We start from the raw sequence: 56411 nt of genomic DNA on the forward strand, positions 1-56411 counted from the left end.
TCACCGAGGCCGCGAAGTAGGTGGCCTCGGGCAGCGCCAGGCAGGCGGCGTGCTTGGCATACTGGTAGCGCTCCAGGCAGCTGGCCCGTCCCGGCATCGCCGCGTCGAGGCGCCGGTCCAGCGCCGCCGGCAGGTCGAGAGGCGGGTGGGCGCGACAGAAGCTCCCGTCGGCGCGCGGCGTCTCGAGAAAGCACCCCTCCCGCCACCAGCGGCGCCGGTCAACGCCCCGTTCAGCGAAGCGCTCGGGCAGCGAGGGCCACAGGCCGTGCAGCACGAAGCCGCGATCGGCGCCCTCGCGCAGGGCCGGCTCGCGGCACTCCCGCGGCGGGCGGGAGCGGCTCGCGCAGAAGCCGGGGTGCCAGGTCAGCGCCAGGGTGTAGTGATCGAAGCCCTCGGCCGGCAGCGCCTCGAGGGGGGCGTGTTCTTCGGCGTCCTGCACCGCGCCCGAGGCCTGCGCGAGCGGCGCCGCCGCCGCGACGCCGACCAGCAGCGCCGTCGCCAGTCCCCGCAGCGATCGCGTCCAGCCTGCCACGCTCAGTCGCCCCGCAGCCGGCCGCCCATCTCCTGGGCCAGGTCCACGGCGTAGTGGTCGGTCATGCCGCCGATGAAGTCGAGCATGCGCCGGTAGCTGTCGTAGAGGCTCCAGGAGGGACGCGGGGTGTTCTCGCCGATCAGCGCCAGCACCCGCTGGTGCTTGAAGGTCGAGCGCCCCTGGTAGTGCAGCTCGTGGGCGGCGCCGATAAAGGCCTCCAGCAGAATCCCCAATGTCGTGTAAGCGCCGATCTCCAGCTTGGCCTTGCGCTCGTTCTGGAAGATCCGCTTGCGGGCCAGCTGCTTGGCCGTCCTCACGCCCCAGCCGAGGTCCGGGTGGCAGAGCTCCAGCAGGTCCTCCTGGAGGCGTCCGCCCAGCAGTTCCGCCTCGTGCTGCACGAAGACCGCGCCGACGTCGCTCACCGCTCGCTCCATGGCCGCGCCGCGCAGGGCGGCGATGCGCCGGCGCTGGGAGACGCCGCTGCGCTGCATCTCGGGGTAGTCGGGGGGCGCGCCGCCGGCGATCTGGGTGAGGATCTCGGCCACCTCCTCGAAGCCCAGGATGCCCATCTCCAGGCCGTCCTCGAGGTCGAGCAGGGCGTAGCAGATGTCGTCGGCCGCCTCGACCAGCCAGGCCAGCGGGTGGCGACACCAGCGCCCCTCGCCGCGGGGCAGCAGGCCGAGCCGGTCGGCCACCTCCTCGAGCAGCGCCCGCTCGCTCTGGTAGCAGCCGAACTTGCCGGCCGCCCCGCCGTGCTCGACGGTCCAGGGGTACTTGAGCAGGGTACCGAGCGTCGCCGTGGTCAGGCGCATGCCGCCGCGGAACTGGTTGTACTCGACCTGGGTGACGATGCGAAAGCCCTGGGCGTTGCCCTCGTAGGTGAGCAGGTCCTCGCGCTCCAGGGCCGAGAGCCCGTCGAGCAGTCCGCTGCCGTCGACCTCGGCGCGAGCAAACCAGTCGCGGATCGCGTACTCGCCGGCGTGGCCGAAGGGCGGGTTGCCGATGTCGTGGCCGAGGCATGCCGCCTGGACGATCACCCCCAGGTCGGCCGGGGTGATCCAGGCCGGCAGGCGCTCGCTCAGCCGCTCGCCGACTATCATGCCCAGCGAGCGGCCCACGCAGCCCACCTCCAGCGAGTGCGTCAGCCGGGTGTGGATATGGTCGTTGTCGGTCAGCGGGTGCACCTGGGTCTTGCGCCCCAGGCGGCGGAAGGAGCCGGCGAAGACGATCCGGTCGTGATCCTTGTGGAAGGGGCTGCGGCCGATCTCGCCGCGCCCGCTTCCCGGGCGCGCACCGCGCCGGTCGTGCAGCCGCCCCGGGTCGAGCAGCCGTTCCCAGCTCATCTGCGTCATGGGCAATCTCTCCTTGGAGCCCCCATTCTGGCACCGCCACATGCGGGATTGCCATCGCCGTGCCGCCGGCGCGGCGGATCGCCTCGCGCCAGCCCCGCCATCGTTTCGCCGACTAACAAATTTCCATAGAATCGTCTGTCATAGCCGCGTCTTTTAGCTGAAAAACCACGAAAAATCGACACGAGACAGCACCACTGTCTGACATCGTCCGGTTCGACGCGGCGCGCGACGCCAACACACACCGACAAGGCAGACGCTCCATGACGACACCCTCCGACGCGACGTCCCGACGGGATCGCGGCTTCTTCGGCCACCCCCGCCCGCTGGGCTCGCTGTTCTTCACCGAGATGTGGGAACGCTTCTCTTACTACGGCATCCGCCCGCTGCTGGTGCTGTTCATGGCCGCCGGCCTCGCCGAGGGCGGCCTGGGCTTCAGCCGCGAGGACGCCGCGGCCATTGTCGGCATCTACGCAGGCGCCATCTACCTCTCGGCCCTGCCCGGCGGCTGGCTGGCCGACAACTGGCTCGGCCAGCGCCGCGCCGTCTGGTACGGCTCGGTCCTGATCGCCCTGGGCCACCTGGCCATCGCCCTCTCGGCGCTGTGGGGCGCCACTGCCTTCTTCATCGGCCTGCTGCTGATCGTGCTCGGCTCGGGGCTGTTCAAGACCTGCATCACCGTGATGGTGGGCAGCCTCTACGACGAGGGCGACGCGCGCCGCGACGGCGGCTTCGCGATCTTCTACATGGGCATCAACCTCGGCGCCCTGCTGGCCCCGCTGATGACGGGCCTGCTGATCGAGAGCGGTGGCTGGCACTGGGGCTTCGGCATCGGTGGCCTGGGCATGCTCGCCGCGCTGCTGATCTTCCGCCTCTGGGCGATTCCCGCCATGCGCCGCGCCGACGCCGAGCGCGGCCGTGACGCCAGCTGGGACGCCCCGGCCGTCCAGCGCCGCGGCGTGGGGCTCGCGGTCTCGGCCCTGTCGCTCGCCGCTGCCGCCCTGGTGGGCCTCGCGGCCGTCGGCGTGATCCGGCTCAACCCGGTGGCGATCGCCGAGGCGATGACCAGCGTGATCATCGTCTGCGCGCTAGGCTTCTTCGTCTACCTGATGGCCTTCGCCGGTCTCGACGCCCGGGAGCGCGCCCGGGTGGTGGTGGCCTTCCTGCTGATCGTCGCCTCGGCCTTCTTCTGGGCCTCCTTCGAGCAGCAACCCACCTCTTATAACCTCTTCGCCAACGACTACACCGACCGCGCGCTGTTCGGCTGGGAGATCCCCACGGTCTGGTTCCAGTCGCTCAACGCCGTCTTCATCATCCTGCTCGGCCCGCTGTTCGGCTGGCTGTGGCCGGCCCTGGGCCGCCGCGGCCTGGAGCCGAGCAGCGCCAGCAAGTTCGTGATGGGCCTGCTGTTCGCCGCCGCCGGCTTCGGCCTGATGATGCTCGCCGCCCGCCAGGTGCTCATCGGCGACGGCCTGGTCTCGCCGCTGTGGATCACCGCCAGCCTGCTGCTGCTGACCCTCGGCGAGATGTGCCTGAGCCCGGTGGGCCTCTCCACAATGAGCACCCTGGCGCCCCGGCGCATCCGCGGCCAGCTGATGGGCCTGTGGTTCACCTCGCTGGCGCTGGGCAACCTGGTGGCCGGCCTGATCGGCGGCAACGTCAGCGCCGACAAGCTCGCCGAGCTGCCGGCGCTGTTCGGCCGCTCGGCCGTGGCACTGGTACTCTGTGCCCTGGTGCTGGCGCTGCTGACGCCGCTGATCGGCCGCATGCTCAAGGGCAGCCAGCGCGAGACCGCCGCCTCGTCCCCCACCTCATCCACCACCGGAGCCTGACATGAGCCACGCCCCCTCGACCCCCGCGGCCCGCCTCGCCGCCCTGCGCGACGCCATGCGCGAGCACGCCATCGACGCCTGGTGGCTGCCCTCGTCCGACCCCCACAACTCCGAATACCTGCCCGAGCACTGGGCCGGCCGCGCCTGGCTCTCCGGCTTCGACGGCTCGGTGGGCACCCTGGTGGTGACCCAGGAGGCCGCCGGGCTGTGGGTCGACAGCCGCTACTTCGTGCAGGCCGAGGCCCAGCTCGCGGGCTCCGGCATCGAGATGATGAAGCTCGTCCAGGGCCAGGCGACGGCCCCCATGACCTGGCTGGCCGAACGCCTGCCGGCCGGGGCTACTCTCGGCTACGACGCCCAGGTGGTCTCGCTGGCCCACGCCCGTCAGATGGAGGAGATCCTCGGCCCGGTCGGCATCGCCCGGCGCGGCGACCTGGACCTGCTCGATGCCGTCTGGCCCGACCGCCCGGCGCTGCCCGCCCAGCCGCTCTACGCCCAGCCCGCCGCCTTCCGGGACGAGACCCGCCCCGAGCGCCTGGCCCGGGTGCGCGCGGCCATGGCCGAGCACGGCGCCGACTGGCACCCGCTCTCGACCCTGGACGACATCGCCTGGCTGACCCAGCTGCGCGGCGACGACGTCACCTACAACCCGGTGTTCCTGGCCCATCTGCTGGTCGGGCGCGAGACGGCCACCCTGTTCGTCGCCCCCGGCACCCTCGATACCGAGCTCGAGGCGGCGCTGGCCGCCGACGGCATTGCCGTCGCCCCCTACGACGCCTGGCCCGCGCACCTCGCCGCCCTGCCCGCCGAGGCCCGCGTGCTGCTCGACCCGGCCAAGCTGACCCTGGGCACCCGCCAGGCGCTGCCCGCCGAGATGGCGGTGGTCGAGGCCTTCCAGCCCAGCACCCTGGACAAGGGCCGCAAGACCGACGCCGAGCTGGCCCATGTGCGCCGCACCATGGAGGCCGATGGCGCCGCCCTGTGCCGCTTCTTCGCCTGGCTGGAGCGGGCGCTGTCCGAGGGCGAGCGGGTCACCGAGCTGGACGTGGAGACGCGTCTGCGCGAGGAGCGCGCCCGGGATGCGCACTTCGTCAGCGAGAGCTTCAACACCATCGCCGCCTTCAACGCCAACGGCGCCCTGCCCCACTACCGGGCCACGCCCGAGGCCCACGCGGTGATCGCGGGCGACGGCCTGCTGCTGATCGACTCCGGCGGCCAGTACCACGGCGGCACCACCGACATCACCCGCATGGTGCCGGTGGGCGAGGTCTCGGCCGCCCAGCGCGAGGACTGCAGCCTGGTGCTCAAGGGCACCATCGCCCTCTCCCGGGCCCGCTTCCCGGAGGGCATCGCCGCGCCGCGCCTGGACGCCATCGCCCGCGCCCCGCTGTGGGCCACCGGCCGCGACTACGGCCACGGCACCGGCCACGGCGTGGGCTACTTCCTCAACGTCCACGAGGGGCCCCAGGTGATCAGCGCCGGCGCCCCGGTGGCGCCCCATACCGCCATGCGCGCGGGGATGATCACCTCCATCGAGCCCGGCGTATATCGCCCGGGCGAGTGGGGCGTACGCATCGAGAACCTGGTCGCCAACCGGCCGGCCGAGGCGAGCGACTTCGGCGACTTCCTGCGCTTCGAGACGCTGACCCTGTGCCCGATCGACACCCGCTGCCTCGATGTCGCGCTGCTCGACGCCGCCGAGGCCGACTGGCTCGACGCCTACCACGCCGAGGTGCGCGACCGCCTCGCACCCCACCTCGAGGGCGAGGCCCTGGCCTGGCTCGAGGAGCGCACCCGGCCGCTCGACCGCGGCTGATCGAGCGTCGCTCCCACTTGGAGCGACGCCCGACACGACCAGGGGCGCCGGCATGCCGGCGCCCCTGGTCGTTGGAGCCTCGGTGACAGCGATGTCAGGAGAAAGGAGCGTCTTGGCAGTTGCGGTTGCGCTTTCGCCACTGCCGCGGAGTTACACCCGCCGTTTCATCAGCCAGTGGAACAACAGCCCGCCCACCAGCAGGACGATGGCAAACAGATAGATGCCCACCGAGATGCCGCTGTTCCAGATGATGCTCCAGTCGCCCCCGGAGATCGACATGGCACGGCGCAGGTTGTACTCCATCTGGCCACCCAGCAGCAGCCCCAGCACCACCGGCACCGTGGGAATCTCCAGCTTGCGCAGCCCGTAGCCCAGCACGCCGAAAGCCAGCATCAGATAGAGATCGAAGGCGCTGTTGCCGAGCGAGTAGACGCCGACGAAAGCGACCATGACCACCATCGGCATCAGGAACCAGCCCGGCGCCCTCAGCACCCGCGCGAACAGCCCCACCAGCGGAATGTTGAGCGCCAGCAGCATCAGGTTGCCGAGGAACAGCGCCGCCACCAGGCCCCACACCAGCTCGGGCTGATTCTCGAACAGCAGCGGGCCCGGGGTGATGTTCATCGACAGCAGCAGCGCCAGCAGGATGGCCGTGGTGCCGCTGCCGGGAATGCCCAGCGACAGCATGGGGATCAGCGCCCCCCCGGCGGCGGCGTTGTTGCCCGCCTCAGGTGCGGCCACCCCATGCGGGTCGCCGTGGCCGAAATTGCCGCGCGCGCCCTGCCAGCGTCGCTCCAGGGTGTAGGAGAGGAAGCTGCCCAGCGCCGCGCCCGCCCCGGGCAGCACCCCGGCGATGAACCCCAGCACCGAGCTGCGCCCGATGCTGCCGCGGCAGCGCCAGGCGGTACGCACGCCCGGCATGGCCGAGCCCAGGGTCATGGTCGGCTTGCGTCCCTGATGACTATCCTCGAGGAACACCAGACACTCCGAGATGGCGAACAGCCCCACCAGCGCCACGATGAAGTCGATGCCGTCGTAGAGCTCGTACCAGCCGAAGGTGTAGCGGGGCACGCTGCTGACCGCATCGATGCCCACGGTCCCCAGCAGCAGCCCCAGGCAGGCGGCCAGGAAGCTCTTGGCCAGATGCCCGCCGGTCACTCCGCCGATGGTGGCGAAGGCCAGCACGAACAGCGCGAAGTACTCGGCCGGACCGAAGCGAATGGCGAAGTTCACCAGCAGCGGGGCGAACAGCACCAGTCCGATCGTCGCCACCAGGGCGCCGACGAAGGAGGCGACACCGGTCAGCCCCAGCGCCTCGCCGCCTCGGCCCTGCTGGGCCATGGGGAAGCCGTCCAGGGTGGTCATCATCGCCGGTTCGTCGCCGGGGATGTTGAGCAGGATGGAGCTGATCCGGCCGCCGTACATGCAGCCGTAATAAATGCTGACCAGCAGGATCAGCGCGGCGGTGGCCGAGAGGCTGAAGTTGAAGGTCAGCGGGATCATCAGCGCCACCCCGTTGACCGGCCCCAGCCCCGGCAGCGCCCCGATCAGCGTGCCCAGGGCGCAGCCCACCAGGGCCAGAAACAGGTGCTGCGGCTCGAGAGCCACGGCGAAGCCCTGGGCGAGAAAGGCAAGGAGTTCCATGGCGGCGTTACCCGTCTAGGCCGGGCATGTCGGGCAGCGGCATGCCGAGGGCAAATTCGAAGAGGAGGTAGAGACCCAGGGTCAGCAGCAGCCCGAACGGCAGCGCCTGCCGCCAGGTGGCACCGAACAGCCGAATCATCAGGGTCACGGTCAGCAGGGCGGTGGGCAGAAAGCCCAGCGGCTGGATCAGTCCCGCATAGACCATCAGCAGCGCCAGCAGGCAGAGCTGGCGTATCAGCGCCGCCCGATCGGGCCAACGCTGATTCATTCCCGGTCGCAGGATCAGGTAGAGCGACAGCAGCCCCAGGGGCACGCTGACCAGGCGCGGGAAGGCACCCGGCCCTATCGTCTGGCCGAAACCGCTGGTGAAGTCATGGGACAGCCACCAGGCGACGACCGCCACCACCAGCAATACCGCACCGGCGAGGCGATCGCCGAGCGCGCCAGCGCGCTCACTCACTCGATGACCCCGATCTCACGAGAGATGCTCTCCACCTCATCGATGGAGTCCAGCACGAAGTCGCTGAATTCCTCGCCGCCGCGCCACAGCGGCACCAGGCCGTTCTGCTTGGCCACGCCTTTCCACTCGTCGCTGTCGTAGAGCGCCTTGAGATCGTCCACCATGGCGGCGTAGTCCTCATCCGAGACCTCGCCGCCGGTGTAGAAACCGCGCCAGTTGTAGCCGGCCACGTCATAGCCCTGGCCAGTGGCGGTGGGCAGCTCGTCGAAGGGAGCGGGCAGCGGTTCCTCGGAGAGCACCGCCAGCACGCGCACATCACCGGACTCGATGAAGCCGGCGATTTCGCCCAGGTCGGTGGAGACCACGTCGACATGGCCGCCCATCATCTGGGTCACGGCCGGGCCGCCGCCGTCGAACTGCACCCAGCGCAGGCTGCCGATCTGGTCGTCCGGCATGCCAGCCTCCCGGGCCAGCATCAGCGCACGGATATGATCCCAGCCACCGGCGCCGCTGGAGCCGGCGACAGCCAGCGCCCCAGGGTCATCGACCATGGTGGTCATCAGCTGCTCGAGGCTCTCGAACTCGCTCTCGTCATCGACCAGGATGACCCCCACGTCGGTGCCCAGCATGGCCAGCCAGCGCATGGTATCGGCGCCGCCGGGATACTTGCCCTGGGCGATCTGGGTCACCCCCACGGTGCTGGTGGCGACGATAAGATCGCTGTCGTCGGCACGGCTGCTCTCGACATTGGCAAAGGCCACCGCCCCCACCCCGCCCGGCATGTTCGTGACCTGCACCGGACTGTCCACCAGCTCGAGATCCAGCAGCAGCTTGCCGACCGAGCGGCAGGTGAAGTCCCAGCCGCCACCGGGATCGGCCGGGGCGATGCATTCGCTGATAGGCAGCGCCTGAGCCGGAGCGCTGACGGCGAGTCCGGCTCCCATCAGGGTGGCGGCGGCGAGGCTCAGGGCCCCTTGGGTGACTGACGGCATGGTGTGTCTCCTGCTGTTATCGGCTTGTTGTTGGAGCAGCAAGTTGAAACTGCAGTGAAGCGGCAGTGGTTACCGCTCTCGCGGCGCGCGTGATGCGCCCCGCACGGCTCCGCCCGCCGCCAGGCGGCGAACGGACGTCGTTCAGATCACCCGGCGCGCCCGAAGCGCCGCCAGCTCATCGCCCTCGACACCCAGCTCGGCCAGCAGATCATCGGTATGCTCGCCCAGCTGTGGCACCGGGTGGTAGAGCATGGCCGGGGCCTCACGCATCTTCACCGGAAAGCCGGTGACCGGCACCCGACCCGAGGCCTGCGGAAGCTCCAGGCACATCTCCTGAGCCTGCACCTGGGGATCGGCAAAGGTCTCGCGCAGGTCGTGGACGCGCCCACAGGGCACCCCGGCTCGATTGAAGTGCTCGATCCACTCGTCGACCTGGCGCGTCACGATGATGGCGTTGAGGATCTCGCGCAGCGCCTCTCGGTTCGCCATGCGCCGAGGGTTATCGAGGAAGCGCTCGTCGTCGAGCAGGTGCAGCATGTCCAGCGCGCCGAGGAAGCGCTCCACCATGGTGTCGTTGCTGGGGGCAATGGCCACCTCGCCGTCACTGGCGGTAAACAGGCCGTAGGGGTACAGCATCGGGTGGTCGTTGCCGGTGCGGGCCGGGACCCGATCGGTGGCGAAGTACTCCGCCGCCAGATACCCCATCATGGCGATCAGGCCATTGGTCAGCGCCGTCTCGACGATGTCGCCCTGCCCCGTGGCGGCGCGCCGCACCAGGGCCGCACAGATGCCGAAGGCCAGGTTCTGGCTGGCCACCATGTCACTGATCGGCGGCGCGGCCCGCATCGGCTCGCCGTCCGCCGCGCCGTTGACGCCCATGAAACCGCTCATGGCCTGGGCGATGAAGTCGTAGGCGGGCCGATCGCGGTAGGGTCCGGTGGAGCCGAACCCGTTGATGCGCCCCACCACCAGACGCGGATAGCGCTCGCGAAGGGTGTCGTCATCGAGCCCCATCTTGCCCAGCACGCCGGGCCGGAAGTTCTCCACCAGCACGTCCGCGCCCTCGAGCAGTCGATGGAGAATGCGCTTGCCCTCGTCGCTGCGCAGATCGAGGGTGAGCGAGCGCTTGTTGCGGTTGAACTGTGCGAAGTACCAGCTCTCGCCATTGACCATGTTGCCCTGATGGCGCACCACGTCGCCTTTTCCAGGGGGCTCGACCTTGATGACATCGGCGCCGTGATCGCCGAGGATCTGGGTACAGAAGGGGCCGGAGATCACCCGGGTGAGGTCGATGACGCGAATGCCCTCGAGCGATCCCATGGCGCTGGCGGTGGAAGGGGTAGCGGCCATCACGCCTCCCCCCGGGCGGTGGGCACCGTGTCACAGGCGCTCAGCGCGAGGCGGGCGCCGGCCTTGGAGACCTGACCCGGCAAGGGGCGTCCCATCAGCTCGCTGGCACAGCCCGCCGCTTCGATCAGCTGCTGCACGTCAAGTCCGGTATCAAGCCCCATCTCCTCCAGCAGATAGGCCAGGTCCTCGGTCGCGATATTGCCCGAAGCCCCCGGCGCGAAGGGGCAGCCCCCAAGCCCTCCGATGGAGCTCTCGTAGCGGTCCACGCCGAGCGCCAGCCCCTGCATGACGTTGGCCAGGCCGATGCCGCGCGTGTTGTGGAAATGCAGCGTCAGCGGAAGATCGGGCGCGGCGTCGCGCAGGCGAGTGACGCGCTCGGTCACCAGCGGTGGCGTGGCCATGCCGGTAGTATCACCGAGCGACAGGTGCGTGGCTCCCAGGTCGGCAAAACGACGTGCGATGTCCGCCACGGAATCGACCGGGACGTTGCCTTCGAAGGGGCAGCCGAAGGCAGTGGCGATGGCGCCTCGCAGCGCCACTCCCGTGCCGTCGAGGAGCCGAGCGATCTGCTCGAACCCCGCGAGGGACTCCGCGACGCGGCGATTGACGTTCTTGGCGTTATGGCTTTCCGACGCGGAAACGAACAACACGACCGAATCCACCCCCGCCCGCAAGGCGCGTTCGGCCCCGCGCACGTTCGGCACCAGCGCCGAGAGATGCAGACCGGTCATTTCACTGCGCAGCGCGGCCATGATATCGGCCGCATCGGCTAGCGCCGGCACCGCACGCGGGCTCACGAAAGAGGTGGCTTCGAACTCCCGAACTCCGGCGGCCACCAGGGCGCGCGCCAGAGATAGCTTTTGATCGGTGGAGAGCACGACGGCTTCATTCTGAAGGCCGTCGCGCAGCCCTACCTCGGTAATATGGATACCCTGAAGCGGTAACTCGGGATTGGACATGAGCTGCCTTCTTCCATGAATGCCGTCTCATGGAAGCTACGCCAGCAGACAAAACAGCAGCAATGCACCTTTCGTCCTACCTCTCTACCGAATGTCTGCGATTGCAACATGGATCTCTAGAGCACCGACCTTTCATGTGCCAAGGCACATACCCGTGACGACAAGTTCTGCCGCTTTCCTCGCTAAGCCCCCTTCACCACAATGTGATGTTGCGCTTTCTCGTTCCGCCCCTTCGCCGCTAATCCTCCGCCAGCGCCGGCAGCAGGGTCTTGAGCTTGCGGGTGAGCGTATTGCGCCCCCAGCCCAGCAGCTCCGCGGCCTCGCCCTTGCGCCCGCCGGTGTGCTTGAGGGCGGTCTCGATCAGGATGCGTTCGTGATCTCTGGAGAGCGGCACCGCCTCCTTAATCCCCATCGGCCAGCGCCGGCAAGAGGGTCTTGAGTTTGCGGGTCAGGGTATTGCGTCCCCAGCCCAGCAGCTCCGCGGCTTCGCCCTTGCGCCCGCCGGTGTGCTTGAGGGCGGTCTCGATCAGGATGCGTTCGAAGTCCGGCACCGCCTCCTCGAGCAGGTGGGTATGGCCGTCGCTCAGCGCGCGGTCGGCCCAGTCGCGGAAGGCGGTGCGCCAGTCGCCGACGCTGCCCTCGGTGGCGCCGGGCTCGCGCAGCTCCGGCGGCAGGTCCTCGACGAGCACCTCGCGGCCGGAGGCCATCACCGTCAGCCAGCGGCAGGTGTTCTCGAGCTGGCGGACGTTGCCCGGCCAGGGCAGCCGGGTGATGTGCGCCTCGGCCTCGGGGGTCAGCACCTTGATGTCGGTGGCGAGCTCCTTGGCCGCCTCGGAGAGGAAGTGGCGGGCCAGCCGCGGGATGTCCTCGCGGCGCTGGGCCAGCGTCGGCAGGTGCACGCGGATCACGTTGAGGCGGTGGAAGAGGTCCTCGCGGAAGCGTCCATCCTCCACCAGGGTCTCGAGGTTCTGGTGGGTGGCGGCGATGATCCGCACGTCCACCTTCACCGAGGTGTGACCGCCCACCCGGTAGAACTCGCCGTCGGCCAGCACCCGCAGCAGGCGGGTCTGCGTCTCGGCGGGCATGTCGCCGATCTCGTCGAGGAACAGGGTGCCGCCGTTGGCCTGCTCGAAGCGCCCCTGGCGCTGGGCCGTGGCGCCGGTGAAGGCGCCCTTCTCGTGGCCGAACAGCTCCGACTCGATCAGGTCCTTGGGGATCGCCGCCATGTTCAGCGCGATGAAGGGCTTGCCGGCCCGTGGACTGTGCTGGTGCAGGGCGCGGGCGACGCGCTCCTTGCCGGTGCCCGACTCGCCGTTGATCAGCACCGTGATGTGCGAGTGGGAGAGCCGGCCGATGGCGCGGAACACCTCCTGCATGGCCGGCGCCTCGCCGATGATCTCGGCATCCAGCCCCTCGGGCACCGTGACCGGGCGCTGGCGCTCGCGGGCATGGGCCACCGCCCGGCGCACCAGGGCCAGCGCCTCGTCGACGTCGAAGGGCTTGGGCAGGTACTCGAAGGCGCCGCCCTGGTAGGAGGCCACGGCGCTGTCGAGGTCGGAGTGGGCAGTCATCACGATCACCGGCAGCTCCGGGTGGGCCTCGCGCACCCGGGCCATCAGGTCCAGGCCGTCGAGGCCCGGCATGCGGATATCGGTGACCAGCACCTCGGGTGGGTCCTCGAGCAGTCGCTCGAGGGCATGATCGGCGCGTTCATGGGTCTCGACCTCGAGGTCGGGCTGGGCCAGGGCACGCTCCAGCACCCAGCGAATGGCGCGGTCGTCGTCGACGACCACGACGCGGGCGACGTCAGTCATGGCGCTTCTCCAGCGGAATCAGCAGTCGGAATTGGGTATGGCCGGGGTGCGAGTCGCACTCGATCAGCCCCTGGTGCTGGTGCAGGATCGACTGGGCGATCGAGAGGCCCAGGCCGCTGCCCTCGGCGCGACCGGAGACCATGGGGTAGAAGAGCGTCTCGCGCAGCGCCTCGGGAATCCCCGGGCCGTTGTCGATGATCGCCACCTCGCAGACCAGCCGGTGGCGTTCGGCGCCCAGGGTGAACTGGCGGCGGGCGCGGGTGCGCAGCGTGAGCCGCGGCGAGGGGGTCTCGGCCTCGGTCATCGCCTCCACGGCGTTGCGCGCCACGTTGAGCAGGGCCTGGATCATCTGCGACTCGTCGCCGGAGAGCTCGGGCAGGCTGGGATCGTAGTCGCGCTCGATCCTCACCGCCGGATGCTCGACGATCAGCAGCGCACGCACCCGTTCGAGCACCTTGTGGATGTTGAGCGGCTCGTGACGCACCAGCCGGTTGGGCCCGAGCATCGAGTCGACGAGATCGCGCAGGCGATCGACCTCCTCGATGATGATGCGGGTGAACTCCTGGAGGCCCGGATCGTCGAGGTCCCGCTCCAGCAGCTGGGCCGCCCCGCGGATGCCGCCCAGGGGGTTCTTGACCTCGTGGGCCAGCCCCCGGGCCAGCACCTTGATGGTCTCCTGGCGGGTCTGCAGCGCCTCCTCCCGGGAGATGCGCAGCAGCCGGTCGCGGGGCTCCATCTCCAGCAGCAGCTCGTCCGGGCCGAGGGGGGTGACGGTGTAGTCGACGGTCAGCGGCTCGCCGGTGGGGCGGATCAGGCGCGCCTCGCGCTGGGTGAAGGGGTGGAACTCGTCGCGCGCCTTGGCCAGCAGCCCGCCGAGGTCCTCCTCCCCCTCCACCAGGGCGGGCAGCGGCTGGCCCTGCAGGCGGCTCAGGCTGAGCGCCAGCAGCGCCTCCGCGGCCGGGTTCATCCAGCGCAGCCGCAGCTCGCCGTCGAGCAGCAGCACCGCGGTGGTGAGGTGTTCCATCAAGCGTCGATACATGAAGCCGTCCTGCCCGGTCCGGTGGGCGCCTCGTGAAGAAGCGCCGTGAGCCTGCACTGGGGAGGACCTGCAAGAAGCGCGCCACCTCGTGAGGCGGCTGGCAGCGCCTTTCCGGGGCAGGACCGCCCCACCTTGGTGCACCACTTTAGTGCATCAGGCCATCGAACGCCCGTTGACGTGCAGCCCCCGAGCGGCCGCCCCGACTCGTGCCCCCCGCTCAGGGCGCGTCGCGGGGCGCTCGCTCCTCGCTCGAGAAGCGATCGCGGATCGAGGAATCGTGCCGATGATGCGGCGGGGGATAGTGTGGCGGGGGATGACGGGGCGGACGATGGTGAGGCGGACGGTGAGGGGGCGGAGGGAAATGGGGCGGACGAAAATCAGGCTCCTCCCTTTGCCGGCCGCGCAGCCGATCGAGCACCTCGAAGGCGCGCCCCTCCTTCACCCGGTCAGCGTGATCGAAGGCATCGAAGCGGCCATCGTCGCGAGGCGGGGGCTCGCGACAGGGCCAATGGGTGCCGTCCGGACACGGCGGCCGAGGCGTCCGGCGAGGGGCGAGCTAACCGCTCGGATTGTTGGGGTTGCGGGGCAGGTTGACGCTGGCCCGCTGCACGTAGAGGGTCACCGGCGAGGTGCGGTGGCGCACCGCCCCGCTGCCATCCAGCAGCTCGGCCTGCAGCACGTGCTCCCCGCGCTCCAGGTTGTTGAGCAGGAAGGTATCGGTGTGCATGGCCGACTGGCTGACCCGCCCGTCCACCAGCAGGCGCACCCGATGGTCCTCGCGCAGCTCGGGCTGAATGCCGAGGGTCACCTGGACGTTGCCGGCCGCACCGGTGGGCAGGGTCTCCTCCTGGCCGGGCGAGAGGATGCCGAAGCGATCGTAGGGCATGAACGGCTGCCCCGGCGCGGACGCCTCGGGCTGGCCCTGCCCGCCCTGCACGGCAGGCGCCATGCCCGCCGCCTCGCCGGGGCTCGGCACCACGGTGAGCGGGTCGAGCGTTACCGCCTCGCCGCCGCCCTCGGGGTTGTCGGTGAACACCACGTTGCCCTGGGCGTCGGTGGTGCGGTAGATGGTCTGGGCGTGAGCCGCCAGGCTCAACGACAGCCCCAGCGCCACCATGGCCAGTGCCTTGTTCATGCGCCGATTCCTGCGTTGCCGATGGGTTTCCCTTTATGATGCAAGACTAGCCCAGAAGCGACCCCGCGAGGAACGCGGATGGCCCCCGGAGGCGAAAGACGCCGACGCCTGGGGGAAGACGACCTGCCCCGATGGAGAGAGGAGACGACGCATGGACGCCTGGCAGACGGTGATCGTTCTCACGCTGATGGCCGGCATGGCGATGCCGATGGGCGCCTGGCTGGCGCGGGTGGAGTGCATCCCGATCGACTGGCTCGAGAACGAGCTGCGTCACGGCATCATCGCCTTCGGCGGCGGGGCCCTGCTCTCCGCGGTGGCGCTGGTGCTGGTGCCGGACAGCCTGCCGGCCCTCGACATCGCCTCCGCCACGGCCTGCTTCGTGGCCGGCGGGCTGGCGTTCATGGCCCTGGACATCGCCCTGCACCGCAGCGGCACCTCGGCCAGCCAGCTCGCCGCCATGCTGGCGGACTTCGTGCCCGAGGCCCTGGCCCTGGGCGCGGCCTTCGCCCACGGCAGCAGCGGCAGCCTGCTGCTCGCCGGCCTGATGGCGCTGCAGAACCTGCCCGAGGGCTTCAACGCCTACCACGAGCTGCGCCGTACCACCCCCTACACCAGCCGACGACTGATCGGGCTGTTCTTCGCCATGGCCTGGCTGGGGCCGCTCGCCGGGCTGAGTGGCTTCCTGTGGCTGGCGCCCTACCCCACGGCGGTGGCGGTGATCATGCTGTTCGCCGCCGGCGGCATCCTCTACTCGGTGTTCCAGGACCTCGCCCCCCAGGCCCGGCTCGAGCGCCACTGGGGCCCGCCCCTGGGCGCGGTGCTCGGCTTCGCGCTGGGCCTGGTCGGCCATATGCTGCTGATCTAGCCCCTCCCGATCGGCGAGGGCCGCACCAAACGCACAAAAGAAGAGGCACGCCCGGGGGCGTGCCTCTTGCGATGCTGGGGGCGGCGCCGGGGCGCCGCTGGCTCAGCAGCTGTAGTACATGTCGAACTCGATCGGGTGCGTGGTCATGCGGATGCGCTCCACGTCCTCGCTGAGCAGCTCGATGTAGGCATCGATCATGTCGTCGGTGAAGACGCCACCCTCGGTGAGGAAGCTGCGGTCGGCGTCCAGCGCCTCGAGGGCCTGGTCCAGGCTCTCGGCCACGGTCGGGATCGACTTGCCCTCTTCCGGCGGCAGGTCATAGAGGTTCTTGTCCATGGCATCGCCGGGGTGGATCTTGTTGCGGATGCCGTCGATGCCGGCCATCAGCATCGCCGCGAAGCACAGGTAGGGGTTGGCGGTCGGATCCGGGAAGCGGGCCTCGACGCGCTTGCCCTTGGGGCTTGCGGTGTAGGGGATGCGGATGGAGGCGGAGCGGTTGCGGGCGCTGTAGGCCAGCATCACCGGCGCCTCGAAGCCCGGCACCAGACGCTTGTAGGAGTTGGTGGAAGCGTTAGTGAAGGCGTTCAGGGCACGCGCGTGCTTGATGATGCCGCCGATGTAGTAGAGGGCCATCTCGGAGAGCCCGGCGTACTCGTCACCGGCGAACTGGTTGGTGCCATCCTTCCAGAACGACTGGTGCACGTGCATGCCGCTGCCGTTGTCGCCGACCAGTGGCTTGGGCATGAAGGTCGCGGTCTTGCCGTACGCGTGAGCCACGTTGTGGATCACGTACTTCATCTCCTGGACCTCGTCGGCCTTCTTGACCAGGGTGTTGAACTTCACGCCGATCTCGTTCTGGCCGGCGTTGGCCACCTCGTGGTGGTGCACCTCGACCGACTGGCCGATGGCCTCCAGGGTGTTGCACATGGCGCCGCGGATGTCGTGGAAGCTGTCCACCGGCGGCACCGGGAAGTAGCCGCCCTTGACCCGCGGACGGTGGGCCAGGTTACCGCCCTCCACCGGACGATCGGTGGACCAGGCGCCCTCCTCGGAGGAGATCTTGTACATGGAGCCCTCGATATCGGACTTCCAGTGCACCTCGTCGAAGATGAAGAACTCGGGCTCGGGGCCGAAGAAGGCGGTGTCGCCCAGGCCGGAGGACTGCAGATAGGCCTCGGCGCGCTTGGCGATGGAGCGCGGGTCGCGCTCGTAGCCCTGCATGGTGGCCGGCTCGATGATGTCGCAGCGCAGCACCAGGGTGGCGTCTTCGGTGAAGGGGTCGAGGAAGCCGGAGCCGTCCTCCGGGCGCAGGATCATGTCGGACTCGTTGATGCCCTTCCAGCCGGAGATGGAGGAGCCGTCGAACATCTGACCGTTCTCGAAAAACTCCTCGTCGACGTCACGGGCCGGGATGGTGACGTGCTGTTCCTTGCCGCGCGTGTCGGTGAAACGCAGGTCGATCCACTTCACGTCGTGTTCTTCAATCAGGGCGAGCGTCTTCTCGGACATAGGTCCTCCACAGTGAGCTGGGCTGAAAAGCTGGAGCGGTGGCGGGGCAGTGGCGCGAGCCGGTTCCCACGACGTTGTAGCATGTCGCCGGGCCGGTGCCCACGGCCACCCAACCGCCGCATGGCCTTGTCGAGAGGAATGCAGGTCGCGTGCCAATCTTGCACCATCTCACGGCACCCGGATCATAAACCATTGATGGGTAGCAGGTTTATTCAATCGTCATGCGCCGAGCCATGCACCAGGATCGCCATTCTGTCCGCCGAGGTGACGTATCGCACCGCTCATCGCACCATTTGGGTGCACAAAGATCGCCCGCTGCACCACATTAACCCATCCACCACCCGCCGGACCGCCCGCCCCATCGCGGGCCGCCACGACGCCATGACCTCCCTCATGCCCGCGACCGTTGGAAGCTCATCTTGGCGACACAGAAATATCAGTCCGGCGTTCGTTGATACGTGTTAACACCAAAAACTACACTCGTTTACATGGCGGCGCCGACCGGGGTGGCGCGGACTCCGGAGGGGTAGCGCAGGTTCTGGAGGGAGCGCCATTCCGACATCCTGCGCCCTACCACGGGAGCCGACCCGAGCATGATTGTCTGCAGCATCCTCCTCGATGCCCGCGCCTCGGGTGCCGGTCTGCCGCGCCGCCTGGCGGCGCTGAGGCCCCTGCGACAGCGCCGCGACCTGCGCCTCGAGGTGCTGCTGGCCGATGACACCGGCGACGCGCGCCTGCGGCGCCTGGCCGCTCGCCACGACGTGCGCCTGATCGTCACCGATGGGACCCCGCTCGGCGACCGCCTCAACACGGCGGTGACCCACAGCCAGGGCGAGGCCCTGCTGTTCCCGGCCCAGGGACGCCCCCTCTCGCCGGGCTGGCTGGTGGACACCCTGGCCGAGGTCGAGCACCACGTCCGGGACGCCGTGGTGCTGACGGCCGGCCGCCCCAGCCGGCTGTCGCTGTTCTGGCAGCGCCTGCGTCACCGCCCCCTCACCGATACCCTCTGCGTCTCCCGCGCCTGGTTCGAGCGCATCGGCGGCTGCGACCCGTCGCTGGACGCCGAGGCCCTGCCCGACCTGATCGCGCGGCTGCACGCCTGCCAGGCGCGCGTCGCCGCCATCGAGGCCTGAAAAAGCGCCCGCCGAGGCCCTCCCGGGCCGCCTCCAAGCCACTGATATCTGGTCGTGACGGAAGATTCACGGCGACAAAGCTGGTAGCCGTCATCGCCCTGCCCCTATAATGCGCCCCCAATTTTGTCAGCAGGATCCCGTCGTGATCGAGAATCTTCGCAACATCGCCATCATCGCTCACGTCGACCACGGCAAGACCACCCTGGTCGACAAACTGCTCAGCCAGTCCGGCACTCTCGACCGCAAGGCCGAGGGGCAGGAGCGGATCATGGACTCCAATGACCAGGAGAAGGAACGCGGCATCACCATCCTGGCCAAGAACACGGCGATCCGCTGGCAGGCCCCCGACGGCCAGGACTACCACATCAACATCGTCGACACCCCCGGACACGCCGACTTCGGCGGCGAGGTCGAGCGCGTGATGTCGATGGTCGACTCCGTGCTGCTGCTGGTCGACGCCGTCGACGGCCCGATGCCGCAGACCCGCTTCGTGACCCAGAAGGCCTTCGACCAGGGCCTCAAGCCGATCGTCGTGGTCAACAAGATCGACCGCCCCGGCGCGCGCCCGGACTACGTCATCGACCAGATCTTCGACCTGTTCGACAACCTCGGCGCCAGCGACGACCAGCTCGACTTCCCGATCATCTACTGCTCGGCGCTGAACGGCATCGCCGGTCCCGAGCCGGACCAGCTGGCCGACGACATGACGCCGATGTTCCAGTCGATCGTCGACATCGTCGAGCCGCCCAAGGTCGAGCTCGACGGCCCCTTCCAGATGCAGGTCTCGGCGCTGGACTACTCCAGCTACGTCGGCGTCATCGGCCTTGGCCGCATCACCCGCGGCTCGGTCAAGCCGAACCAGCAGATCACCGTGATCAGCAAGGAAGGCAAGGAGCGCAAGGGCAAGATCGGCCAGGTCATGACCCACCTGGGCCTGGAGCGGGTGCAGACCGACGAGGCCACCGCCGGCGACATCGTCTGCGTCACCGGCATCGACAACCTGGCGATTTCCGACACCCTGTGCGACCCGGCCGCCGTCGAGGCGCTGCCGCCGCTGACCGTCGACGAGCCCACCGTCTCCATGACCTTCCAGGTCAACGACTCGCCCTTCGCCGGCAAGGACGGCAAGTTCGTCACCAGCCGCAACATCAAGGATCGCCTCGACCAGGAGCTGATCCACAACGTGGCGCTGCGCGTCGAGCAGGGCGACAGCCCGGAGAAGTTCATCGTCTCCGGTCGCGGCGAGCTGCACCTCTCGGTGCTGATCGAGAGCATGCGCCGCGAGGGCTTCGAGCTGGCCGTGGGCCGTCCCGAGGTGATCATCCGCGAGATCGACGGGGAGCGCCAGGAACCCTACGAGGAAGTGATCATCGACTGCGAGGAGGAGCACCAGGGCGCCATCATGGAGGAGCTCGGCTACCGCAAGGGCGAGCTGATCAACATGAACCCCGACGGCAAGGGGCGCGTGCGCCTGGACTTCATCATCCCCGCGCGCGGGCTGATCGGCTTCCGCGGCCAGTTCCTGACCCTGACCTCCGGCACCGGCATCCTCACCAGCCGCTTCGACCACTACGGCCCGCTCAAGCCCGACGCCTCCATCGAGCGGCGCAACGGCGTGCTGGTCTCCATGGTCCCCGGCAAGGCGCTGGCCTACGCGCTCTACGCCCTGCAGGATCGCGGCAAGCTGATCATCGATCACGGCACCGAGGTCTACGAGGGCATGCTGATCGGCATCAACAACCGCGCCAACGACATGGTGGTCAACCCCACCAAGGGCAAGAAGCTCGACAACATGCGCGCCTCGGGCAACGACGAGAACATCGTGCTGACCCCGCCGGTGAAGTTCAGCCTGGAGCAGGCCATCGAGTTCCTCGATGACGACGAGCTGGTCGAGATCACCCCGAACCACATCCGTCTGCGCAAGAAGCACCTGACCGAGAACGAACGCAAGCGCGCCAGCAAGAAGTAAGCCGGCCCGCCGCCGCCAGAGCCCGCCCACCGGCGGGCTCTGTCGTTTGTGGCCGCGCCGTTCGGCCCCGCGCCCCGGCGACGGCTATGCTGGAGACTGGCAGGCTGGAGGCTTGGCTCACCCACCAAGGAGTGCCGTCATGCACAAGCACGTGGAATGGGACGATCCCGGCGACCGGAGCGTCCTGGATTACTATGCCGACCATCCCGACGACTACCGCCCGCCCCAGCGCGGCAGCATCCTCTCGGCCAGCTACCGGGGGTTCACCGTCCGGGTGCGGGTCGAGGCGCGGGTCGAGGAGACCAACATCGGCGAGGTGGTGGCGCTGATCGCCGACGACAACGGCCGGCGCCAGCAGGCCGCCGGCGACCTCGCGCTGGGCGACACGGTGCGCCTCCCCGACGCCTACCGCGCCCTCGAACCTCGCCACCCCGGCGAGGCGGAGGAGTCGGAAGAGTCCGACGAGCCGCAAGACTGATCCCGGCGGCGCTGACCACCAGGCGCCGCCAACGTCTCCTAAACGCTGGCCCACTAGCCAGCGAGGCCCCCGTGCCGCACAGTTGGCGGCACAGGCTCACAAGGCCCACCAAGGCAATCCTGGATTCCCATGAGCACGCACAACGTCTGGACCCACAAGGGCACCTTCCTGCTGGCCGCCGTCGGCTCGGCCGTCGGGCTCGGCAACCTCTGGCGCTTCCCCTACCTGACCGGCGAGAACGGCGGCGGCGCCTTCATCTTGGTCTACGCCCTGACCATCTTCGCCGTGGGCATCCCGATCCTGATCGCCGAGATCATGCTCGGCCGCAACAGCCGGCGCAGCCCGATCATGGGCATGCGCTTCCTCACCCGCACCCACCAGACCTCCCGCGCCTGGGAGTCGATCGGCTGGCTGGGAGCCGCCTCCGCCTTCCTGATCCTGAGCTTCTACTCGGTGATCGCCGGCTGGGCGATCCACTACACCGGGCTGATGCTGACCGGCGGGATGGCCGAGATCGACGCCGCCGGGGCCGGCCAGAGCTTCGATGCGCTGCTCGCCTCGCCGATGCTGCTGACCCTCTACCACACCCTGTTCATCGCCGCCTCGGCGCTGATCGTGGGTCTGGGCATCCACAAGGGCATCGAGGCGGGCCTGCGCCTGCTGATGCCGTCGCTGTTCGTGATCCTGCTGGTGGTGCTGGGCTACGGCGCCGTGGTCGGCGACATCGGCGCCGCGGCGAGCTTCCTGTTCACCTTCAACCTGGCGGACCTGAGCCTCGAGGGCTGGCTCGAGGCGATGGGACAGTCGTTCTTCACCCTGAGCCTCGGCATGGGCGCGATCATGGCCTACGGCGCCTACATGCCGGGCGAGTCCTCGCTGACCCGCACCGCCTTCGCCATCGCCCTGGTGGACACCGCGGTGGCCATGGTGGCGGGCCTGGCGATCTTCTCGCTGGTCTTCGGCTCTGGCCTGAACCCCGGCGAGGGCCCCGGCCTGATGTTCGTCACCCTGCCGCTGGCCTTCGCCGAGATGCCCGGCGGCGCCCTGGTCGGCGGGGTCTTCTTCATCCTGGTGCTGGGTGCGGCGATCAGCTCGTCGATCTCGCTGATCGAGCCGGTGGCGGCCTTCCTGGTCGAGCGCTTCGACCTGACCCGCCCCCAGGCCGTGACCCTGATGGTCATCGCCAGCTGGGCGCTGGGGCTGCTCACCGTGGTCAGCTTCAACCTGTGGGCCGAGGGCACCCTCTTCCACACCCTGTTCGGGCGCAGCGCCTTCGGCTTCATCGAGATGCTGACCAACATCTTCATGCCGCTGGGCGGCCTGATGATCGCGCTGTTCGCCGGCTGGGCGCTGACCCACTCCGAGGTGATGAAGGAGATGCACACCAACGAGCGCTGGTTCCGCATCTGGCGCTTCCTGGTGCGCTTCGTGGCGCCGGCGGCGGTGGCCTTCGTCTTCCTGCGCGCCATCCCGCAGATCGACGGCTATCTGATCCCGACCATCGGCGCCGTGGTGATCGTCGGCGCCTTCGCCGCGGGCCGCACCTTCCTCGCCGATGACAGCCAGCAGCTGTAGGGGCCAGCACCCGAGAACGGGAACGTCCGGGCCGCACCACCAGAACAACAACCAATGGAATCCGTCATGGCCGCCATCATCGAGGTACAGCACGTCAACAAGGCCTTCGGGGGCCTCCAGGTCATCAATGACTGCTCGATCCAGGTGGAGAAGGGGTCGATCACCGGCCTGATCGGCCCCAACGGGGCCGGCAAGTCGACGCTGTTCAACATCATCGCCGGGGCCCTGCCGCTGGACAGCGGCCGGATCCTGCTCGACGGCGACGACATCACCAACCAGCCGGCCAACGCGCTGTTCCACCGCGGCCTGCTGCGCACCTTCCAGATCGCCCACGAGTTCTCCCAGATGACGGCGCTGGAGAACCTGATGATGGTGCCGCCGGCGCAGTCCGGCGAGAACCTGTTCGCCGCCTGGTTCACGCCGGGCCTGGTGCGCAGCGAGGAGGCCGAGGTGCGCCGCCGGGCGCTGGAGGTGATCGACTTCATCGGCCTGCACCACGTGCGCAACGAGCTCGCCGGCAACCTCTCCGGCGGCCAGAAGAAGCTCCTCGAACTCGGCCGCACCATGATGACCGACGCCCGGGTGGTGCTGCTCGACGAGATCGCCGCCGGGGTCAACCGCACCCTGCTCGGCGACCTGGTCACCAACATCGAGCGGCTCAATCGCGAGATGGGCTACACCTTCCTGGTCATCGAGCACGACATGGACATGATCGCCCGGCTCTGCGACCCGGTGATCGTGCTCGCCCAGGGCAGCGTGATGGTCGAGGGCAGCATCGAGGAGATCCAGAACAACCCCGAGGTCATCGAGGCCTACTTTGGCGCCGCCAGCTGATTGGGGCGCCGCCAGCTGACCGCGGCGCCGCCTCCGCCCGGGCGGGCCGGGGCCCCGAGGCGGGACGCCTCCAATAACGATAACGAACGCAGAGAACGACTGACCATGCCATTACTCGACGCACGCAACGTGCACGGTGGCTACGGCGGCATGAACATCCTCAACGGGGTGGACATGGCCATCGAGTCCGACCAGATCGGCGTGATCGTCGGTCCCAACGGGGCCGGCAAGTCCACCATGCTCAAGGCCGTCTTCGGCCTGCTCCACGTCAGCCAGGGCGAGATCCTGCTGCGCGGCGAGCCGATCCACAACCTGCCCCCCAACCAGCTGGTGCAGAAGGGGATGGGCTTCGTGCCCCAGGAAAACAACGTCTTCCCGAGCCTCACGGTGAAGGAGAACCTGGAGATGGGCGCCTTCCTCAAGCCGGGCAACGTCAAGCGCATGCTGGCCCAGGTCTACGACTTCTTCCCGCCGCTCCACGACAAGCGCCACCAGCCGGCCGGCGAGCTCTCCGGCGGCCAGCGCCAGATGGTGGCCATGGGCCGGGCGCTGATGGCCGAACCCAGCCTGCTGCTGCTCGACGAGCCCACCGCCGGCCTCTCGCCGCTCTACATGAACGAGATCTTCGAGCAGGTGAAGCTGGTCAACTCGGCCGGCGTGGGCATCCTGATGGTCGAGCAGAACGCCAAGCAGGCGCTGGGCATCGCCGACAAGGGCTTCGTGCTGGCCGCCGGCCAGAATCGCTTCACCGATACCGGGGCCGCCCTGCTGGCCGACCCGGACGTCGCCAAGAGCTTCCTCGGCGGCTAGCCGGGAACGGGAGAGTATCGACGTGAATGAACTGGTTTTCTTCATCAACAACGTGGTGATCGCCGGCAGCGTGACCGGCTCGATCTACGCCATCGGCGCGGTGGGCGTGACGCTGATCTTCAGCATCATGCGCTTCGCCCACTTCGCCCACGGCGACATGATGACCTTCGGCGCCTTCATGGTGCTGCTGCTGGCCAGCGCCTTCCCGGGGGCCGGGGCGGCCTTCGGCGTGCCTGCCGCCCTGGTGCTGCTGCCGGTGGCCATGGCGCTCACGGCGCTGCTGGCGGTGGGCATCGACCGCGCCTTCTACAAGCCGCTGCGCGCCCACGGGGTCAAGCCCATCGTGCTGGTGATCGGCTCGCTGGGGGTGACCCTGATGCTGCAGGGGCTGATCCGGCTGTTCTCGGGCACCGGCGGTTCGAGCCTCTACGTCGACGACCGCAAGGAGATCTTCCGCCTCGCCCTGCCCTTCGAGGGCGTGCGGGCGCCGGTGGTGATCACCGAGCCGCAGCTCTGGCTCTTCGGGATCACCCTCGTCGCCGTGGTGGGCCTGCACCTCTTCCTGACCCGCTCGCGGCTCGGCAAGGCGATGCGCGCCATGTCCGACAACCCCGACCTGGCCCAGGCCTCGGGCATCAACACCAACACCATCGTCGCCGTGACCTGGGTGATCGCCGGGGGGCTCGCCGCCATCGCCGGCACCCTGCTGTCGCTGGACGTCACCTTCAAGCCCGACCTCAGCTTCTTCCTGCTGCTGCCGATCTTCGCCGCCGCCATCGTCGGCGGCGTCGGCCACCCCTTCGGGGCCGTGGCCGGCGGCTTCGTGGTGGGCTTCGCCGAGACCCTGGCGGTGTTCAACTGGAGCGTGCTGCTCCGGCCCTTCCGCGACAGCCTGCCCGAATGGCTGACCCAGGCCGGCAACCTCGCCTTCGTCGGCACCGAGTACAAGATCGTGGTGCCCTTCTTCATCCTGGTCGTCATCCTGGTGTGGCGCCCCACCGGCATCTTCAAGGGCAAGGTGATCTGATGGAAACCAAACGCGCGGATACCGTCGCCGCCCCGAGCCGCTTCCCGCTGCGCGAGGCGGGCCTCTTCGTCGCCCTGCTGGTGGCGGTGCTGGGGGTCTACGCCGTGATGGGCGGCGCCTACAGCACCCGCATGCTGGTGGAGGCCGCCTGCTACGCCATCCTGGCCCTGGGCCTGACCATCCAGTGGGGCTACGCGGGCCAGTTCAACGCCGGGGTGATGGGCTTCGTGGCGCTGGGCGGCTTCAGCGCCATGTTCTTCAGCATCCCGGTCAACGAGGCCTTCTGGGACAGCGAGCTGCCCGGCGAGCTCGGTCTTGTGCTGCTCTACATGGTCGCCGCCGTGCTGATGGTGCTCGGCGCCACCCGCCTCGACCGGCTCGGCGTGCCCCGGAAGCTGCGCACCCTCATCGCCGTGGTGCTCGGGGTGGTGCTCTACCTGGTGGTGATCAACGCCCTGCGCGGCGTGACCGACCAGATCGAGTCCCGGGCCGGCTTCATCGGCGGCCTGGGCCTGCCGGTCGGCGTGGGCTGGATCGTCGGCGGCGCGCTGGCCGGCGGCGTGGGCTTCTTCATCGGCCGGGTCTGCCTGGGGCTGCGCAGCGACTACCTGGCGATCGCGACCCTGGGCATCGCCGAGATCATCAAGGCCTTCCTCAAGAACTCCGACTGGCTGACCCGCGGCACCGCCACCGTCTCGCCGCTGCCCTGGCCGGTGCCGGGGCCCGAGGCCGTCGGCTTCACCCTGGCCCGGGCGATGTACCTGTCGGTGACCGCGGTGATGATCGCGCTGATCTTCTTCCTGCTGAGCCGCGCCTACCACGCCCCCTGGGGACGGATGATCCGCGCCATCCGCGACAACGAGCTCTCCGCCGCCGCCATGGGCAAGGACATCAACCGGCGCCGCCTGGAGATCTTCGTGCTGGGCTGCATCCTGATGGGCATCGGCGGCGCCGCCCTGGCGAGCTTCAACAGCATGTTCGACCCCCAGGGCTACCTGCCGCTCAACCACACCTTCCTGGTGCTGGTGATGGTCATCCTGGGCGGGCCCGGCAACAACCTGGGCACCATCTTCGGCGCCGTGGCGGTCTACATCATCTGGATCATGTCCGAGCCGCTGGCGCTGTTCCTGATGGAGCTGGCCGTCGCCTTCGGCGAGGGCGCCTTCGGCTGGGAGGCCCCCACCAACATGGACAGCCGGGCGCTGCAGGCGCGGGTGTTCGTGATCGGGCTGCTGATCACCCTGGTGCTGCGCTTCGCGCCCAAGGGGCTGCTGCCGGAGAAGGTCAAGCACGTGGCCTGACGGCGGGCTGCAAAGAGCAAGGCAGGAAGGTGCTTGGCACCTCCCTCGGCGCGGTCGTCCACGACTGGCAGAGGCGATGAGCCGAAAACAACACCCGATAAAAAGGCCCCGGCGGTTGCCCGCCGGGGCCTTCGTTCGTTCGCCTTCGCTCAGCGCAGGCGCGTCCCTCAGAGGTCGACGTAGCCCTTGCTGGTGAAGCTGCCGTCCTCGATCACCATCTCCAGCACCACGCCCGGCACGTCGCCGTTGGCATTGAACTCGTGGGTGCCGGACGCGCCCTCGTAGTTGATCTCGGTGCCGGCGGCGATCAGCTCCACCGCCTTCTCCCACTCGCCGGGCAGGACCACCTCGCCCGGGGCGCTGGCCACGCTGCGCAGCGCCTCGTTGAGCCCCTCGCGCTCGGCGCTGCCGTTCTGCTCGATGGCCAGCGCCAGCAGGAAGGCGGCGTCGTAGGCCTGGGCGGCGAACACCGCGCTGGGATCGATGCCGGCTTCCTCGGCCTGGGCCTGGAACATCGTGGTGCCCGGCAGCTCCGGGCTGCCCGGGCGGGTGGCGATCATGCCCTCGAGCACGTCGGCGCCGATGGCCTCGACCAGGCTGTCGCCGACCATGCCGTCGGCCCCGATGTACTGGGTGAACATGCCGCTCTCGTAGGCCTGGCGCACCACCGTCTGGCCGGAGGTATCGGCGTAGGCCAGCACCACCAGGTTCGGCACGCCGGTGGAGGAGAGGGTGCCCAGCTCCGAGCGGTAGTCGGCGCGGTTGTCCTCGTGGGCGAGGTTCTCCGCCACCGTGCCGCCCTCGGCCTCGAAGGCCGTGGTGAAGGCGTCGGAGAGGCCGCGACCGTAGTCGTTGTTGACGTAGGTGACGACGACTTCCTCGATGCCCTTGTCGATCAGCAGCTTGGCCAGCATCTCGCCCTGGAAGGCATCCGAGGGCACGGTGCGGAACACCAGGTCGTTGTCGTCGAGGTCCGAGACCGCCGGGGCCGTGGAGGCCGGCGAGACCATGGTCACCCCGCCCGGCACGGCGGCGTTGTTGGCCGCGGCGATGGTCGCCCCGGTGCACAGCGCCCCGACGATGGCGGTGACCTGCTCGGTGTTGACCATGCGGTCGGCGGCGTTCGAGGCGGCCGAGGCGTCGGAGCAGGTGGTGTCACCGGTGGGCATCACCAGCTCCTGGCCGCCCAGCAGGCCGCCCTGCTCGTTGACCTGGCTCACCGCCAGCTGGGCGCCGTCGAAGATCGGCGGCGTCAGGCTCTCGATGCCGCCGGTGAAGCCCCCCAGGAAGCCGACCTTGACCTCGGCCTGTGCCATGCCGGAAAGGGCCAGGGTGGTCGCCGCCACCGCCGTCGCTAGAACGCGTTTCTTCATGATTGTTGGTCTCGCTCTGGTTGCTCGGATCATGGACTGCATGAATCACACCCCCAATCTGGAAGGCCGGGGAGCAAAACACAAGCCGGCGCTGCCAACGCTTCGGGCCCGCCGGCACTCGCCAAGTCATTGATCGCCATGGCGAAGCGCCGGTGCTTAAGCGTTCGAACGCACGCTTCAACGCAACCGAGCCCCCCGACCTATACTGAGGGCCGTTCACTGCCCGCCCAGAGGTCACCATGACGCCACGCCTGACGCCCCTCGCCTTCGCCCTCCTCGCCCCCGTCGCGCTCTTCACGGGAAGCGCCCAGGCCGATGGCCGAGCCATCGACTACGCCGTGGACGGCGAGGCCTTCACCGGCTACCTGGCGAGCGCCCCGGACGAGTCCCGGGGCACCGTCCTGATCGTCCACGACTGGGACGGCCTCACCGACTACGAACGCCGACGCGCCGACATGCTCGCCGAGCTGGGCCTCGACGCCTTCGCCCTCGACCTCTACGGCCAGGGCAACCGCCCGGTGGAGACCGACGCCAAGAAGGCCGAGACCGCCAGGCTCTACGAGGACCGCGAGCGCATGCGCCGCCTGACCCTGGCCGGCCTCGAGGAGGCTCGCGCCCAGGGCGCCGCCGGTCCGGTGGTGATCATGGGCTACTGCTTCGGGGGCGCGGTGGTGCTGGAGCTCGCCCGCTCGGAGCAGGCCGGGGAGATGGCCGGCTTCGCCACCTTCCACGGCGGCCTGGCCACCCCCGAGGGGCAGGGCTACCCCGCCGAGAGCGGGCCGATCCTGGTCGCCCACGGCGGCGCCGACGCCGCGATCTCGCTGGACGACGTCGCGGCCCTGGGCCGGGAGCTGGAGGCCGCCGGCACCCCCTACGAGATCGAGATCTACTCCGGCGCCCCCCACGCCTTCACCGTCTTCGGCAGCGAGCGCTACCAGGCGCGGGCCGACGAGAAGTCCTGGGCCGCCCTCCTGGGCCTGCTCGACGAGGTGCTGTGATGGTCCGGGCGGCCCGCGGCGCGGGTCGCCATTTCGCAAGAGGGACGTTCGTTTAAATAAAGATTAATGGTTTTTCTTTCTGTAGAATCGCCCACCTTAACTGACAATCACCACATAAAAGCTGTTTTGCAGAAAGGAGTCCCGACGTGACCAGTCCTTCGACGACCGCCTCCACCAGCGTGTGGCGGCGCATCCCCCTGTGGCAGAAGATCCTCGCCGGCCTGGCCCTCGGCATCCTCGCCGGCGCGCTGATGGGCGAGGACGCCAGCATCTTCAAGCCCATCGGTGACGTCTTCATCAGCGCCATCAAGATGCTGATCGTGCCGCTGGTCTTCTCCACCCTGGTGGTGGGCATCACGGCGATGCGCGACCCGCAGAAGATGGGCCGCATCGGCATTCGCACCATCGGGCTCTACCTGATCACCACCGCCTTCGCCATCGCCATCGGCCTGCTCGCCTCGCTGATCTTCCAGCCCGGCGTGGGCCTGGAGATGAGCTTCGAGTCCGGCGTCGAGGCCAAGGCCGCCCCGAGTCTGGTGGAGATCCTGGTCGGCCTGGTGCCCCAGAACCCCATCGACGCGCTGGCCAACGGCAACATCCTGCAGATCATCGTCTTCGCCATCGGGCTTGGTATCTCGCTGACCCTGATCGGCGAGAAAGGCGAGCCGGTGGTGCGCGTCTTCGAGAGCTTCGCCGAGGCGATGTACAAGCTGACCAGCTTCGTCATGGCCCTCGCCCCGTTCGGCGTGTTCGGCCTGATCGCCCACGTCTCGGGCAGCTACGGCCTCGAGGTGCTGCTGCCGCTGGCCAAGGTGATCGGCGTGGCGTACCTCGCCAGCGTGCTCCACGTGCTGATCGTCTACACCGGGCTGCTGACGCTGCTCGGCCGCCTCAACCCGGTGCGCTACCTGCAGGGCATCCTCGACGCCCTGGTGGTCGCCTACTCCTCGGCCTCCTCCTCCGGCACCCTGCCGGTCTCGCTGCGCTGCGCCCAGAAGAACCTCGGCGTCTCCGAGGGCGTGGCCGGCTTCGTGCTGCCGGTGGGCGCCACCATCAACATGGATGGCACGGCCATCTACCAGGGCGTGGTGGCGGTGTTCATCGCCCAGCTGCTGGGCGTCGAGCTCAGCATGATGGACTACGGCATGATCATCGTGACTGGCACCCTGGCCTCCATCGGCACCGCCGGCGTGCCCGGCGCGGGCCTGGTGATGCTCTCCATCGTCATGGCCCAGATCGGCCTGCCGCTGGAGGCGATCGCGGTGATCGCCGGCATCGACCGCATCCTCGACATGGCCCGCACCAGCGTCAACGTGGCCGGCGACCTGATGGTCACCACCCTGGTCGGCAAGAGCGAGGGCGAGCTCGACGAGGCCGTCTACAACGCCCCCCGCAAGAGCTGATCCCCACGGCGCCGGCCTCGCCCGGCGCCGCACCGTCCGGCGGCGCGCCCCGTGCCGCCATGAGGCGCGGCTCGCCCCGAGCCGCGCCTGGTCGAACGACCTCCCGCCCGCGCCTGCGACGTCCCCGAGCCTGTCGGCTCTCGCCGAGTGCTACAGTGATCCTGTCGAAGTACTGCGAGTCGCGAGGTCACCATGCATATCACTCCCCTGACCGGCAGCCGGGCCGAGATCGGCGAGGCCCACGGTCGCGCCCATGGCGAGCGGATCACCCAGAGCCTCGCGGTCTATGACCGGCTCTTCCAGGACTTCGTGGGCCTCGACTGGGCCCAGGCGCGCCGCGTGGCCGAGCGCTTTTTGCCGATGATCGAGCGCGGCTTTCCGGCGATCCTCGAGGAGATGGCGGGCATCGCCCGGGGGGCGGGCCTCGATTTCGCCGACATCCTGACCCTCAACTGCCGAAGCGAGATCTCGCTGACCCAGGCCAGCGGCGGCTGCTCGGCCTTCGCCCTGAAGCGCGACGCCACCCAGTGGCTGGCCCAGAACTGGGACTGGCGCAGCGATCAGCTGCACAACGTGGTGGCGCTGGAGATCGACGGCGACGACGCCCCGACGCTGTTCAGCATCGGCGAGGCCGGTATGGTGGCCAAGATCGGCATGAATGAGCACGGCCTCGGCGTCTGCCTCAACGCCATCCGCTCGCAGACCTGCGGCGAGGGGCTGCCCATCCACGTCGCCCTGCGCAAGATTCTGGAGTGCCGCGACCTGGACGACGCCGTGGCGGTGGCGTGCCGCGACCGGGTCTGCTCGCCGGCGCACTTCCTCGTCGCCCAGGGCGACGGCCGGGCGCTGGGCCTCGAGGTGCACCCGGGCGAGCCCGGCGTCCTCTCCCCGCAGAACGGCGTGGTGACCCACACCAACCACCTCTATGCCGGCGGCGGCGCCGAGGGCGTCGAGGACTTCCCGCGGGTCGACTCCCGCCCCCGCCTGGCGCGGCTGGATGCCCTGCTGGAGGAGGCGCTGCCGGCACGGGGGGAGATCGGCGAGGGAGAGCTCTTCGCGCTGCTCGCCGATCATCACGGCGCGCCGCTCTCGATCTGTCGCCACTTCAATCCCGACCAGCCCGCCGAGGAGCGCATGGAGACGCTCTTCGCGGTGGTCATGGACCTGACCCGCCGGCGCCTCACCCTGCGCCACGGCAAGCCCTGCGAGAGCGACGAGAGCCTGACGGTGCAGTTCGGCGACGCGCCCGGCGTTGACCCGGATCAAGGGCGGCGGGACGACAAACGATAATGATTGTCAACCGCAAGGGGCGGTGATAGCGTAGCGGTGCGATATATTCTCATTTGCACCAAGGATCCCCGCATGAAGAACCTGCTTCTCACAGCCCTCTGCACCGGCCTGCTCGCCACCACCGCCCACGCCGAGGGGCCGGACCACTTCGCGGGCGAGCCCTCGCGCACCCTCGAGGAGGCGATCGCCCACCTCGGCGACACCAACGCGCGGCTGAGCGAACTGCTGGCCAAGGACGAGCTGAGCAACCGCGACCTGGGCACCGTCCACGAGCTCACCTACACCCTGGAGAACGCCCTGGCCCGCCTCGATGCCGAGATCGACGGCATGGCCGCCTCCCTCGAGGAGGTGCACCTGGGCTCGGAGCGGGTCGACCGCGAGCGCGTACGCCTCAACGGTATGGCCTACCTCAACGCCGCGCGGCCGCTGACGGAGGACTGAGGGCCTGCCACGCCCCTGGCCTGCGGCCGCCGGCTCGGCAGCCGGAAGGCCGCACCGGCACTCAGCCGGCCAGGGCTTCCTCCACCAGCGCGCGGGCCTCGGCGGTCATCGGCAGCTCGAGGGCCAGCGCATGGGCACTCGGCGACATCTTCCGCCAGGTCTTCTGCACGATGCGAATCAGGTGATCGTGGTCGACCTGCCGGGAGAAGTCGCCGAAGTAGTGCTCCAGGAACACCAGGCAGGCGCAGTCCTCCACCGCCTGCACCCCCGCATCACGCCCCAGCCCCTGCTTGCGGATCATCGCCGCCACCCGCTCGGCCGCGTCGGCGTCGTAGCCCGCCTCGATCATCAGCGCCGCGGTGGTCTCGCCGGCCCGCCGCCCCTGGTCGCGACGCCAGGTGAGATAGCCCACGCGCCCCTCGGGGTAGTCGCCCCGCGGCACCTGCCAGCGCTGCAGGTGCTGGCCGCGCACCGCCAGGCGCACCAGCTCGTCCGGCGCCGCCTCGAGCCGCTCCAGCCAGGCGCTCATCCTTCCGGCGTGCCACAGTTCCTGGGGCACCGACTCCCCGGCCACCGTCACGCGGCGGGGGTCCTCGGCGTGCAGGGCATCCAGGGCGGCGAGGGTCGCCGCGAACGGGGAAGGGTCGCGAGGGGATTCGACGGGCATGGGCGCACTCCTTGATCGGGTAGGGTCGAGGCGGTCACGGCGAAGGCCGTCGCCGCGCGACCAGCATACCGGGCCGCCCGGCCTCGGGCCCAGCCCCGCCCGGCGCGTCACGCGCGCATAAAAAAAGCCCCCCGAAGGGGGCCAGTGGGAGCACGCCAGCTCACTCGTTGCATCGCCACTCCGATGGCGATCCTGACCTGCAGATTGCGAAAAGCGCGCCAACATAAAAAAACCACTTCATTAACAATGGTCTGGCAAAAAATGGCACGTTACGCCGCCGCACCGCACCGCCCGCTCTCTTCGCACCTGCACCATGGCGGGACCGCACGCCCGCCCGCTGCCCCATCGCGGCCCATCGCTCGTGCCGTCTCGACGGATCATCGCGATGTCACGCGCTCGACAAGCCGCTGTCATGGAAAGCGCCGATCCTGCGTCTGCCACTCGCCCCACCGTTCATCCCTGATCCCGTGCAGGAGTCCCCGAAGAAGATCTCGCGTCGCGATGCCATGAAGCTCGGCCTCAAGGGAGGCGCCGCCCTCGGCGCCTGCCTGGCCGCCCCGTCCATCGTGCTGGCCCAGGGCCGGCGCCCCACGCTGCCCTACGGCGTGATGAGCGGCGACATGCTCGCGGACCGCGCCATGCTCTGGGCCCGCGCCGATCGCCCCGCGCGCCTGCTGGTGGAGCTCGCCGACAACCCCGAGTTTCGCGGCGCCCGCCAGCTCCGGGGCCCCGAGGTGCTGCCCGCCACCGACCTCACCGCCAAGCTCGACGTGACGGGCCTCGGCGACATGGACACCGCCTTCTACCGGATGCGCTTCGCCGCCCTGGACGACCATCGCGCCATCAGCGAGCCGGTCACCGGCCGGCTGCGCCTGCCGCCGACCACCCGCCGCGACGTGCGCTTCGTGTGGTCCGGCGATACCGCTGGCCAGGGCTGGGGCATCGACGAGTCCCGCGGCGGTATGACCACCTACGCCGCCATGCAGCGCCAGCGTCCCGACTTCTTCATCCACTCCGGCGACACCGTCTATGCCGACGGTCCCATGGAGGAGCGCGTGACGCTCGCCAACGGCGAGACCTGGCGCAACCTGGTCACTCCCGAGAAGCGCAAGGTCGCCGAGACCCTGGAGGAGTTCCGCGGCCAGCACGCCTACAACCTGATGGACGCCAACGTGCGGCGCTTCAACGCCGAGGTGCCGATGCTCGCCCAGTGGGACGACCACGAGACCGTGAACAACTGGTACCCGGGCGAACTCCTCGACGATCCCCGCTACACCGAGAAGAACGTCGACCTGCTGTCGGCCCGCGCCCGCCGCGCCTTCCTCGAGTACATGCCGCTGCGCCAGATGCCCGACGCCCCGGGGCGGATCCACCGGCGCTTCGCCTACGGCCCCGGCCTCGAGGTCTTCATGCTCGACATGCGCAGCCACCGCGCCGCCAACAGCCGCAACCGCCAGGCCGGCGGCGAGGCCGCGACCTTCCTCGGCCAGGACCAGCTGCGCTGGCTGCTCGACGGCCTGCGCCGCTCCACCGCCACCTGGAAGGTCATCGCCGCCGACATGCCCATCGGGTTGATGGTGCGCGACGGCGAGCACTTCGAGGCGGTCGCCAACGGCCACGGCGGCGAACCCCTGGGGCGCGAGTTGGAGATCGCCGACCTGCTGCGCGCCATCCGCGACGAGGCGATCCACAACGTGGTGTGGCTGACCGCCGACGTGCACTACACCGCGGCCCACCACTACGCCCCCGAGCGCGCCGGCTTCAAGGAGTTCGCCCCCTTCTGGGAGTTCGTCAGCGGCCCGCTGCACGCCGGCACCTTCGGCCCCGGCGAGCTGGACGCCACCTTCGGCCCCGAGGTGGTCTACCAGAAGGCGCCGCCGGCCGGGCAGTCCAACCTGCCGCCCTCCGACGGCTACCAGTTCTTCGGCCAGGTCGACCTGGACGGCGAGAGCGAAACCCTGACCGTCACCCTGATGGACGCGGCGGGCAGCGCCCTGCACACCCAGGTGCTGACGCCCGAGCGCGCCTGATCGCGAGCGGTACCGTCGCCGCCTCCTTGAGCATCGCCGGGCCCCGCGCCCGGCGATGTCCCGGCCCTGGAGTCTGTCGGGAGGCGTTGCTTATATATGGAGTGGCAGATATGTTGGGGCGATCTTCCCTTTCAGGCCCTTCGCTCCATGTCTTCGCTGCACGACCTGCCGAATATTGACCGCCCGCTGTTTCGCGTCCCCGACCCCGAGGCCTTTGCCGCGCACGACGCGCCCGGGTATCCGCCCCGCATCCTGCTGCTCTACGGCTCGCTGCGTGAGCGCAGCTTCAGCCGCCTGGCGGTGGAGGAGGCCGCGCGGCTGCTGCGCGCCATGGGCGCCGAGCCCCGGATCTTCGACCCGCGCGGCCTGCCGCTGCCCGACGCCGAGGAGCCCGGCCATCCCAAGGTCGCCGAGCTCAGGGAGCTGGCCGCCTGGGCCGAGGGCATGGTGTGGTGCTCGCCGGAGCGCCACGGGGCGATGACCGGCATCATGAAGGCGCAGATCGACTGGATCCCGCTCGCGCTGGGCGCGGTGCGTCCCACCCAGGGCAAGACGCTGGCCGTGATGCAGGTCTGCGGCGGCTCCCAGTCCTTCAACAGCGTCAACCAGCTGCGCGTGCTGGGGCGCTGGATGCGCATGCTGACCATCCCGAACCAGTCCTCGGTGCCCAAGGCCTACCTGGAGTTCGACGAGCACGACCGCATGCGCCCCTCGCCCTACTACGACCGCATCGTCGACGTGATGGAGGAGCTGGTGAAGTTCACCTGGCTGGTGCGCGGCCGCACCGACGCCCTCGTCGACCGCTACTCCGAGCGCAAGGAGAGCGCCGAGGCGCTCTCCGCGCGGGTCAACCAGCGGGCGATCTGAGCGCCGCGGGGCTCAGCCGCGATCGCCGCAGAGCAGGCCGCTCTGGCGGATCTCGCCCAGGCGCCCCTCGCCGATGCCGCCGATCCGGGTGAGCTCGGCGGCCTCCCGCCACGGCCGGCCTTCGATGATCTCCGCGGCCCGTGCCGGCCCCACGTGGGGCAGCGCGGCGAGCCGCGTCGCGTCGCTGGCGTTGAGATCGATGCAGCTCGCGCCCGAGCCGCCGACCGACGCGCCGGCCAGCAGATCGCCCCCGGCCGCCGGGGTGGGCGCGAGGCGGGCGCCGTTCAGGGCCAGGTAGACCGGTGCATGGTCCGAGACCCGCTCCCGGGCGGCCTCATGCTCCAGGGGCAGCAGGGCCGGAAAGCGCAGGATGCCCCGCTCGCCCGGCGCCAGCCGCTCGGCCTCGTACCAGAGGTTGTCGTAGAGGCTCGCGTATTCGCCCGCCGTGGTCGCGAGGGTCGTGTGCCCCTCGGTGATCGCCGGCACCGCGCCCTCGGCACGCAGCGCTTCCCAGCCCGGGTGCTCCGGCGCCAGATTGAAGTCGCCCGCCAGCAGCCGGGGCGTGCCGGGCGCGATCTCGCCGAGCCACCGCCAGTAGTCGGCCAGCGCCGCGATCTCCGGCAGGCGGTCGCCCACGCCGTCGCCGTAGACCACGTGGACCGTCGCCAGGGTGAAGCGATCGCCGCTCGCCAGGTCGCGAAAGCGCGCCGAGTAGGGCTCCCGCGCGAAGACGTCGCCGTGATCGATGAACACCACGGCCCCGTCCTCGTAGGCCACCTCGCTCTCCCGCCACAGGAAGCCGTAGTGCTCCTCGTAGCTACTCCGCCCCAGGGCATGGCTCGCCATCGACGACCAGGCCTCGCCCGAGCGTGCCTCGAGCTCACGCTCCAGCGCGCCCAGCGCCGCCGGGTCCATCAGCTCCTGCACCGCCAAGAGGTCGAAGTGGTTGGCCACGTGGGCCACCTGGGGAAGGGCCTTGTCGTTGTTCCAGCCGAGGTGTTCGATGTTCCAGCTGCCGACGAGCACGTCGGCCGAGGCGTGAAGGGGGGCGAGGGCCAGCAGCCCCGCCAGCAGATAACGCGACATGCCATCTCCAGGCAAAAGGCCGCTATCCTGGCGGCCTTTGGCAGGAAGATCAATGTGTTATGTAAGGAAGGAGGCTCCGGAGGAGCCGGCCGGGCCTCAGCGCCCCGCGACCCACAGCGCGGCGGCGGCCACGCCCAGCAGGAAGATCGCCAGGCCGAGGCGCCGGGTCGGCAGGCGCGCCGCGCCGATCAGGGCGCGGGCGGGCTCGGCCGGGTCGTGGCGAATGGTCAGCGTACGGCCGGGCGGGTAGTCGGCCAGGTACGCCTCGGCCGCCTCGCGACTGGGGAAGGTGGGCGCGCCGTCGAAGCGGCCGTTGTCGGAGGCGACCTCACGGCCGTCGACCCGATAGGCGATCCGCACCCGCGCCAGGTAGCGGTGCGCCTGGTCGGGGCTCTCGCGGTTCTGCACCGGCGAGCCGAGTTCCTCGAGCGCGGTGTCGGTCACCCGGGCCGTCGCCTCGGGCCAGCGGCTGGCGCTGCGCCGCCGCCAGGCGACGCGGGCCGAGATGACGGCACCGGCCAGGGCGGCGACGGCGATCAGCAGGGGAAGCATGGACATGGGGCGGCTCCTGTCACCGGGGGAGCCGCCATCATGGCCGCCGGCGGCGCCGTTGCAAAGGCGCCGAGCGTCGCCTCTTCCCCCTCATGCCACCGGCCGGAGGCTCAAGGATTGCCCGGCACGGCGATCCAGAACGGGAAGGCGCCCGCGACCGGCTCGCGCCGCACCACCGTCATGGTCTCGGTATCGATCACCGCGATGGCATCATCGCCGGTCAGGGTGGCGTAGAGGTGGCGCCCGTCGCGGCTGGCGCGCACCCCGTGGGGGCCGGTGCCAACCTCGACCGTCGCGGCGACCTCCAGGGTCTGGGCGTCGATCAGGGTCACCACGGAATCGGCGATCGCCCCGGTGGCCACGTAGCGCCCGCCGGGCAGCACATCGATGCCGCCGTGGCCGTTGCCGACGGCGAAGGTCTCGAGCACGCGGCGCTGCTCGAGGTCGAGCACCGCCGCCTGGCCGACGAAGTCACGGATCCACAGCCGCCGGCCATCCGCGCTGAGATCGAGATTGTGCGGCGTCTCCAGGCCCGGGGTGAGGATCTCGTCGACCTTCTCGAGGGTCTCCATGTCGATCACCGCGATGGCGCCGCCGCCCTGCAGGGTCACGAAGGCCCGCGCGCCGTCGGCGGAGAAGACGGCGTTGTGCGGCCCGGCGCCGACGGAGAGCCGCTCGACCAGCTCGCCGGCGGCCAGGTCGATCACCGCCACCACGCCCTGCTTCTGGGCCATGGCGAGCCCCAGGCGCCCGTCGGGCGAGATCTTCACCCCCTGGGCCACTTCGCCGATGGGCAGCGTGGCGAGGCGCTCGCCGCTGCGGGTATCGAGCAGGTAGACGTCGCCGGTCTTGAAGCCCGAGACCAGCAGCCGCGTGCCGTCGGGGCTCAGGGCATCGTAGTGGGCACCGGGCACGCCCGGCCACGCCTGCCCGCCGGGCAGTGCCTGGACGGCATCGCTGTTCTGGACCGCCACGTAGGCCGGCGCGGAGAACGCCGCCTCGCGGGCGAGGGTCTCCCCGGCCTCGGTCGGCGCCTGGTCCGCCGCGTCCGGAGTCGACTCGCCGAGGCCCGCGAGCCCCTGGCGCAGCCGATGGACGTCGCGCCCGTTAAGCGCCGGGTCGCGCAGCGCGGCGATCTCCTCGGCGGTGTAGGGGCGGAAGCCCTCGGGCGCGGAATCGATCTCGGTGAGCAGGTAGTTGAGCACCTCGGCGATCTGCGCCTCGCCCAGCGCCTCGCCCCAGGCCGGCATGTTGCCGTCGTAGGTCTCGCCGTCGACGACGATCGGCCCGGTCAGGCCGTGGAGCAGTACCCGGGCCAGGTAGTCGCGCCCGTCGATCTCGTCGCCCTCGGCGGCGTACAGCTCGCCGACGTGGTCACGGTGGGGCGGGAAGGCGCCGCTCACGCCCTCGCCGTTCGGCAGGTGGCAGGCGGCGCAGTGGTCGGCATAGAGCCGCGCCCCGGGGGCGTCCGGCTGGGCGGCGGCCAGGGGGACGGTCAGCGCGCCGGCCGCGCCGAGCAGGCCGGCCGCCGTCCAGGACAGCATCTGGGATTTCATCATGGGGATCTCTCGCATCGGTTTCGCATCGGGCAACGGGGCCCTGACGGCCCGCGGCCCGGCCGGGGGACTACTGCACCGCCACCGGGCGCACCACCGGCTTGCCGTCGACGACCAGCGGCGGATCGACCTCCACCGAGCCGGGGCCGAAGGCGTACTCGCCGGGCGTACCGGTGTCGCGGTGGAGCATCACGTAGAGCCGCTCGCCGGCGGCCACCTCACGCGCCAGCGACACCTCGACGGCCGCGTGATCGCCAGCGGCCACGGCGACATGGCCGATCGAGGCCGGCGCCACGATCTTGCCCGCGTCGTCGCTGGCGTGGACCACCACGAAGCCATCCTCGGCGACGCTCACGCCGGCCACCGTGACGCGGCTGCCGGGGGCCTGCTCGAGTACTTCCAGGGACGGTGCGGCGAGCGCGCTCGCGGCCAGGCCGAGGGTCAGGGTCATGACCGTCAGGGAGTGGCGAATCCTCATCGTGAAAGCTCCTTTATAGGGATTGTTGGAACGGGGGCCGGAAGCCCCTCTTGCCGGTGCGGCGCCCGCTAGAGGCGGAGCCGCTCCAGCCTCTCGGTGGGCAGCTCGCCCACCAGCAGCGAGCCGGCGTTGTCGCCCGGCCAGCCCACCACCGCGTGGTCGCCCAGCCGGGCGACGTAGCGCCCCTCGCGGGCGACCGCGTCGCGCACGCTCGCCCGATTGAAGAACAGCGGTCCGCTGACCACGTACTGGACCACGGTGTGCGACTCGACCCGGTAGGCCAGCGCGGCCGCCGGCTGCCCCTGCAGCGCGGTGGGCCAGGCGCCGAGGAACTCCACGCCGGGCCCCTCGAGGCGCTCGATCGGCAGCGCCAGGGTGCGCGCCAGCACGGCGGTGTCCCGGGAGGCCTGGGGCGGCAGCGCGCCGCTCACCCGCTGACGGAAGTCCGCCACGGCGTCGCGCACCATCGGCACGCCCTGGCGCGCCTCCCAGCTCGGCCCGCCCAGCACCACCGCCAGCACGCAGGCCTGGACCGCCGCGACGCCCCAGCCCAGCCAGGCCCACAGGGGGCGGGAGGCCGCGCGGCGAGGCGCGGGCGAGAGCAGCCGCTGCTTCAGGCGCCGCTCGACGGCCTCGGCCGATGCCGCCCGGGCGGTCGCCTCGGGGGCGGGGTCGGTCGCCTCGCCGAGCCGTTCCAGGCGCCGGCTCACGGCCTGCTGGCGCGCCAGCTCGCGCCGGCACGACTCGCACCCCGCCAGGTGCTGTGCCATGACGCGGCGCTCGTCGGGGGAGAGCTCGTCGTCCAGGTAGGGCGCCACCCGCTCCAGCCAGGCGGCGTGGGCCTCGTGGGCCCGAGGATCGTGATCACTCATGGTGGCGTGCCTCCTTCTCGCCGGGTGCATCGAGCCCCTCGGCCGCCTCCGGCGCCTCGACCAGCAGCGCGGCGAGCAGGCGCCGGCCGCGGGCCAGCCGGCTGGTCACGGTGCCCAGCGGCAGCTCCAGGGTCTCGGCGATCTCGCGATAGCGGTAGCCCATCAGGTCGTGGAGCTCGACGACGATGGCAAAGTCGTCCGGCAGGCGGCGCAGCAGCGCCGCGACCCGGCCGTCGGACTGGGCCGCCACGGCCTGCTCGAAGGGTCCCGGCGCCTCGCCGGCAATGGCCTCCCAGTGCGCCTCCTCGATGTCGGTGATCGGCAGCAGCGCCTGGCGGCGCGCCCGGGTGCGGCGATGGTCGGCGATCTGGCGCAGCAGGATGCGCACCAGCCAGGGCCGCGACGCCTCGGCCGAGCGCAGCCCCTCGAGCTTCTCCCAGGCCGTGAGGCAGCTCTCCTGCACCAGGTCCTCGGCCAGCGCCGCGTGCCCCGTGCGCTGCAGGGCGATGTGCACGAGATGCGCCACGTGGGGCTGCACCAGGCGCCGGTAGCGCCTCTCCCGCGACGAAAAATGGCCCAGAAACCGCATCCCGCTTGCTCCCGATCGAGTTGTTCTTCCCTTAAAGACGGCACGAGGCGACGACCTTATTCCCGGCCACGCCAAAAAAACTCGCGACTGGGGAAGCGCCTGGCGTCCCGCGCCCCGCCGACCATGGTGCCCTCTGGCCACGAAAAAGGCCGCCCCCGAGGGGGCGGCCTTGTCATGCGAGCGACCGGAAGCGGTCAGTCCTCGAGGGCCGAGGTGTAGAGCGTCGTCGTCTCGCGCGTCACCCACAGCGGGTTGCTCCAGGCGGTCTCGCCATCCTGGTCGTCGACCTCGAGGGCGACCCAGCCCTCGACCGCCTCGTCCAGGGTCAGCGCGAGGCGCGCCTCTCGGCCGTCCAGGGCGACGGTCTCCAGCACCTCACCGCCGCTGCCGATCAGCCGGGCCTCCTTCAAGCCGTCGACGGCCGTGACATCGACCTTCCAGGTGAAGGCCTCCCCCTCGGGCAGGCGCAGGTCATCGCCGAACAGGCCGTTGCGCGGATGCAGCAGCGGCCCCTGGGTGGCGTAGCCGTGGCCGTCCTTGAGAGCCCGGGCAAAGGCGCGCGGGGTCAGCTCACCCGGCACCTTGGCCATCATGCGGATGCGGCCGGTCAGGTCGTTCCAGGCGTCGTGGGTATCGGTGCCCGCGGTGAAGTAGATGCGGCGGCCGGCGTCCCAGAAGTTGTGGGCCGTCTGGCGCGTCGGGACGTTGTCGACTTCCGCGTTGAGCTCCAGCAGGTCGAAGCCGGTGGCGAAGCCGCCCGGCACGCTGTCGTTGGCGAGGTTGCGCAGGTAGCCGTAGTCGTTGAACGGGTGGTTGAGGGGAATCACTTCGGCGTTGAGGCGACGGGCGTCCGCCAGGATCGCCTGGACGCTGTCGGTGCCCGGGTCCACCTGCATCTCGCCGGCGATGTCGATGGGGAAGGGGTTCATGTGCCCCCAGGACGCCGACACCTCGATGGAGGGGATGAAGGGCACGCCGCGCTGCCCGGAGAGCGCCTGGAAGCGTTCATGGTTGGCCGTGGAGTCGTGGTCACTGATGAACGTCAGGTCGAGGTCGGTAGCCAGCTGCGCCCGCACGACCGTCTCGGGCGGGGTGGTGCCCTCGAGGACGTTGGCGTGGTGATGCAGGTCGGCCCCGTACCAGGCGTCATTGTTGGGCTCGGCCAGCCGCTCGATCTCGACGGTCTCCTGCACGGTCTCGCCAGAGGCCAGGGTCACCGAGAGCTCCTGCTGCTCGGCGGTGAAGCCGGCGCCGGCATCGACGCTCAGGCGGTAGACGCCGGGCGCCAGGGCGAGCTGTGCCTGGCCCGCCGGGGCCAGCTCGGTGAAGAAGGTCTGCTTGCCGAGGAACTCGACGGGCGGCTGCTGCCCCTCGAGGATCACCAGCCGCGCGTCGCGGGGCGCCCCGGTGCTGGCATCGCGCACGTCGAGACGGAGCGTGCCCGGTCCCGCCAGCCCGGCGAAGTCGAGCGTCTGCTCGCCGCCCTCGGTGACCGTCAGCGCGACAGGCTCGCTGTTGGCGTGGCCCTGGGCCGTGGCGTAGGCGCGGTACTCGCCCGCCGGCAGGGACATCTCGAAGCGGCCCTCCTCGGCCAGCGTCCAGGCGTAGGGGTGGCCCGCCTTCTCGATCATCACCAGGCCGTCCTGCGGGGCCTCGCCGCCGACGTTGCGCAGGGTGCCCGTGATCTGGCCGACCGGCTCACCGTGGCGCTCGGCCGCGAAGGCCACCACCGGCGCCAGGTCGCCCTGGGGCACCACCTGCAGCGAACCGTTGAAGGTGCGCGACTCGCCGGGCGCCAGGTCGTGCTCCAGGTACATGTCCTGGCCGTCATAGTTGATGCGGTCGAAGTAGGGGGCGTGGAGCGCGAAGGCCCAGTCGCGATCGTAGGCGACCATGCGATCGGTCAGCGCCGCGTCAGCCACGGTCTCCTTGGCATCGCCGAGCCCCGGGACGCCGAACAGGAAGCCGGTATCCGGCCACAGGGTGTGGCCCGAACGAATGCCCGAAAGCGGCGTGTCGCCGGCGTTTTCCAGCTCGGTCGCAAGATCGATGCGGTCACTGCCCGCCTCGAGGGTATAGGTCGTGGTGACCCAGGCCTCGCCCCAGTTACGGCGAATCCGCACCACCGCCCGCTCCGGCGAGTCCTCGACGATCTCCACCTCCTTGCCGTCGTTGGGCCAGGCGGACCAGTTGTTGGGGATGAAGTCGGCGAAGGCGATGCGGTCGAGGTCGATCTTGCCGTCCTTGACGGCGGCCAGGTCGACCAGGGTGCCGCGGGGCACGCCCCAGGGCGGCGCGGATTCCACGGCGAGGGAGAAGGCCAGCCGCTCGTTGGCGATGGTCAGGTCCTCGCTCGCGAGGGCCTCCCCGTCGGGAATCGCCGTGGCGCCACGGGTGATGCTGACATCGGCGTGAGACGCCGCCGTGGCACCGGCCAGCAGGCCGGCCAGCAGTAGTCGTTCGAGTCGCTTGGTCATTGAAGCGCTCCCTTGCAGGGTATGTCGTTATTGGTAGGTAACGTTTCTATCCTCCTTTATTTTGATTGACCATTCAAACAACAACCATGAGGCGACCAGGCGCAGGCGGGGCTCCTCCCAACGGCGGGGAACGGCTGACATGGGGTCTGTCCGGTTAGCCCGTCACCAAACCAAAAAGGCCGTCGATCCATGATCGACGGCCTTTGGGATGCTTTCCTCATCCCGGCCCGCAGGCCGGGTTAAAGGCTTACTTGGCAGCCTTGGGTGCGGCTTCCTTGACGGCCTTGCTGGCGGTCTCGGTGGCCTGCTCGACGCTTTCCTGGGCCTGCTTGACGCTGCCCTCGGTCAGCTTCTGGCTCTCCTGGGCGAACTCCTGCTGGAGAGCCACCGCCTTCTCGGCATCGCCCTTCAGGCGCTCGGTCAGCTGCTTGGCGACGTCCTGCTGGCCTTCCAGGTAGCTCTTGAAGCCTTCGGCGTCCTTGACCTCTACCAGCTTGCGCAGCTGCGCCAGGTTGGTGTCAGCATAGGTCTTGGTGGCATCGAGCTGAGCATTGACCATCTTCTCGGTGAAGTCGACGGACAGGGCGGCGAAGGCACGCGCCGGGGCGAAGAACATGGACTCGAACTGAGCGGTGTCGAATTGCTTGGTGTCGAAAGCGAAAACGTTGGTCATGATGGGAACCTCCAGGGTTCTGAGTGCCATGGAACGGGCGATCCCCGTTCTGATGCCTTGCATCATAGCAGGCGCTTTTGTGCAGTGCAACATAACCCCTTCGCGTCGCCGAGTGCCCGTGCGCAGAGGCCTGGCATTGGCCAGCCTGCTGGAAAAAACGCCTGATCGCCTGGATATGCGTCGATCATGGCCCCTTAATTCACCTCAAGGTACTGCAGCGGCCACCCCCCTGGGCTAGCCTGTGCTGCAACGCAATAAACCGTGGAGCCGCTATGACGAACCCTTTCTCTCTGGAGGGCAAGGTCGGCATCGTGACCGGCCTGGCCAACCAGGACAGTATCGCCTTCGGCTGTGCCCAGGCCCTGCACGAAGCCGGCGCCGATATGCTGGTGACCTATGCCAGCCCCAAGGCCGAGCGCTTCGTCACCCCGCTCAGTGCCGAGATGGGCCATCCCGAACTGCGGCTCTGCGATGTGCGGGACGACGACCAGCTGGACGAACTTTTCGACCGGGCGCATCAGCGCTGGGGGCATCTGGACTTCGTGGTGCACTCGATCGCCTTTGCGCCGCTGGATGACCTGCATGGCCGTGTAGTGGACTGCTCGCGAGACGGTTTCACGCTGGCGATGGATGTCTCCTGCCACTCCTTCCTGCGCATGGCGAAACGCGCCGAGGCGCTGATGCCGCATGGCGGCACCCTGGTGTGCATGTCCTACTACGGCGCCGAGCGGGTAGTGGACAACTACAACCTGATGGGGCCGGTGAAGGCCGCCCTGGAATCCGCCACCCGTTACCTGGCCGCCGAGCTTGGACCCAAGGGCATCCGCGTGCACGCCGTCTCCCCAGGGCCGATCCGCACCCGCGCGGCCTCCGGCCTCAAGGATTTCGAGGCCCTGGCCCGGGAGAGCGAAGCCCATGCGCCACTGCGGCGCCTGGCGACGGTGCGCGACGTGGGCAATGCGGTCGTCTACCTGGCCTCCCCAGCCGGCGCCGCGACCACCGGCTCACTGCACTATGTCGATGCCGGCGACCACATCCGCTACTGAGCCCCATATCGCCACCGAAGCCCCTGGCGAAGCGAACGACAAGGAGAGAACAATGAGCGCGACAAGCGACGATGGCTTTATCGAGAACCGCACCTTCGACGAGATCAAGATCGGCGACCAGGCGTGTCTCGAAAAGCGCCTGACCATGGAAGATATCAAGCTTTTCGCGATCATGTCCGGCGACGTCAACCCGGCCCATGTCGACGACGACTTCGCCCGCAGCACACGCTTCCAGGAGGTGATTGCCCATGGCATGTGGGGTGGCGCGCTGATCTCCACGGTGCTCGGCACCCAGTTGCCCGGGCCCGGCACCATCTACATGGGGCAGACCCTGAGCTTTCACGCCCCGGTCAACCTCGGCGACGTGCTCAAGGTGTGCGTCCGGGTCACGGCGAGGGACGAGGCGAAGAAGCAGCTCGACCTGGAATGCCGCTGTGAGAACCAGAAGGGCAAGGTCGTCATTGAAGGCCAGGCCCATGTGCTCGCCCCGACCGAGAAGATTCGGCGGCCGCGCACCGCCATGCCCGAGGTGCGCCTGGCCGAGCGAGGCCGCCTGCATGAGATCCTCAGCGCCGCCGACCACCCCGAGCCCATCGTCATGGCCGTGGTCCACCCGGTCGATCGCGAATCGCTGCTGGGTGCCGTGGCCGCCGCCGAACATGGGCTCATCGTGCCCTTGCTGGTGGGGCCCGCTGGCAAGATACAGGCTGCCGCCGATGCCGCCGAGGTCGATATCCGTGACTTCGAGGTGATAGACACCCCTCACAGTCACGCCGCGGCAGAAAGGGCCGTGGCCCTGGTACGCGAAGGTCGCGCCGCCTCGCTGATGAAGGGAGCCCTGCACACCGACGAGCTGATGCGCGAAGTGTTCAAGCGCGAGAGCGGCCTGCGCACCGAACGCTGCATCAGCCATGTGATGGCGTTCGACGTGCCCACCTACCCCCGCCCGCTGTTCATCACCGACGCCGCCATCAACATCTACCCCACTCTCGCTCACAAGCGCGACATCGTGCAGAACGTCATCGAGCTGGCCCAGGCGCTGGGCATCGCCGACCCCAAGGTGGCGATACTCTCGGCGGTGGAAACCATCAACCCCAAGATCACCTCTACCCTGGACGCCGCCGCGCTGTGCAAGATGGCCGAACGCGGCCAGATCACCGGCGGCACCCTGGACGGCCCCCTGGCCTTCGACAACGCCGTCTCCGAGGCCGCCGCCGAGGCCAAGCACATCGTCTCGCCGGTGGCCGGCAAGGCCGATATCCTGGTCGCCCCGGACCTCGAGGCCGCCAACATGCTGATGAAACAGCTCACCTACCTCGCCGACGCCACCGGTGCCGGCATCGTGCTGGGTGCCAGGGTGCCGATCGTGCTGACCAGCCGCGCCGACGAAGCCATCACGCGCATGGCCTCCTGCGCCCTGGCACTGCTGCTGGCCGACTACCAGCAGCGCCAGGGCGCCGCGCAACAACAGGAGCGCTGACATGGGCGACATTCTGGTCATCAACAGCGGCTCGTCGAGTCTCAAGTTCGCCCTGTTTACCGCGCCCGACGCGGACGATCACGATCTCGACAGCCTTGCGCTGCGTTATCAAGGCAAGCTCACCGGGCTCGGCAAGGGGCAGGCCGCCTCCGCCGCTCGCCTGGAAGACGCCGAGGGCCAGCCGGTACAGGCCGGCGCCTTCAGCGACCTGCCCCCCGCACTGGATCATCAGGGTGCATTGGTGCGGCTGCTCGACTGGATCGATGAGCGTCCCGATCTCGACGACCTCGCCGTGGTCGGCCATCGCGTGGTGCACGGCGGACGCCACTTCCATGCACCGGTGGTGCTCGACACGGCGATCATCGATGAACTGCAGACCCTCGAGCCCCTGGCCCCGCTGCATCAGCCCTACGGCCTCGAGCCAATCAGGCGCCTGGCCGAGCGGCTTCCCGGCATCACTCAGATCGCCTGCTTCGATACCGCCTTTCACACCACCCAGCCGGCAGTGGCCCGGCATTTCGCCCTGCCTCGCGAACTGACCGCCAGGGGCCTGATTCGCTACGGCTTTCATGGGCTCTCCTACGACTACATCAATCGCATGCTGCCGCGTCACTTGAACGGCCAGCCCACAGGGCGAGTGGTGGTCGCCCACCTGGGCAACGGCGCCAGCCTCTGCGCCATTCAGGACGGCCAGAGCGTGGGCTCGACCATGGGCTTCACCGCGCTCGAAGGCCTGCCCATGGGCACCCGCTGCGGCAGCCTGGACCCCGGTCTGGTGCTGTACCTGCTCGGCGAGGAGGGCATGAGCGTCGACGAGGTGAGTGACCTGCTCTACTCAGGCTCCGGCCTGCTCGGCGTTTCCGGCATCAGCGGCGACATGCGCGCGCTGCTGGAGAGCGACGCCGTCGAGGCCCAGGAAGCAATCGACCTCTTCGTATATCGCATCGTCCGCGAAATCGGCAGCCTCGCCGCCGCCATGGGCGGGCTGGATCATCTGGTGTTCACGGCGGGCATCGGCGAGAGGGCGGCTCCGGTGCGCCGAGCCATCGGCCAGGGGTGCGCCTGGCTCGGCGTTGACCTGGACGAGGATGCCAATCGTCGCGATGCGGCCTGCATTTCGCGCACCGACAGCCAAGTCGGTGCCTGGGTCATCCACACCGATGAGGAACGCATGATCGCCTGGCACGCCAGCAGCCTGATGGCGGCACCCGCATGAAGGGGCGCGAGGGCGGCGTGACAGCGGCCCCTGGGCCGCGTAGCCATGCCCATCTTCGAGGGTGCGGCGAAGATGTGCGGGGTCAGCTCGCCTGGCACGCTGCCGTTGGCCGGGTTAGCCGCGAAACCCGGACAGTCATCGATCTCAGGAAGAAGCCGGGCCAGGGCAGTCATGGGATCTCTTCCGCCGCACCCCGAGCTGAGCCATCCAAAGCCGGACAGTGTGCAGACACTCGGCCAACGATGCCCTGCCCAAGGCCGCTTGGCCCGCCGCGGGGTTAGCGCCGCCAGCAGGCCGCTTCCCGGCACCCGGGGCGCACGCGGGCCAGCCACCGAACCCCTCGGCGAAGCCCGCGCCAGGCACCGCGGAACACCTTGGCAAAGAAGGCGGCGCGTAGCTGGGCGTTGCGCTGCTCCAGTTCACGCATCTTCGGGTCGGGGTTGTGGAAGGCCATCGGCTGCTCCGCGACCGGCTCAGGCCCGGCTGACCTTCACCGCCGTCCCCGTCGCCACCAGGAACAGCATCGACTTGCCGCCGCCGGAGATCTCGCTGTAGTCGAGGTCGATGCCGATCACGGCGTTGGCGCCCATCGACGCCGCCTCGCGACGCAGCTCGTCCAGGCAGGCGACCCGGGCCTCGCGCAGCGCGTCCTGGGAGGACCTGTTGCGCCCGCCGAAGAAGTCGCGGAAGCCGGCGAACATGTCCTTGAGGACGTTCATGCCGAACACACACTCAGCGGAGACGATGTCGAGGTGATCGGTGACGCGGTAGCCCTCGAGGTGCGAGGAGGTGGTGAGGATCACGCGCTCGGTCATGTGAGGACACTCCCTGTGGTGGCGGACACGCTGGGCGGCGTGGCGCCGATCAAGGCGCGACGACCGCTCCCTCATCATGCGCGGGGGACAAGCGGCCGGGCAAGGGAGAGGGAGTCGCCGCCTCGCCGCGGGAGGACAGTGGCGAAGCGGCGACGAGCCTCAGAAGGTGTAGATCACCCCGGCGGTGACCAGGTCCAGATCGCCGATCTCGTCGGCGTCGATGCGCTCGTACTCGAGTCGCCCGGTCAGGCCGAACAGCCCCAGGCGCGCGCCCACCCCGTAGACCGGATCGGTGCCGGAGCGATCGCCGATCCCGTGGCCGCGACGCTCGGCATCCCAGTCGGCCATGCCGGCCTTGGCGTAGAGGCCCAGCGGCCCGAAGCTCAGCCCGGCCAGCCCCATGGCCTGGACGCTCTCGACCTCGAGTGTCGCCGAGCGGCCGCCCACCTCGCCATCGAGCTTGCCGGTGTTGACGTAACTCAGCTCGGCGCCGAGGTCGAGGAACGGCAGCCAGCCGAAGTGGTAGCCGCCGGTCAGCTTCCAGTGGTTCGCCTCGTCGTCGAAGGCGCCGTCGCCGTGGGTCTCGCCGGCCCCGGCGCCGACGTAGAAGCCGGTGCCGGCCGCCATGGCGGGCGCGGCGCCGAGCGCGAGCCCCGCGGCCAGGCCGGCGGCGAGCAGGGAGCGGGAGAGGAACGTCCGTGGCATGTGATCACTCCTGTGAGTCTTTCAGGGAGCGGGGAGTGTACGCGAGCCAGGGGCGCCACCCCAGCCCGCGAGCCCGCCCCGCGCTAAGAGCCAAGATCACACCTGGCCGTTGAGCCACCAGGTCGCGGCATTGAGGTAGGCGGCGAAGCTTACCCAGGCCAGGTAGGGCACCAGCAGCCAGGCGGCGGCGGGTGACACCCGGGCGAAGCGGCGCAGGGTCAGCACGATCAGCCCCCACAGCAGCAGCAGGTCGAGCAGCGCCAGACCCATCCCGTGCAGGCCGAAGAAGAGGATCGACCAGAGCGCGTTGGCGACGAGCTGGGCCAGGAAGGGCCAGAGCGTGAACCAGCGCGCCGCGGGCGGGGCGGCCAGGGTGGCCCGCCAGGCGGCCAGCGCCATCAGCAGGTAGAGCGTGCTCCAGGCCAGGGGGAAGGCGAGGTCGGGCGGCGTGAGCGGCGGCTTGGCCAGCTCGGCGTACCAGTCGCCGGGCGGGGTGGCGATGCCGGTCAGGGCGGCCAGCGCCACCAGCGCCAGCCAGCCTGCCAGCACCAGGGCGGAACGCGTCGCGGTCATGATCACTCCCTGTCATGGTGAAATCGACATCCTATGCGGTGAAGGCCCCGCCGTCGAAGCGTCTGCACGGGGAGAGGAGCGCCTGGCTCCCCCCTTGCCGGCGGCGCCCCGGGGCTCCGACGGCGCGTGACGGGAAGGCGCTCGGGCAGTGGCCCGGGCGGGTATTGTTATGTTATAACTTTCGCCGCATTCCCGGAGGCGCTCCCCCATGGCACACCGACACCACCGGCACCGCCCCGAAGGGCCCTGCCACTTCTCGCTGATGTCGCTCTCCGCGGCGCGCCGGCTGCTGCTGGCCGCCGCGCCGCTGGCCGCCTTGTGGCTGGCGGTCTCCTGGGCCGCGGGGTGGTGGTCCTGATGGCACGCCTGCAACTGCACGACCTACAGCTGGCCCGCGGCGGCCAGACGGTCCTCGAGCATCTCGACGGGCGCTTCATGGACGGCGCCGTCACCGCGCTGATCGGCGCCAACGGCGCCGGCAAGAGCACCCTGATCTCGGCGATCATGGGCATGCTCGAGCCGGTCGCCGGGCGGGTCGCGTGCACGGTGCCCCGAGAGCGTCGCGCCTGGCTGCCCCAGCAGCTGGCGCTGGACCTGACCTTCCCGATGAGCGTGGAAGAGCTGATCATGACCGGCACCTGGCCGAGCCACGGCGCCCTGAAGGGCTACTGCGGCCCCCACTACCGCCGCGGCCGCGAGATCATGGCCAAGCTCGGCATCTCGCACCTGGCGCACCGTCCGCTGGGCGCGCTCTCCGGCGGCCAGCGCCAGCGCGCGCTGTTCGGCCGCACCCTGATGCAGGAGGCCGAGCTGCTGCTGCTCGACGAGCCCTTCGCCAACGTCGACATCGAGACGGTGGAGGTGCTGATGGAGGTGCTGCGCGACATGGCCCGCCAGGGCGCCACCATCCTGGTGGTGCTCCACGACATGGAGCAGCTCGCCCGCCTGGCCGACGACGTGCTGCTGCTGTCCGGCGGCCACGGCCGCTGGGTGCGTCCCGACACCCTGCTCGACCACCACAGCGGCCTGGCGCCCCGGGCGCCGCGCCTGCCCCTGACCTTCCCGGAGACCTCCCGTGCTGGCACTGCTTGACGCCTGGCTGCTCGCCCCCTTCGACTACGGCTTCATGCAGCGCGCCCTGGTGGCCGGGCTGGCGCTGTCGCTGGCCGCCCCGCCGCTGGGCGTCTTCCTGATGCTACGCGGCATGAGCCTGATCGGCGACGCCATGGCCCACGCCATCCTGCCCGGCGTGGCGCTGGGCTTCCTGGCCGCCGGCTTCTCGCTGCCGATGATGAGCCTCGGCGGCATCCTCTCGGGACTCTTGATCGCGGTACTCGCCGGCAGCGTCTCGCAGATGACCGGCCACAAGGAGGACTCGGCCATGGCCAGCTTCTTCCTCATCTCGCTGGCCGCGGGGGTGATGCTGGTGTCGCTGGGCGGCAGCAGCGTGGACCTCACCCACGTGCTGTTCGGCTCGATCCTCGCCGTCGACTCCACCGCCCTGATCCTGATCGCCGGCATCAGCAGCCTGATCGTGATCACCCTGGCGGTGATCTTCCGCGCTCTGGTGGTGGAGTGCCTCGACCCGCTCTTCCTGCGCGGCCAGGGGGTGCGCGGCGGCCTCGTCCACGGCACCTTCCTCGGCCTGGTGGTGCTCAACCTCACCGCCGGCTTCCAGACCCTGGGCACCCTGATGGCCGTGGGCCTGATGATGCTGCCCGCCACCACGGCGCGCTTCTGGAGCCAGCGCCTGGAGGGGCTGATCGCCATCGCCATCGGCGTGGCCCTCGTGGCCAGCACCGGCGGCCTGCTGCTCTCCTACCACCTGAGCCTGCCCTCGGGCCCCGCGATCATCCTGCTGGCCGGCCTCGGCTACGTGCTCTCCGCGCTGCTCGGCCGCCACCACAGCCTCGCCGCCCGCCGGCGCCGCCATGCCATGCCGCTGGGCGCCCCCGAACCCCACTGACGTCCCCGAAGAAGGAAGCCCACCATGCACCTCTCCCGCCCCCTCGCCCTGCTCACAGGGGCCGCCGCCCTGCTGGCCCTGCCCGCCCTGGCCGCCGAGCGCGTCCAGGTGGTCACCAGCTTCAGCATCCTCGCCGACATGATCGAGAACGTCGGCGGCGAGCACGTCGAGGTGACGGCGCTGGTCGGGCCGGACAGCGACGCCCACGTCTACTCGCCCCGCCCCACCGACGCCCGCCGGCTCGCCGAGGCGGACCTGGTGGTCTTCAACGGCCTGCAGTTCGAGGGCTGGATGGAGCGGCTGATCGACGCCGGCGACTTCGATGGCCCGCTGGTGGTGGCCACCGACGGCCTCGAGGCGCACCTCGAGGCCGCCGAGGACGACGGGCATGACGCCCACGCCAGCCACGACGACGAGGCGCCCGGCGACGAGCACGATCACGGCCCCCTCGATCCCCACGCCTGGCAGGACCTGGGCCTGGGCGGGGTCTACGTCGGCAACATCCGCGACGGCCTGATCGCCGCCGACCCGGCCCACGCCGACGCCTACCGCGCCAACGCCGAGCGCTACCTGGCGGCCATCGACGAGGCCGACGCCGAGCTCCACGCGCTGCTCGACGAGATCCCCGCCGACACCAGCGTGATCACCGGCCATGACTCCTTCGGCCACTTCGCCCGCGCCTACGACCTGCACTTCCTCTCGCCCCAGGGGCTCTCCACCGCCGGCGAGCCGAGCGCGGCCAACATGGCACGGCTGATCGACGTGATCCGCGAGCAGAACGTCCGCGCGCTGTTCCACGAGAACATGACCAGCCCCGCCATGATCGACCAGCTGGCCGAGGAGACCGACCTGCCGGTGGCCGGCACCCTCTACGCAGACGCCCTGGCGAGCGAGGGCGAGGCCGGCAGCTGGCTCGGCATGCTGCGCCACAACGCCCGGGTGCTCCACGACGCCCTGGCCGAACCGGGCCATGAAGAGCCGGGCCATGATGCGGACGGCGACGCTCACGACCACTGAGCCCCCGCATACGGCACGCACACGGGCGCCCTCTTCGGAGGGCGCCCGTTTTGTGTAACATCGAGCCAACGCCCCTCGCCAGGACCGATGCCATGCTCGAGTTTTGCCAGGTCGCCAAGGCCTACGCCACGCCCCAGGGGCCGCTCGAGGTGCTCGCCGGGGTGGACCTCGCGCTCGCCCCCGGCGAGAGCCTGGCGCTGATGGGCGAGTCGGGCAGCGGCAAGTCGACCCTGCTGCACCTGGCCGCGGGGCTCGACCTGCCCGATCGCGGCGAGGTGCGCCTCGCCGGCCGCGCGCTCTCCTCGCTCGCCGAACCGGCCCGGGCGCGGCTGCGCCGCGAGACCCTGGGCCTGGTGTTCCAGCAGTTCCACCTGGTGGCGAGCCTCAATGTGCGCGACAACCTGCGTCTTCAGGCGCGCCTGGCGGGCCGCGAGCGCCCCGACTGGACCGCCGAGCTGATCGCGCGGCTGGGCCTCGCCGGGCTGGAGCACCGCTACCCCGAGCAGCTCTCCGGCGGCCAGCAGCAGCGCCTGGCCATCGGCCGGGCCCTGGCGCCGCGCCCCGCCCTGCTGCTCGCCGACGAGCCCACCGGCAACCTGGATGAAGCCACCGCCGGCGAGGTGCTCGCGCTGCTGCTGGCGCTGGTGCGCGACACCGGCTGCAGCCTGCTGCTGGTCACCCACAGCCCGCGGGTCGCCGCGCCGCTGTCGCGCTGCCTGCGGCTCAGCCGCGGCCGGCTCACCCCGCACCGCCCCTCGGAGCGCGACCCGTGCGCCTGATCCTCATCGCGCTGGTCACGCTGCTCGGCCACTATCGCCGCCACCCCGGCCAGCTCGCCATGCTGCTGCTGGGCCTCTGGGTGGCCGGCGCCCTGTGGAGCGGCGTGCAGGCGATCAACGCCTCGGCCAGGGAGAGCTACGCCCGGGCCGAGGCGCTCTTCACCGGCGGCCTGGATCGCCTCGAGCGCCGCGACGGCGAGGCGCTCACGCGCGCGGACTTCGTCGCGCTGCGCCGGGCCGGCCTGCCCGTCTCGCCGCTGCTGGAGGGCGAGGTGGTCACCGTGCAGGGCGAGCGACTGACGGTGATCGGCATCGACCCGCTGACCCTGCCCGGCGACAGCGCCTTCGCCACCGCGGGCGGCGGTGCACCCTCCGTCTTTTTCACGCCGCCCTGGCGGACCCGCCTGGCGCCGGAGAGCGCGGCGCGCCTGGGCCTCGAGGCCGCCTCGGCCACAGGCGCCACCCCGGCGCTGGCCAGCGGCCGGACGCTGCCGCCCCTGGCCCTCGCCCCGTCGCTGCCGCCGGGCACCCTGGTGATGGACATCGCCGCCGCGGCGCGGCTGCTCGGCCGCGGCGACGGGATCAGCCGGCTGGTGGTCGAGGCGGACGCCCTGGAGGCAGCACCCGCGGGCTATCGGCTGCTGCGCGCCGCGACCCTCGCCGACCCCGGCGAGCTCACCGCGAGCTTTCACCTCAACCTCACCGCCCTGGCGCAGCTGGCGCTGATCGTCGGGCTCTTCATCGTCCAGGCGGCGCTGGGCCTGGCGCTGGAGCAGCGCCTGGGACTGCTGCGCACCCTGCGCGCCCTGGGCGTGCCGGGGCGCACCCTGGTCGGCGTGCTGGCGCTCGAGCTCGTGCTGCTCGGGCTCGCCGGCGCCCTGGCCGGCATCGCCAGCGGCGTCTGGCTCGCCCGCGCGCTGCTGCCGGACGTGGCCGCCACCCTGCAGAGCCTCTACGGCGCCTCAGTGGGCACCCGGCTGGCGCTGCCCTGGCACTACTGGCTCGGCGGGCTCGGCGTGACCCTGGGTGGCCTCGCCATCGCCGGCAGCGGCACCCTGTGGCGGGCCGCCCGGCTCGGCGTGCTGGAACTCGGCCAGGCCCAGGCCTGGCGCGCCGGCTTCCAGCGCCAGCTACGGGGGCAGGCCGTCGCCGGCGGCCTCGCCGCCCTGCTGGCGCTGGCCACCGGGGTCTGGCTCGCCACCCGCCCGCCCGGCGAGGGGCTGATCGCCGGCTTCGTGATGATCGCGGCGCTGCTGCTCGCCGGCGCGCTGTGGCTCGCGCCGCTGCTGGCGGCCGGGCTCGCGTGGCTGGGTCGCCGCGCCCGCCGTCGCCCCCTGACCCAGTGGGCCCTGGCCGATCTCGAGCTGCAGCTGCCGCGGCTGTCGCTTGCCATGATGGCGCTCGCGATCGCGCTCTCCGCCAACCTCGGCGTCGGCAGCATGGTCGGCGGCTTTCGCCTCACCTTCCTCGACTGGCTGGACCAGCGGCTGGCCGCCGACCTCTACCTACGCCCGCCGGCCGAGCGCGTCGACGCGGTGCAGGCCTGGCTCGAGGGCCGCGACGCGGTCGCCGAGCTGCTGCCCACCGCCGAGGCCGAGTCGACCCTGCTCGAGCTGGCGCCCCGGGGAGGCGCCCCGCAGTCTCTAGGCCTGCCGGTAACACTCTTCGGCATCACCCCGGGCGAGCACCTCACCCCACGCTGGCCACTGCTGGAGACACGCGAGGGCCGCGACGCGGCCTGGGCCGCCCTCGCCTCGGGCGAGGCCTTCATCAACGAGCAGCTGGCCCTCGGCCAGGGGCTCGCCCCAGGCGACCGGCTCGTCCTGCAGGCGCCGGGCGGCCGGGAACGGGTGACGGTGGCCGCCGTCTATCCCGACTACGGCGCCCCCCGCGGCGAGGTGCTGCTGAGCACGGCCCGGCTGCGCGAGCGCTTCGCCGCCCCGCCGGGCTCGATCGGCATCGTGCTCGCCGAGGGGCATGCCGCCGCCCCCCTCACCCGAGCACTGACCGCACGCTTCGCGCTGGATGAGGAGGCACTGATCGACCAGCGCCAGGTCAAGGCGCTCGCCACCGGGATCTTCGAGCGCACCTTCGCCATCACCCGCGCCCTCAACGCCCTGACGCTGGCGGTGGCGGCGCTGGCGCTGCTCGCCAGCCTGCTCGCCCAGGCCCGGGAGCGCCGCCGCCGGCTGGCGCCGCTCTGGGCGCTGGGCGTGCCGCGCCGCACCCTGGTGGGCCTGCAGCTCGCCCAGCTGGGCGGGGCGGCGCTGGTGACGGGGCTTCTCGCCGTGCCGCTGGGCATCGCCATCACCGCCTGCCTGGTGGCGGTGATCAACGTGGCCGCCTTCGGCTGGCGCCTGCCGCTGCACGTCTTTCCCGGCGAGATCGCCCTGACCCTGGCCACCGCCGTGGCGGTGGCGCTGCTGGCGGCCGCCCTGCCGGCCCTGACGCTCTGGCGCACCCCGCCCCGCGAGCTGCTGGCCGAGGAGGAGACCACATGAGGCGTTTTCCGATCGGAACCGCGAACGGGCCGCGGCTCGGCGCGCTCCTCGCCCTGCTCGCCCTGCTGGCGGGCTGCGCCGAGGAGTCGCCCCCCGCCACCTCCCAGGGCTTCGCGGGGCTCGGCGCCGAGGCCAACGGCTTCGCCCAGGCCGCCCCGGACACGCCGCTGCGCTTCCCCGAGGACCACGGCCCCCACCCCGACCACCGCCTGGAGTGGTGGTACCTCACCGCCAACCTGGAGGACGCGGAGGGGGAGCCGATGGGCTTGCAGTGGACGCTGTTCCGCCAGGCCCAGCGACCGCCCGGAGAGCGTGAGGCGCCGCCCGGCCCCTGGGCCGCCGACCAGCTGTGGATGGCCCACATGGCAGTCTCCCGGGGCGAGCTCCACCGGGTCGCCGAGCGCTTCGCCCGGGGCGATTCCCGTGAGGCATCGCCCGAGCGGGACCAGGCCGGCGTGACCGTCCGGCCCTTTCGCGCCTGGCTCGACGACTGGACGATGGAGAGCCGCGTCGCGGCGCCCGGACACGACGCCCTGGA

General features: G+C 70.3%; 52 protein-coding genes and 1 pseudogene (2 of these 53 cut by a window edge). 27 read left to right on the forward strand and 26 right to left on the reverse strand.

All coding sequences use genetic code 11. The annotated features are described in order from the left end of the window. Together C9F13_RS16160 and C9F13_RS16165 are read right to left on the reverse strand one after the other, a co-directional pair. On the reverse strand, nucleotides 1-532 hold the 5' portion of the coding sequence (locus C9F13_RS16160; protein WP_245888813.1) for a ribonuclease T2 family protein. It extends 287 nt beyond the left edge of the window; 532 of the gene's 819 nt are visible here — the first part of the coding sequence; its start codon is at nucleotides 530-532; the stop codon falls past the left edge of the window. Nucleotides 533-534: 2 nt separating this feature from the next. Continuing rightward, nucleotides 535-1884, reverse strand: coding sequence for a deoxyguanosinetriphosphate triphosphohydrolase (locus tag C9F13_RS16165; protein ID WP_108447278.1), 1350 nt, complete (start codon nucleotides 1882-1884; stop codon nucleotides 535-537). 260 nt (nucleotides 1885-2144) lie between these two features. Between C9F13_RS16165 and C9F13_RS16170 the strand changes: the two genes are divergently transcribed. Both C9F13_RS16170 and C9F13_RS16175 read left to right on the forward strand, forming a co-directional pair. Beyond that, the gene (locus tag C9F13_RS16170; protein ID WP_108447279.1) at nucleotides 2145-3713 is read left to right on the forward strand and encodes a peptide MFS transporter; all 1569 of its coding nucleotides are present in this window, start codon (nucleotides 2145-2147) and stop codon (nucleotides 3711-3713) included. A 1-nt stretch (nucleotide 3714) separates the two neighbouring features. Beyond that, a complete protein-coding gene (locus C9F13_RS16175) occupies nucleotides 3715-5529 on the forward strand; it encodes an aminopeptidase P family protein (protein ID WP_108447280.1) in 1815 nt (604 codons plus the stop codon). 150 nt (nucleotides 5530-5679) lie between these two features. On the opposite strand, the gene C9F13_RS16180 is transcribed toward C9F13_RS16175, so the two are convergent. From C9F13_RS16180 to C9F13_RS16220, 9 genes and pseudogenes are all read right to left on the reverse strand, one after another. Next, nucleotides 5680-7173 carry a tripartite tricarboxylate transporter permease gene (locus C9F13_RS16180; RefSeq protein ID WP_108447281.1) on the reverse strand — a complete coding sequence of 498 codons (1494 nt, stop codon included), beginning with the start codon at nucleotides 7171-7173 and terminating at the stop codon, nucleotides 5680-5682. 7 nt (nucleotides 7174-7180) lie between these two features. After that, nucleotides 7181-7633 (reverse strand): tripartite tricarboxylate transporter TctB family protein, encoded by a 453-nt coding sequence (locus C9F13_RS16185; RefSeq protein ID WP_108447282.1) that lies wholly within the window; start codon nucleotides 7631-7633, stop codon nucleotides 7181-7183. After that, nucleotides 7630-8625: a Bug family tripartite tricarboxylate transporter substrate binding protein gene (locus tag C9F13_RS16190; protein WP_108447283.1), complete on the reverse strand. Its 996-nt coding sequence runs from the start codon at nucleotides 8623-8625 to the stop codon at nucleotides 7630-7632. The genes C9F13_RS16185 and C9F13_RS16190 overlap by 4 nt, the downstream gene beginning before the upstream one ends. A 141-nt stretch (nucleotides 8626-8766) precedes the next feature. After that, nucleotides 8767-9975: a CaiB/BaiF CoA transferase family protein gene (locus tag C9F13_RS16195; protein WP_245888814.1), complete on the reverse strand. Its 1209-nt coding sequence runs from the start codon at nucleotides 9973-9975 to the stop codon at nucleotides 8767-8769. Further along, on the reverse strand, nucleotides 9975-10934 hold the full coding sequence (locus C9F13_RS16200) for a hydroxymethylglutaryl-CoA lyase (protein WP_108447284.1): 960 nt from the start codon (nucleotides 10932-10934) through the stop codon (nucleotides 9975-9977). The genes C9F13_RS16195 and C9F13_RS16200 overlap by 1 nt, the downstream gene beginning before the upstream one ends. Before the next feature lie 238 nt (nucleotides 10935-11172). Continuing rightward, nucleotides 11173-11340, reverse strand: a pseudogene (locus C9F13_RS16205) (helix-turn-helix domain-containing protein); the annotation flags it as partial. Beyond that, nucleotides 11336-12748, reverse strand: a complete 1413-nt coding sequence (gene glnG / locus C9F13_RS16210) for a nitrogen regulation protein NR(I) (protein WP_108447285.1) — start codon at nucleotides 12746-12748, stop codon at nucleotides 11336-11338. The pseudogene C9F13_RS16205 and the gene glnG, both read right to left, overlap by 5 nt. Beyond that, complete coding sequence (glnL, locus tag C9F13_RS16215; protein ID WP_108447286.1) at nucleotides 12741-13787, reverse strand: nitrogen regulation protein NR(II); 1047 nt, start codon at nucleotides 13785-13787, stop codon at nucleotides 12741-12743. The genes glnG and glnL overlap by 8 nt, the downstream gene beginning before the upstream one ends. A gap of 556 nt (nucleotides 13788-14343) precedes the next feature. Further along, entirely contained in the window at nucleotides 14344-14922 is a 579-nt protein-coding gene (locus C9F13_RS16220; protein ID WP_108447287.1) for a DUF4124 domain-containing protein, read from the reverse strand. 151 nt (nucleotides 14923-15073) lie between these two features. Between C9F13_RS16220 and C9F13_RS16225 the strand changes: the two genes are divergently transcribed. Then, nucleotides 15074-15787, forward strand: coding sequence for a ZIP family metal transporter (locus C9F13_RS16225; protein WP_108447288.1), 714 nt, complete (start codon nucleotides 15074-15076; stop codon nucleotides 15785-15787). Nucleotides 15788-15889: 102 nt separating this feature from the next. Here C9F13_RS16225 and glnA read toward each other — a convergent pair whose 3' ends face one another. Beyond that, entirely contained in the window at nucleotides 15890-17296 is a 1407-nt protein-coding gene (glnA, locus tag C9F13_RS16230) for a glutamate--ammonia ligase (protein ID WP_108447289.1), read from the reverse strand. Between the two features lie 593 nt (nucleotides 17297-17889). Here glnA and C9F13_RS16235 point away from each other — a divergent pair. The 8 genes from C9F13_RS16235 (at nucleotide 17890) to C9F13_RS16270 (ending at nucleotide 26423) form a co-directional block, all read left to right on the forward strand. Continuing rightward, nucleotides 17890-18429: a glycosyltransferase family A protein gene (locus C9F13_RS16235; RefSeq protein ID WP_108447290.1), complete on the forward strand. Its 540-nt coding sequence runs from the start codon at nucleotides 17890-17892 to the stop codon at nucleotides 18427-18429. 142 nt (nucleotides 18430-18571) lie between these two features. Beyond that, nucleotides 18572-20398, forward strand: a complete 1827-nt coding sequence (gene typA, locus C9F13_RS16240; protein ID WP_108447291.1) for a translational GTPase TypA — start codon at nucleotides 18572-18574, stop codon at nucleotides 20396-20398. A gap of 139 nt (nucleotides 20399-20537) precedes the next feature. Continuing rightward, entirely contained in the window at nucleotides 20538-20876 is a 339-nt protein-coding gene (locus C9F13_RS16245; RefSeq protein WP_108447292.1) for a hypothetical protein, read from the forward strand. Nucleotides 20877-21005: 129 nt separating this feature from the next. Further along, complete coding sequence (locus C9F13_RS16250; RefSeq protein WP_108447293.1) at nucleotides 21006-22451, forward strand: sodium-dependent transporter; 1446 nt, start codon at nucleotides 21006-21008, stop codon at nucleotides 22449-22451. 66 nt (nucleotides 22452-22517) lie between these two features. Next, entirely contained in the window at nucleotides 22518-23285 is a 768-nt protein-coding gene (locus C9F13_RS16255) for an ABC transporter ATP-binding protein (protein WP_108447294.1), read from the forward strand. A gap of 105 nt (nucleotides 23286-23390) precedes the next feature. Continuing rightward, nucleotides 23391-24095: an ABC transporter ATP-binding protein gene (locus C9F13_RS16260; protein ID WP_108447295.1), complete on the forward strand. Its 705-nt coding sequence runs from the start codon at nucleotides 23391-23393 to the stop codon at nucleotides 24093-24095. Between the two features lie 22 nt (nucleotides 24096-24117). Further along, complete coding sequence (locus tag C9F13_RS16265) at nucleotides 24118-25122, forward strand: branched-chain amino acid ABC transporter permease (protein WP_108447296.1); 1005 nt, start codon at nucleotides 24118-24120, stop codon at nucleotides 25120-25122. Then, a complete protein-coding gene (locus C9F13_RS16270) occupies nucleotides 25122-26423 on the forward strand; it encodes a branched-chain amino acid ABC transporter permease (RefSeq protein WP_108447297.1) in 1302 nt (433 codons plus the stop codon). The genes C9F13_RS16265 and C9F13_RS16270 overlap by 1 nt, the downstream gene beginning before the upstream one ends. Before the next feature lie 167 nt (nucleotides 26424-26590). On the opposite strand, the gene C9F13_RS16275 is transcribed toward C9F13_RS16270, so the two are convergent. Next, nucleotides 26591-27799, reverse strand: a complete 1209-nt coding sequence (locus C9F13_RS16275; RefSeq protein ID WP_108447345.1) for an ABC transporter substrate-binding protein — start codon at nucleotides 27797-27799, stop codon at nucleotides 26591-26593. 236 nt (nucleotides 27800-28035) lie between these two features. On the opposite strand from C9F13_RS16275, the gene C9F13_RS16280 reads away from it, so the two are divergent. From C9F13_RS16280 to C9F13_RS16295, 4 genes are all read left to right on the forward strand, one after another. Further along, a complete protein-coding gene (locus C9F13_RS16280; RefSeq protein WP_108447298.1) occupies nucleotides 28036-28794 on the forward strand; it encodes a dienelactone hydrolase family protein in 759 nt (252 codons plus the stop codon). 146 nt (nucleotides 28795-28940) lie between these two features. After that, nucleotides 28941-30197 carry a dicarboxylate/amino acid:cation symporter gene (locus C9F13_RS16285; protein WP_108447299.1) on the forward strand — a complete coding sequence of 419 codons (1257 nt, stop codon included), beginning with the start codon at nucleotides 28941-28943 and terminating at the stop codon, nucleotides 30195-30197. 192 nt (nucleotides 30198-30389) lie between these two features. Further along, a complete protein-coding gene (locus C9F13_RS16290; RefSeq protein WP_108447300.1) occupies nucleotides 30390-31487 on the forward strand; it encodes a C45 family autoproteolytic acyltransferase/hydrolase in 1098 nt (365 codons plus the stop codon). A 72-nt stretch (nucleotides 31488-31559) separates the two neighbouring features. Next, nucleotides 31560-31928, forward strand: a complete 369-nt coding sequence (locus tag C9F13_RS16295; RefSeq protein WP_108447301.1) for a DUF6746 family protein — start codon at nucleotides 31560-31562, stop codon at nucleotides 31926-31928. Between the two features lie 61 nt (nucleotides 31929-31989). Here the strand turns inward: C9F13_RS16295 and C9F13_RS16300 are convergent, their stop codons facing one another. Beyond that, a complete protein-coding gene (locus tag C9F13_RS16300; RefSeq protein ID WP_108447302.1) occupies nucleotides 31990-32595 on the reverse strand; it encodes a DUF4202 domain-containing protein in 606 nt (201 codons plus the stop codon). 467 nt (nucleotides 32596-33062) lie between these two features. On the opposite strand from C9F13_RS16300, the gene C9F13_RS16305 reads away from it, so the two are divergent. Both C9F13_RS16305 and arsH read left to right on the forward strand, forming a co-directional pair. Next, complete coding sequence (locus C9F13_RS16305; RefSeq protein WP_245888815.1) at nucleotides 33063-34625, forward strand: alkaline phosphatase D family protein; 1563 nt, start codon at nucleotides 33063-33065, stop codon at nucleotides 34623-34625. A gap of 147 nt (nucleotides 34626-34772) precedes the next feature. Beyond that, the gene (gene arsH, locus C9F13_RS16310) at nucleotides 34773-35492 is read left to right on the forward strand and encodes an arsenical resistance protein ArsH (RefSeq protein ID WP_108447304.1); all 720 of its coding nucleotides are present in this window, start codon (nucleotides 34773-34775) and stop codon (nucleotides 35490-35492) included. Nucleotides 35493-35504: 12 nt separating this feature from the next. Here arsH and C9F13_RS16315 read toward each other — a convergent pair whose 3' ends face one another. The 8 genes from C9F13_RS16315 to C9F13_RS16350 all read right to left on the reverse strand — a co-directional run bounded on the left by C9F13_RS16315 (nucleotide 35505) and on the right by C9F13_RS16350 (nucleotide 43775). After that, the gene (locus C9F13_RS16315; protein ID WP_108447305.1) at nucleotides 35505-36578 is read right to left on the reverse strand and encodes an endonuclease; all 1074 of its coding nucleotides are present in this window, start codon (nucleotides 36576-36578) and stop codon (nucleotides 35505-35507) included. A 96-nt stretch (nucleotides 36579-36674) separates the two neighbouring features. Further along, nucleotides 36675-37136, reverse strand: coding sequence for a DUF3592 domain-containing protein (locus C9F13_RS16320; protein WP_108447306.1), 462 nt, complete (start codon nucleotides 37134-37136; stop codon nucleotides 36675-36677). 104 nt (nucleotides 37137-37240) lie between these two features. After that, nucleotides 37241-38689 carry a cytochrome D1 domain-containing protein gene (locus C9F13_RS16325; protein WP_211310991.1) on the reverse strand — a complete coding sequence of 483 codons (1449 nt, stop codon included), beginning with the start codon at nucleotides 38687-38689 and terminating at the stop codon, nucleotides 37241-37243. 67 nt (nucleotides 38690-38756) lie between these two features. Next, the gene (locus C9F13_RS16330) at nucleotides 38757-39164 is read right to left on the reverse strand and encodes a DUF7282 domain-containing protein (protein WP_108447307.1); all 408 of its coding nucleotides are present in this window, start codon (nucleotides 39162-39164) and stop codon (nucleotides 38757-38759) included. 68 nt (nucleotides 39165-39232) lie between these two features. Continuing rightward, nucleotides 39233-40036 (reverse strand): anti-sigma factor family protein, encoded by an 804-nt coding sequence (locus C9F13_RS16335; protein ID WP_170121160.1) that lies wholly within the window; start codon nucleotides 40034-40036, stop codon nucleotides 39233-39235. Further along, nucleotides 40029-40625 (reverse strand): RNA polymerase sigma factor, encoded by a 597-nt coding sequence (locus tag C9F13_RS16340; protein WP_108447309.1) that lies wholly within the window; start codon nucleotides 40623-40625, stop codon nucleotides 40029-40031. Before C9F13_RS16340 ends, C9F13_RS16335 begins: the two co-directional genes overlap by 8 nt. A 194-nt stretch (nucleotides 40626-40819) precedes the next feature. Then, a complete protein-coding gene (locus C9F13_RS16345; protein WP_108447310.1) occupies nucleotides 40820-43102 on the reverse strand; it encodes a CehA/McbA family metallohydrolase in 2283 nt (760 codons plus the stop codon). Between the two features lie 247 nt (nucleotides 43103-43349). Next, nucleotides 43350-43775, reverse strand: coding sequence for a phasin family protein (locus C9F13_RS16350; protein ID WP_108447311.1), 426 nt, complete (start codon nucleotides 43773-43775; stop codon nucleotides 43350-43352). Between the two features lie 272 nt (nucleotides 43776-44047). Here C9F13_RS16350 and fabI point away from each other — a divergent pair, with 272 nt between their 5' ends. The 3 genes from fabI to C9F13_RS16365 are packed head-to-tail and all read left to right on the forward strand — an operon-like array spanning nucleotide 44048 to nucleotide 47517. Continuing rightward, entirely contained in the window at nucleotides 44048-44821 is a 774-nt protein-coding gene (gene fabI / locus C9F13_RS16355; RefSeq protein WP_108447312.1) for an enoyl-ACP reductase FabI, read from the forward strand. Between the two features lie 52 nt (nucleotides 44822-44873). Next, a complete protein-coding gene (locus C9F13_RS16360; RefSeq protein ID WP_108447313.1) occupies nucleotides 44874-46301 on the forward strand; it encodes a bifunctional enoyl-CoA hydratase/phosphate acetyltransferase in 1428 nt (475 codons plus the stop codon). Between the two features lies 1 nt (nucleotide 46302). Continuing rightward, on the forward strand, nucleotides 46303-47517 hold the full coding sequence (locus tag C9F13_RS16365; RefSeq protein WP_108447314.1) for an acetate/propionate family kinase: 1215 nt from the start codon (nucleotides 46303-46305) through the stop codon (nucleotides 47515-47517). 277 nt (nucleotides 47518-47794) lie between these two features. Here C9F13_RS16365 and C9F13_RS17560 read toward each other — a convergent pair whose 3' ends face one another. The 4 genes from C9F13_RS17560 to C9F13_RS16380 form a co-directional block, all read right to left on the reverse strand. Next, nucleotides 47795-47971, reverse strand: a complete 177-nt coding sequence (locus tag C9F13_RS17560) for a hypothetical protein (RefSeq protein ID WP_157955218.1) — start codon at nucleotides 47969-47971, stop codon at nucleotides 47795-47797. Between the two features lie 19 nt (nucleotides 47972-47990). Then, nucleotides 47991-48332: a YbjQ family protein gene (locus tag C9F13_RS16370; protein ID WP_245888816.1), complete on the reverse strand. Its 342-nt coding sequence runs from the start codon at nucleotides 48330-48332 to the stop codon at nucleotides 47991-47993. A gap of 159 nt (nucleotides 48333-48491) precedes the next feature. Next, nucleotides 48492-49037, reverse strand: a complete 546-nt coding sequence (locus C9F13_RS16375; RefSeq protein WP_108447316.1) for an outer membrane beta-barrel protein — start codon at nucleotides 49035-49037, stop codon at nucleotides 48492-48494. A gap of 96 nt (nucleotides 49038-49133) precedes the next feature. Further along, entirely contained in the window at nucleotides 49134-49610 is a 477-nt protein-coding gene (locus C9F13_RS16380; protein ID WP_108447317.1) for a TspO/MBR family protein, read from the reverse strand. Nucleotides 49611-49818: 208 nt separating this feature from the next. Here C9F13_RS16380 and C9F13_RS17600 point away from each other — a divergent pair, with 208 nt between their 5' ends. From C9F13_RS17600 to C9F13_RS16410, 7 genes are all read left to right on the forward strand, one after another. Then, a complete protein-coding gene (locus C9F13_RS17600; RefSeq protein WP_166462127.1) occupies nucleotides 49819-49968 on the forward strand; it encodes a hypothetical protein in 150 nt (49 codons plus the stop codon). Beyond that, nucleotides 49968-50702: a metal ABC transporter ATP-binding protein gene (locus tag C9F13_RS16385; RefSeq protein WP_108447318.1), complete on the forward strand. Its 735-nt coding sequence runs from the start codon at nucleotides 49968-49970 to the stop codon at nucleotides 50700-50702. Before C9F13_RS17600 ends, C9F13_RS16385 begins: the two co-directional genes overlap by 1 nt. Continuing rightward, nucleotides 50686-51576 carry a metal ABC transporter permease gene (locus C9F13_RS16390; RefSeq protein ID WP_108447319.1) on the forward strand — a complete coding sequence of 297 codons (891 nt, stop codon included), beginning with the start codon at nucleotides 50686-50688 and terminating at the stop codon, nucleotides 51574-51576. Before C9F13_RS16385 ends, C9F13_RS16390 begins: the two co-directional genes overlap by 17 nt. 24 nt (nucleotides 51577-51600) lie before the next feature. Then, on the forward strand, nucleotides 51601-52593 hold the full coding sequence (locus tag C9F13_RS16395; RefSeq protein ID WP_108447320.1) for a metal ABC transporter solute-binding protein, Zn/Mn family: 993 nt from the start codon (nucleotides 51601-51603) through the stop codon (nucleotides 52591-52593). Nucleotides 52594-52685: 92 nt separating this feature from the next. Next, entirely contained in the window at nucleotides 52686-53372 is a 687-nt protein-coding gene (locus C9F13_RS16400) for an ABC transporter ATP-binding protein (protein ID WP_108447321.1), read from the forward strand. After that, nucleotides 53363-55873 carry an ABC transporter permease gene (locus tag C9F13_RS16405; protein ID WP_245888817.1) on the forward strand — a complete coding sequence of 837 codons (2511 nt, stop codon included), beginning with the start codon at nucleotides 53363-53365 and terminating at the stop codon, nucleotides 55871-55873. The genes C9F13_RS16400 and C9F13_RS16405 overlap by 10 nt, the downstream gene beginning before the upstream one ends. Further along, nucleotides 55870-56411: the 5' portion of a lipocalin-like domain-containing protein gene (locus tag C9F13_RS16410; RefSeq protein ID WP_108447322.1), read on the forward strand. It continues 637 nt past the right edge of the window; the window shows 542 of its 1179 coding nt (coding positions 1-542); its start codon is at nucleotides 55870-55872; the stop codon falls past the right edge of the window. Before C9F13_RS16405 ends, C9F13_RS16410 begins: the two co-directional genes overlap by 4 nt.

The organism is Halomonas denitrificans, assembly GCF_003056305.1.
Taxonomy (GTDB): Bacteria; Pseudomonadota; Gammaproteobacteria; order Pseudomonadales; family Halomonadaceae; genus Halomonas; species Halomonas denitrificans.

Coding starts and splice junctions, on each gene's coding strand:
- C9F13_RS16385 (WP_108447318.1), top strand. CDS start 49,968: ATGGCACGCCTGCAACTGCACGACCTACAGCTGGCCCGCGGCGGCCAG.
- C9F13_RS17560 (WP_157955218.1), bottom strand. CDS start 47,971: ATGGCCTTCCACAACCCCGACCCGAAGATGCGTGAACTGGAGCAGCGC.
- fabI (WP_108447312.1), top strand. CDS start 44,048: ATGACGAACCCTTTCTCTCTGGAGGGCAAGGTCGGCATCGTGACCGGC.
- C9F13_RS16340 (WP_108447309.1), bottom strand. CDS start 40,625: ATGCGGTTTCTGGGCCATTTTTCGTCGCGGGAGAGGCGCTACCGGCGC.
- C9F13_RS16280 (WP_108447298.1), top strand. CDS start 28,036: ATGACGCCACGCCTGACGCCCCTCGCCTTCGCCCTCCTCGCCCCCGTC.
- C9F13_RS16220 (WP_108447287.1), bottom strand. CDS start 14,922: ATGAACAAGGCACTGGCCATGGTGGCGCTGGGGCTGTCGTTGAGCCTG.
- C9F13_RS16370 (WP_245888816.1), bottom strand. CDS start 48,332: ATGACCGAGCGCGTGATCCTCACCACCTCCTCGCACCTCGAGGGCTAC.
- C9F13_RS17600 (WP_166462127.1), top strand. CDS start 49,819: ATGGCACACCGACACCACCGGCACCGCCCCGAAGGGCCCTGCCACTTC.
- C9F13_RS16290 (WP_108447300.1), top strand. CDS start 30,390: ATGCATATCACTCCCCTGACCGGCAGCCGGGCCGAGATCGGCGAGGCC.
- C9F13_RS16395 (WP_108447320.1), top strand. CDS start 51,601: ATGCACCTCTCCCGCCCCCTCGCCCTGCTCACAGGGGCCGCCGCCCTG.
- C9F13_RS16380 (WP_108447317.1), bottom strand. CDS start 49,610: ATGACCGCGACGCGTTCCGCCCTGGTGCTGGCAGGCTGGCTGGCGCTG.
- arsH (WP_108447304.1), top strand. CDS start 34,773: ATGTCTTCGCTGCACGACCTGCCGAATATTGACCGCCCGCTGTTTCGC.
- C9F13_RS16360 (WP_108447313.1), top strand. CDS start 44,874: ATGAGCGCGACAAGCGACGATGGCTTTATCGAGAACCGCACCTTCGAC.
- C9F13_RS16300 (WP_108447302.1), bottom strand. CDS start 32,595: ATGCCCGTCGAATCCCCTCGCGACCCTTCCCCGTTCGCGGCGACCCTC.
- C9F13_RS16270 (WP_108447297.1), top strand. CDS start 25,122: ATGGAAACCAAACGCGCGGATACCGTCGCCGCCCCGAGCCGCTTCCCG.
- glnG (WP_108447285.1), bottom strand. CDS start 12,748: ATGACTGACGTCGCCCGCGTCGTGGTCGTCGACGACGACCGCGCCATT.
- C9F13_RS16320 (WP_108447306.1), bottom strand. CDS start 37,136: ATGTCCATGCTTCCCCTGCTGATCGCCGTCGCCGCCCTGGCCGGTGCC.
- C9F13_RS16315 (WP_108447305.1), bottom strand. CDS start 36,578: ATGTCGCGTTATCTGCTGGCGGGGCTGCTGGCCCTCGCCCCCCTTCAC.
- C9F13_RS16330 (WP_108447307.1), bottom strand. CDS start 39,164: ATGAGGATTCGCCACTCCCTGACGGTCATGACCCTGACCCTCGGCCTG.
- C9F13_RS16245 (WP_108447292.1), top strand. CDS start 20,538: ATGCACAAGCACGTGGAATGGGACGATCCCGGCGACCGGAGCGTCCTG.
- C9F13_RS16260 (WP_108447295.1), top strand. CDS start 23,391: ATGCCATTACTCGACGCACGCAACGTGCACGGTGGCTACGGCGGCATG.
- C9F13_RS16375 (WP_108447316.1), bottom strand. CDS start 49,037: ATGCCACGGACGTTCCTCTCCCGCTCCCTGCTCGCCGCCGGCCTGGCC.
- C9F13_RS16190 (WP_108447283.1), bottom strand. CDS start 8,625: ATGCCGTCAGTCACCCAAGGGGCCCTGAGCCTCGCCGCCGCCACCCTG.
- C9F13_RS16400 (WP_108447321.1), top strand. CDS start 52,686: ATGCTCGAGTTTTGCCAGGTCGCCAAGGCCTACGCCACGCCCCAGGGG.
- glnL (WP_108447286.1), bottom strand. CDS start 13,787: ATGTATCGACGCTTGATGGAACACCTCACCACCGCGGTGCTGCTGCTC.
- C9F13_RS16170 (WP_108447279.1), top strand. CDS start 2,145: ATGACGACACCCTCCGACGCGACGTCCCGACGGGATCGCGGCTTCTTC.
- C9F13_RS16345 (WP_108447310.1), bottom strand. CDS start 43,102: ATGACCAAGCGACTCGAACGACTACTGCTGGCCGGCCTGCTGGCCGGT.
- C9F13_RS16365 (WP_108447314.1), top strand. CDS start 46,303: ATGGGCGACATTCTGGTCATCAACAGCGGCTCGTCGAGTCTCAAGTTC.
- C9F13_RS16225 (WP_108447288.1), top strand. CDS start 15,074: ATGGACGCCTGGCAGACGGTGATCGTTCTCACGCTGATGGCCGGCATG.
- C9F13_RS16165 (WP_108447278.1), bottom strand. CDS start 1,884: ATGACGCAGATGAGCTGGGAACGGCTGCTCGACCCGGGGCGGCTGCAC.
- C9F13_RS16250 (WP_108447293.1), top strand. CDS start 21,006: ATGAGCACGCACAACGTCTGGACCCACAAGGGCACCTTCCTGCTGGCC.
- C9F13_RS16175 (WP_108447280.1), top strand. CDS start 3,715: ATGAGCCACGCCCCCTCGACCCCCGCGGCCCGCCTCGCCGCCCTGCGC.
- glnA (WP_108447289.1), bottom strand. CDS start 17,296: ATGTCCGAGAAGACGCTCGCCCTGATTGAAGAACACGACGTGAAGTGG.
- C9F13_RS16335 (WP_170121160.1), bottom strand. CDS start 40,036: ATGAGTGATCACGATCCTCGGGCCCACGAGGCCCACGCCGCCTGGCTG.
- C9F13_RS16325 (WP_211310991.1), bottom strand. CDS start 38,689: ATGATGAAATCCCAGATGCTGTCCTGGACGGCGGCCGGCCTGCTCGGC.
- C9F13_RS16295 (WP_108447301.1), top strand. CDS start 31,560: ATGAAGAACCTGCTTCTCACAGCCCTCTGCACCGGCCTGCTCGCCACC.
- C9F13_RS16255 (WP_108447294.1), top strand. CDS start 22,518: ATGGCCGCCATCATCGAGGTACAGCACGTCAACAAGGCCTTCGGGGGC.
- C9F13_RS16195 (WP_245888814.1), bottom strand. CDS start 9,975: ATGGCCGCTACCCCTTCCACCGCCAGCGCCATGGGATCGCTCGAGGGC.
- C9F13_RS16180 (WP_108447281.1), bottom strand. CDS start 7,173: ATGGAACTCCTTGCCTTTCTCGCCCAGGGCTTCGCCGTGGCTCTCGAG.
- C9F13_RS16235 (WP_108447290.1), top strand. CDS start 17,890: ATGATTGTCTGCAGCATCCTCCTCGATGCCCGCGCCTCGGGTGCCGGT.
- C9F13_RS16350 (WP_108447311.1), bottom strand. CDS start 43,775: ATGACCAACGTTTTCGCTTTCGACACCAAGCAATTCGACACCGCTCAG.
- C9F13_RS16200 (WP_108447284.1), bottom strand. CDS start 10,934: ATGTCCAATCCCGAGTTACCGCTTCAGGGTATCCATATTACCGAGGTA.